Genomic DNA, 57,671 nt, shown 5'->3' on the forward strand with positions numbered 1-57,671 from the left:
GAATCCAAGAATAAAGAAATTGTAACCGCTCTTAGAGAAATTGCCGCATGCAAAGTTCTCCCAGAGGATTACCACACAGCTTCCGGCAAGAAACCCGGCACTGAATAAGTCATGACAAAACGTTGCTATTATGAAGTTTTAAGCGTTTCTAAAGACGCTCAGGAAGGGGAAATTAAAAGAGCATATCGTAAACTTGCTTTTGAATATCACCCTGACCGTAACCCTGGCGATGATGAAGCGGAATCAAAATTCAAGGAAGCTGCAGAAGCTTATGAAGTGCTGCGCGACCCTGAAAAGAGAAGCCGTTATGACCGTTTTGGTCATGACGGAATGAATGGTGGTTTTAACGGGTTCCAGTCTTCAGACGATATCTTCGGTGCTTTCGGAGATATTTTTGGAGATATTTTCGGTTTCGGACAGGGGCGTGGCGGCAGTCGTATGCAAGCCGGCTCCGATCTCCGATACAACCTTAATGTATCTTTTAGGGATGCTGCGAAGGGAACTGAAGTTGAACTCAATATTCCTGTAACCGACACTTGTGATGAGTGTAATGGAAGTGGTTCTGCCCCGGGAACTTCTCCTGAGACATGTTCTCATTGTGGAGGCCGTGGATCTGTTGAACAGACACAGGGCTTTTTCCGTATTTCCGTTCCTTGTCCATCCTGTAATGGTCGTGGAAAGGTTATTACAAATCCTTGTCCAAGTTGCCGTGGTGCCGGTTATGTTCGTAAACAGAAAGATCTGAACGTACGTATTCCTGCCGGAGTGGACAATGGTTCACGCCTGCGCCTTCGTGGTGAAGGTGAAGCCGGAGTAAATGGTGGTCCTCACGGTGATCTATACGTGGTCATTACCGTTGAACCTGATAAGGTCTTCAAAAGACAGGGACAGGATCTCTTTTTGTCGATTGAAGTAAGCTTTGTGCAGGCTGCTCTTGGACACAAGATGGAAATACCCACCCTTGATGAACCTGTTGAAATGGATATTCCCAAAGGGACTCAGAGCGGAGAAGTTTTTCAGCTCAGAGGGCTTGGTCTTCCATATTTAGGAAGTTCACATAAGGGGGACTTGCTGGTCGAAGTAAGGGTTAAAACTCCTACCAGACTAAGCGGTAAGCAGGAAGAACTTCTCAGAGAGTTCGAAGCTCTTGATGAAGAGAAGCCCATGAAAAAAGTTAAAAAGCTTTTCAAGAAAGCAAAAGATAAAGTGATGGGTGATTAAAATGAGCGAGTTTTCCCATATTGATGCTAGCGGAAATGCCGTTATGGTGGATGTATCTTCTAAAATGGACACAGTCCGCAAAGCAATTGCCAAAGGAAAAGTTCTTCTTAATGAGAAGACTTTTAAAATGTTGCAGCAACAGGCTTTGCCTAAAGGTGATGCTTTTGCTGCAGCTAAACTTGCAGGCATTATGGGAGCAAAAGAAACTCATAGACTTATACCCTTATGTCATCCACTTGCACTCAGCTATGTAGATGTACGTTTTTCAATTGATGAGTCTAATTTCACTATTGAAGTAGAAGCAGAAGCCCGCACAACCGGTAAAACCGGTGTCGAAATGGAAGCTCTTATTGCTGTTCAGATAGCGGCTGCAACCATTTACGATATGTGTAAGGCTGTACAGAAAGACGTAATCATTTCTGATTGCCGGCTTGTATATAAAGAAGGCGGTAAATCAGGTATATTCAAGGCTGAATAAATCGGCCATGGCAAGTCTGTAAAAGGGTGCTGTGTTTTATAATATAAGATATTTATAGTCTTTATATTGAAATAAGAAATCCTCCTCTTACTTAATATTAAGTAAGAGGAGGATTTCTATTATTGAGGCTATTTAACAATTATTGGGAAGGGTGAATAAACTCAGCTAACACAAAAGTGTGCCTACCTGATAAATAATAACTGACAAACCAAAGCCGAATCCAAGTGACCCAAAGACAGAGAACAGTCCCCACTTCCAGTTGGTCTCTCTGATAATTACAGCAACGGTAACCATACACGGTACATAAACCATCAAAAAGACGAACACTGACCATATTACAGGTGTAGTCCATGCCTTGTCAGCAGCAATTTTTTCACTGAGAGAAAGTGCATTGTCCGGGTCTTCATCTCCTAAGGAGTAGGCTGTAGACATAGTGGATACAAAGACTTCTTTAGCAGCAAATGCACCTATAAAGGCGATATTCGCCTGCCATGGAAATCCTGCAATATTTGTTACTGGTGAGATAGCGTCACTGAGTTGACCTGCATATGAATTTTTAAGTGCAGCTTCTCCTTGATTGTAGCTGATCTGACTCAGGGCTTTATCAAGTTTAATTTGTTTTTCCTGATTAGTGCCAACCCAGCTTTCGCTTTCATGGATAATCTGGGTACGCTGAGTATCATATGTCGCAATACGATCATTAGGAAGTTGTGGGAAAGTCATAAGAGCCCACATAAGAACGGAAATTGCCAGAATTACAGTGCCTGCTTTTTTGATATACTGCCAGACTCTATCCCAAGTGTGTATTGCTATACCGTGCAGTGTGGGAATACGGTAGGGGGGGAGTTCCATAACAAAAGGAGTGGATTCGCCACGTAAAGCTGTCCAACGCAGCAGACGTCCGACACACAGTGCGAGAAGCCACGATAGCAGTACTAGAAAAAACATCACGGTAGTTGCGTTCTCTGGATAGAATGCTCCTACAAGCATAAGGTATGCTGTTGTTTTGGCTCCGCAAATCATAAATGGAGCTGTAAGAATTGTGGCAATACGTTCTTTGGGACTGCGTAGGGTTCGGCAGGTCATAACGCCCGGAACAGCGCATCCTCCGGGAAGTCCACCGGACATAATGAATGGCATGATTGACATACCGTGCAGTCCGAACATTCTGAACACACGATCAACCATATATGATACACGTGCCATATAGCCTAGGTCTTCAAGGAAAACGAGCATGGCGAACATTATAAGAATGAGCGGAGTAAAGCCCATTACAGCACCAACTCCGTCAATTACTCCTGAAACAAGCATTGATTTGAGGAGACCGTCAGGCAAAATTGCAGCGATGGTATCGGAAAGCCAGCCAAAACCGTTTTCTACCCACCCCTGTGGTATAGCTCCAATGTTAAAGGTTATGTAAAACATAGCGTACATAACTGAAAACATGATAAGCGGGCCAAGAAATTTATGAGTCAGCACAAGATCTATCTTATCAGAAAAATCAAAGCGCAGATTGTCTTCTCGGCTTATAACACCCTGTTTAAGAATGGAGTTAATAAAACCGTACCTGTAATCTGCAAGAACTGCTTCCGGATAGGTATTTAATGTTTTCTGAATATGTGCAGAAACTTCTGCTACTTTTTTTACAAGTTGAGCAGCAAGAGGGCCGGCTTTGCTGCCGTTTTTCATCACAATTTCGTCTTCTTCAAGATATTTTACAGCAAGCCAGTGCGGATCATACCTGTCTGTCATGAATTCGGCTTTTTTAATCATAGCCGTCATTTCATCAATGACCGGATCTAGGTCATGCCCATAGGAAATGTTAACCGGAGTCCATTTTCCTTGGGTCTCGTCAACGACTTTCTTAACTGATGCCATAAGTTCATCTTTACCAACACCCTTACGGGCAACACATTCCACAACGGGAACGCCCATGAGCTCGGAAAGTTTATGTGAATCAATGCGGATACCTTTCTTACGCACTTCATCCATCATGTTAAGGCCAAGTACAACAGGTACACCTATTTCCATAAACTGGATTGCAAGATAAAGTGATCTTTCAAGAGACGTTGCATCAAGCATGTTGATGACTACATCTGGCTTTTCATCAACAATGACGTCACGGGCTACAACTTCTTCCATTGAATAAGAAGTAAGCGAATAGGTTCCGGGAAGGTCTACTAAATTTGCGCAGAACTCTGTTGAACAATACCTTCCCTCAGTACGGTCAACAGTTATTCCCGGATAGTTACCGACTCGTGCGGTAGATCCCGTCAGGGCATTAAACATAGTGCTTTTACCACAGTTTGGCTGCCCTGATACGGCTACAAAATATTCTTTGCTCACGAACTAATCCTCTGGAGTTACAGTAATGAAATCCGCTTCATTATTACGAAGTGTGAGGGTAAAACCTTTCATGCGCAATGCAACAGGATCTTTAAGCGGTGCACGACCTACCACCATGAATTCAGTTCCGGGGACAAGCCCCATATCCCTGATTCTGCGACCAAGTTCTCCGCTTGCGTTAACAGCAACTACGACGCCTTTTTGGTCTTTTTTCATGGATCTAAGCGTTACAGGCATTGACTTCCCTCATGTATTAATTCTTGATTTTGAATAGCATTATCAACAACAGTCAGTCCGCTTCTGATTGTTGTGCGGTACTTTGTTTAGCTCGGCTAGTGATTGAAAGTCAATCTCAGATTGAGCTTATTTTTCAGCCAATTATATAGAAATCATAAATGTAGACCTTTTTAGTGTAATTTTATTCGCTTTAAACATGATATTATACTTTTTTATTAGTGGATAACTAGAGCAGTAACCTTTACAATCGTTAATCAGCAATCCTGCTTATACAATGTCTTAATTATATATTTTATGAAAAAAAATTTCCCTTATGAAGATCTACGAGAATATGCCAAAGTTTTGCTCTGGGCTCTAGAAAATCAGAGAAAGCGTAAGTTTAAAAACAAAGAAGTAGTGATAATCAAATATGATTATACAGCCACTCCTCTAGCCGAATCGGTCTTTGCCCTGCTTATCGAAAAGCATTTACACCCTGTAATGGAGATAGCTTTGACTTCTGCTATGAAAGCTGAGCTCTTCATTAATTCGAGCTATAGACAGCTTACTTTTTATCCCCCTGGAAAAAAGGAACTATATGATCAGGCTAGTGGGGTCATACGGATTCATGCTCCAGAAGAAGTAGGGGCAATGCTTGAAGTTGATCCTCTTTCAATTATGGAGAACAGGAAATCTGGCAGAGAGCTCAGGCAGTCTGTTCAGAAGAGAAAAATGCAAGGTAAACTGGTGTGGACTGAATGTGTTTATCCAACGCGGGCTCTTGCAGAAAAGTCAGGTCTGTCATTTGAAGAATATACAACTCAGCTTATGCGGGCCTGTTACCTCAATATGCCTGCTCCACCGCATGAATGGCAGAAAATTTCATCCAGAACTGCAGAAATTGCAAAGTGGTTAACTTCGCTTGATATTAAAACAATCCGTATGCAGTCAGAGCTTTGCGACCTCTGTTTTTCTCCGGGTAAAAATCGGAAATGGCAGGGAGCTGCTGGGGAGAATATACCTGGTTATGAAGTGTACGTGTCTCCTGATTGCCGCACTGTGAACGGAATTTATTACGCTGATCTTCCTTCATTATATATGGATAAATCTGTATATGGAGTGCAGATTGAATTCATGGATGGCATTGCTATTCGCGTAAAAGCCATGGGGGGAGAAAAGTTTCTGTTGGATCAGCTACGTTCTGACGCAGGAGCACGTCGCGTTGGTGAATTTTCTTTAACCGATTCATCAATCTCCCGGGTTGACCACTTTATGGCACAGACTATTTTAGATGAAAATTTTGGAGCAGAATATGGGAATTGCCATATTGCTCTTGGGCAATCTTTGGCAAATACCTTTTCAGGTCCGCCTGAGGTCTTAGATAAAATGATGATGGAATCTTTAGGATTTAATACATCCAATATGCATTGGGATTTAGTGAATACAGAAAATAAAAAAGTTACTGCTAATCTTGCAGAAGGTAAAAAGATAACTATCTATGAGGACGGTCATTTTAAAATGTGCTGATTTCTTTTATTTGTTATAGTAAAATAAAAAATATTTAAAAAAATATTATTTAGCACATGTTGATGTGTTGACAAGCAAAGAGCGATGCTTATTTGTCTAATTGTGCGGTCTGACAGTCTTTTTCGAAGAGTTTCAGGCCGCTAATTCATGACACCGGAGAATCCATGCCTGGAAAAGAAGATAAAGTAGAAATAACGGAACAGGAAAATGAGGCAACTCAGGCAGAAGAAAGCCCTGAAAACGAAATTTCTCTTAGTGAAGAAGAACTTAAAGCTCTTTGCAGAGAACACGTATGCCCTGAATGTGATGTAATGAGTGAGGCCAAGGATGAACGTCTTAGGGCGCTGGCAGAGACAGAAAACATTAAGAAAAGACTGATTCGCGAGACTGAAGAACTGAAGAAGTACGCGGCAGACTCTATTCTTTCCGATTTGCTTCCTGTTCTCGACAATCTGGACTTAGCACTCAATCATGCTCAAAATCTTGATGCATGTAAGGACTTTGTGACAGGCGTTGATATGACCAGAAAAATGTTTCTGGACACGCTTGCAAAGCATGGTCTTGAAGCGGTTGGCAAAGCTGGGGACGAGTTTGATCCTAATTTTCATGAAGCAATGGGGATGGCGCAGGCTTCTGATCTGCCCGACGGTTCTATTGCACAGGTGATGCAGCGTGGTTATGTTTTGAAAGGGCGAGTAATCCGTCCTGCTAAAGTTATGGTAAATAAATTAGGCTGATTTTTTTGCATGTAAGACTTTACAAGTGAAAATCAGGTATTAGTTCATAATGCAGTGACACTGAAATTTTATCTGGAGGAATTTATATATGTCTAAAATTATCGGAATTGACCTTGGTACTACCAACTCCTGCGTTTACGTAATGGAAGGTAAAGATCCTAAATGTGTGACCAACCCTGAGGGCGGACGCACCACACCTTCCATCGTAGGTTTTACTGACAAAGAGCGTCTTGTCGGTGAAATAGCAAAGCGTCAGGCTGTTACCAACCCTGAAAAAACTGTTTTTGCTATCAAACGTCTCATGGGGCGTCAGGCAAACTCACCTGAAGTAAAAAAATGGGCTGATCATTGCCCTTACCCCATTGTTGACGGTAAAGGTGGAGATGCATGGGTTGAAATCGAAGGTAAAAAATATAGCCCTGCTGAAGTCTCTGCAATTATTTTGCAGCAGCTTAAAAAGGATGCTGAAACCTACCTTGGAGAGTCTGTAACTGAAGCTGTTATCACTGTTCCAGCATACTTTAATGACTCCCAGCGTCAGGCTACTAAAGATGCAGGTCGTATCGCAGGTCTTGAAGTAAAACGTATCATCAACGAACCTACTGCAGCTTCTCTTGCTTATGGTTTTGATAAAAAAGCAAATGAAAAAATCGCAGTATTTGACCTTGGTGGCGGTACTTTTGATATTTCTATTCTCGAAGTAGGTGATAACGTAGTTGAAGTTCGCGCTACCAACGGTGATACTTTCCTCGGTGGTGAGGATTTTGACCATGCTGTAATCATGTATCTCGTAGAAGAATTCAAACGTGAAAACGGTATTGATCTTTCTCAGGATCGTATGGCTTTGCAGCGTCTGAAAGAAGCTGGCGAAAAAGCTAAAAAAGAACTTTCCACTTCCATGGAAACTGAAGTTAACCTGCCGTTTATTACTGCTGACCAGAATGGTCCTAAGCACCTTATGGTTAAATTGTCCCGTGCTAAACTGGAAAAACTGGTTGGTGATCTTGTTGACCGTACCAAGGCTCCTTGCCAGAAAGCACTGAAAGACGCAGGTCTCACTGCTTCAGACATTGACGAAGTTATCCTTGTCGGTGGTATGACCCGTATGCCTTTGGTTCAGCAAAAAGTTCAGGAATTCTTCGGTAAAGAGCCTAACCGCTCTGTAAACCCTGACGAAGTTGTTGCAATGGGAGCATCCATTCAGGGTGGTATTCTTGCCGGTGACGTTAAAGACGTCCTCCTGCTTGATGTTACTCCTCTGTCTCTGGGTATTGAAACAATGGGTGGTGTTTTCACTAACTTGATTGAGAGAAATACTACTATCCCAAGCCGTAAGAGCCAGGTATTCACAACAGCTGCTGATAATCAGCCATCTGTTTCTATCCATGTTCTTCAGGGTGAACGTCCCATGGCTGCGGATAACATGACTCTTGGTCGTTTTGAGCTGACCGGACTTCCCGCAGCTCCTCGCGGTGTGCCTCAGATCGAAGTTACTTTCGATATCGATGCTAACGGTATTGTTAAAGTATCTGCCAAAGATATGGGTACTGGTAAAGAGCAGTCCATTCAGATCACAGCTTCCAGCGGATTGTCTGAAGATGACATCGAAAGAATGGTTAAAGACGCTGAATCCCATGCCGAAGATGATAAGAAAAAACAGGAACTCATCGAAGCTCGCAATCAGGCTGACTCCCTTATTTACACAACTGAGAAGTCTTTGCGTGAAGTAGGTGATAATGTTGATGCTGCACTTAAGGCTGATATTGAAGCCAAAAGTGAAGAGCTTAAAAACGTTCTTGAGAGCGGTGACCCTGAAGCCATCAAGCAGGCAACAGACGCTCTTGCTCAGGCTTCACATAAACTTGCTGAACAGCTTTACGCACAGCAGAATCAGGCTGGCGCAGAAGGTGAAGCAGGTCCTGAAGGAGCAGCTGGAGCCGCTTCTAATGGTGGAGATGAAGATGTTGTAGACGCAGACTTCACTGAAGTTAAAAACTAGTTTTTGTGGTTGCAGGAAAAACCATTAACCTGCGCTTGCCATGATAACTTACTCAGTATAAATTCATCCGGCCTTCCCGTGAAAACAGGAAGGCCGGATTTTTTATGTAGGCTGAGGTAAAAGTACTGAAAGTCACTTAAGAAACAAAAAAATATTTATGAATAATATTTGGGTTTCTTGTAAAAAATAGATAAATTTAAGTGGATTTATGACTTCATAATTCCACTTAAATTTATCTTTCAAGCTCAAATCCTTGACGAATCGACTTTGATGGGCCACAAACTTTGCATGGAAAAATTAATGAATACTGATAAGGCTAGCCGTCTTTTAGCACATATTTTTGTTTTGGCGTTGATTGCATCATTTATTTTTGCTGCATCAGGCTGCGGACCATTTCAGAAGCAGCAGGTAAGACTTCCCTCTATTTCAACTGAGATGATGTCTACAGCGGACCTTACCCGAGAAGCTGATAAAGCCTGGAATAAGAATGATTACATTACCAGCGAACTTTTCTATACCAGACTGCTGGAAAGAAAAGATATTCCTGTCAATGCAGTTCTTCCCGCAACGGAGAGGCTAGCTGTAAGCTCATTTAAATCAGGGCACTATCATGAAGCAGAAGCAAGGCTTGAACAGTGGAAGAGCTTATCAGATGAAGCTGTAAATTCTCCGGTATGGCAGCAGTATTACTATGAAACCCTGATAGCTGTTAAAAATACTGACAAGCTTAGGACTCACCTTTCCACTACCATGGAAGACCCTTTTGTCCCCTGGGACATACGTTCTACCGCGGGTAAAAATCTTTCTGCCATGACTCAGGATGTTCAGTCTCTGGCTGCATTGGAAAGGCTGTATGCTATCAGTCCTTCTGATGATAACAAAAAAGAACTTGAGCAGTGGTTCATGTCTGGTCTTCAGAATAAATCTGATGACGAATTGACAGACTTAACAACCATGATTCCGTCTCAGGCCCGTTTGAAATTTCCTTATGAACTGATTTCTTTTGAGAAAGCCATTCGTCAATCTTCTGCTCAGGAATACTGGCCTATTTCATGGCGCACCATGACAGGAATTATCCAAAATGGTGAAATTGCAGATAAACCATTTTTTAATCAGATTCTTTCCAAACTAGAAAGTCAGTATGGTATTCCACGTGTAGGGATTGCCCTTGTATTACCTATCTCCGGCCGCTTTCAGGAATACGGATGGAAGGTAATTCGTGGTGCAGGTGCCGCTCAGTGGGAACTGACTAAAGCCGGTTTGGATGTAGATGTACAAGTAATTAACACTGAGGACTCTGGATGGCTGGATCGACTGAATGATCTTCCGCCATGGTATACTGTTCTCGGTGGGCCCATTAATGTTAAAGCTTTTAAAGAGTTGGAACAGTCCGGGGCATATTCTGATAAAGTAACTTTTTCATTTCTGGCTAAACCAGGAAATCTTGAAGAAGGTAAGCAGGTATGGAGATTCTTCTCCAGTCCTGAAGATCAGATCCGTTCTACATTGGATTTAGCTGTTAACGATCTTGGGATTAATAAGTTTGCAGTTCTTTATCCTCAGGAAAGATTTGGACGACAGATGTCCAAGATATTCTTTGATATGGCTTCTAAGCGGGGAGCAAAAATTACCGGTATGGAATCCTATCCTCCACAAGATTTTCCCAAGTGGGGGAAAGTGGTTGGAAAACTTGTTCGGGCTCCTCAGAAAAAAGCTCAGAATAAGGCTGCCGGCCTAGACGAAGATGCTCCATTGCCGGAAACTGATTTTGGGGCAGTTTTTATACCTGATACGTGGCATCAGGCCCAGTTGTTGATTCCACATTTTTTCTTTCATGAAGCAGATACTCTTGTTTTTCTAGGTCCAGAACTCTGGAGTCAGGCTTTAAACTCAGCCCGTGATGTGGAAGCAAGAAATCTTCGGCTTACTGTTGCTCCTGGTGCATGGTGGGCAGCAAGTGAAGGTGCTGTAAAACTGAAAGAAGTCATGAGTAAAGAAGGACTAGGAACCCCTGATTTTTGGGTTGCCCTAGGCTATGATTTTATCAAGTTTGCCAGTAAGCTTGGCTCCTTTTCATCCGATTGGACTCCCGAAACTGTAAATAGCAGAATTGATGCAGCACAAAAAATGGATTTCAGTCTTGCTCCGATCAGTTGGGACGACGAAGGTAAGGCCAGCCAGAAGCTTTTTCTTTTTAGACCTGAGCAAAATGGTAAAACCAGAGTTGATGCAGCTATTGTTAGCAAAACTCTTGCTAATGCTAAATCCAGACGTGCTGCACGAGTCAAAGCATGGAAAGAAAAGCAGGCTGAATTTAAAGCTAAAAAGTAGCAGTAAAGATTGTTGCTTTTTAAATTGAAAAATTAATTCACAGCGGAAATCCGCAAATTCATGATATTAAAAGGAGACTCCAATGAGTGATGAAAAACTCAATCTTGAGGAAGTTGCCCGTGTTGCAAATCTGGCGCGGTTGGATTTATCAGAAGAGAAAACCAAGCAATTTGCCGGTCAGCTTAATAATATTCTTTCATACATGGACAAGCTCAATGAGATAGATACTAGTGAAGTAGAGCCTCTGTTTAGTCCTGTTGAACACACTACCGTCCTGCGCAAAGACGAAGTTAAAAAAGAGCACACCAGAGAGGAAATTCTTTCTAATGCTCCTGACACTGATGGTCAGTATTTTGTTGTTCCCCGCATTGTATAACTTAAATATTACATGGATTATCAAATGTCTTTACTCATAGAAAAATCACTCACTGAAATTCATTCCATGCTTATGGCAAAAGAAGTGACTGCAACTGAAGCAGTTAAAGCATGCCTCGCGCGTATTGAAGAAACAGAACCTGAAACAAAGGCTCTTCTTGCAATCAGCGGTGAAGAAGCTCTTAAGCTTGCCGAAGAAATGGATCAACAGGGGCCAGATTCATCCAAACCTCTTTGGGGAGTCCCTGTCGTAATCAAAGATGTTTTGGCAACAAAGGGTATTCCGACAACTTGCGGATCTAAAATTTTGGAAGGATTCACTCCTTTTTATGATGCTACAGCTGTAGCAAAGCTTAAAGAAGCCGGTGCGATTATTATTGCTAAATCCAATATGGACGAATTTGCAATGGGGTCCACTACTGAGAACTCAGCATACAAGACTACCACCAACCCATGGGACAGCAGCCGCGTTCCCGGCGGGTCATCCGGTGGTTCTGGAGCAACTATCGCAGCTGGACAGTGTTACGCCGCTTTAGGGACTGATACTGGTGGATCTATCCGTCTGCCAGCTTCCTTTTGTGGTTGTGTCGGTGTTAAGCCCACATATGGCCGTGTTTCTCGCTATGGTATGGTTGCTTATGGTTCCTCACTCGATCAGATCGGTCCTATGACTCGTACTGTTGAAGATTCAGCACGGGTGCTTAATGTTATCGGTGGACATGATCAGCGTGATTCCACATCTGTTGATAAGCCAATGGAAGATTTTGTTGCTGCTCTGTCTGAGCGTACTGATCTTTCTGGATTGACTATCGGTCTTCCTGAAGAATACTGGGGTGAAGGCATTTCAGAGGAAGTTTCAGAATCATGCCGTGCTGCAATTACAAAAGCAGAAGAGCTTGGCGCTAAAACCGTGCCGGTAAAACTCGCCATGACCGAATACGCCATTGCGACATACTATATTATTGCAATGGCTGAAGCCAGCTCCAACCTGTCTCGTTTTGATGGTATACGTTACGGACATCGCACTAAAGATGCAGATGAGTTAATTGAGCTTTATACCAAATCACGTACAGAAGCATTTGGTGACGAGGTTCAGCGTCGTATTATCATTGGAACATATGTTCTTTCCGCAGGTTATTATGATGCTTATTACCGCAAAGCTGCTCAGATTCGTCGTCTGTTGCGTGAAGATTTTAATAAAGCCTTCGAATCATGTGATTTAATAGCTGGCCCTGCATGTCCTACAACAGCATTTCCTGTTGGCGAACTTACTGCCGATCCATTACAGATGTATCTGATGGATATCTTTACTATTTCACTTAATCTTGTTGGAATGCCGGGTATGAGTCTGCCTGTAGGTATGGGTAAAGACACGAATATGCCTGTCGGATTGCAGCTTATGGCTCCGGCTTTCGAAGAGAAAAAGATGCTTCAGACTGCTCATGTTCTTGAAAAGAACCTTTCTGAACTTCCTAAGGTTAAATTATAGCCAACAGTAGTATTAAAATTAAAGCCCGGCTGATAATAACTCAGTCGGGCTTTTCTAATGGAATTGTCTATGCTAGAACTTATTGCAAAATGAGGCAGGTGATTTTTTAATTTTATCCGTTGTTCTGAAAAGTTCATCTGATGTATAAAAACGGCCCGCTAAGCAGAGCTTAGCGGGCCGTTTAATTAAGGCGTAACAGTCAAAGTATATTTATCTTCCCAGTTGATGTATTTATTAATCAGTTCTCGAACCTGAGAAGCATCCATCTTACTGGCCTTATCAATAATTTTGATATCAAGGTCAGGCTCAAATCCTTTGACCATGAGGCTTGCTGATTCACGGCTTCGTGCTAGTAAGCTTTGATGGTCCTGATAATATTCACCACTAAGAATATTCCTTGCTCTGCTGAGTTCGTCTTCAGGAAGATCTTTTTCCTTAAGCATTTTCACGGTGTTTTCAAATCCGGTCATCGCCTGATCAAGCTGTTCCGGCTTAGTACCTATGTAGAAGGCCATAAATCCGGTTTTGGGTGCTTGCCAGAGAAAAGCTGTTACTGTGTAGCCCAGTCCCTGCTTATCTCGCAGGTCACGGAACAGGAGTCCGCTTTGTCCGGCAAGAGCAGCTCGCAGTAGGGAAAGTCCAGCTGTAGCTTTCTGGTCTTCCATTCCCGGAACAGGGAAGATCACCATCAGGTGAGCCTGATTACGGTCAGGAAGTTCAAGTTTTAGGTCTTTATTTTCCCCCCAGATAGAAGTTGGAATATCAAGAGATTTGTTTTTGAGTACCAGTTTACTGTCCAGCTCTTTAGCAAATTTAGCAATAGCATCGTGGTCATAATCACCACATACTGCTATAACGAATGGACGCGTAGATTGCTTTGCCCAATAGCTCTGGATATCCTTTGTGGTGAATTTTTCAACACCTTCAGGATTACCAAGGTGGAAATACGAATAGCTTCCACTTTTATAAAGAAACGGGAACATATTTCTAAATGCAAGACTTAGTGGGCGATCTTCTTTTCGCTTAATAGCTGAGACCTGATCCTGTTTAGCTCTATCCAGCTCTTCTATTGCAAACCTTGGCTCAGTAATAATCTCGTTAATCAACGGTAGCATGTCCGCAGTGAAACGTGATGGGAATTTTGAATTTATTGAAAAAACCTCACGCCCAGCAGATGCCCCGATAGATGCTGCCCGGTCAGAAACATAATCTTCAAGTTCTGTTGCGTTTAAAGATTTTGTTCCGCGTGTCAGGTTTTGTGAAGTCAAAGCTGCAAGACCTTGTTCAGAGGCTGGAAGGTCTGCATCGCCACCTACCCAGTACATTGAAATAGCCGTGTAGGGGAGAGTTTCATCAGGAATAAAAACAAGGCGACTACCATTACCAAGCTCGATAGTTGCAGCTTCTCCTGGACCTGAAACCTTGTTTATACCGGTAGTTTTTTTCTTCGAAGGCCAGTTTTTAGCTATTGCGTTTTCAAAAGTTTTTGAGTCTGCCTTTGTGCCTTCAGGCAGAAGCATGCACGCAGCCAGTTTCTCGGGAGTAAAGTATTCATTATAAAGTTTTTGGAGTTGCTGGCGCGAAATATTTCTCACGTCGTAGAGGTAATTCTCTTCAGCTTCCTGGCCGCCTTCAAAGAATTGAAAATAACCCAGTTTGGATGCAAGTCCTGAAAGAGTCTCTTTAGTCAGAAAAAGTGAATCTTCAAGATTTAATGATACTCTGTCCATTTCACGGTCAGTAAAGTCATTAAAATCAATACTTGAAAGTTCAGCTATAAGCTCTTTCCAGAATTCATCAACCTTATCGGCATCAAGTGTGGCAAAAATATAAAGCATGCCTGCGCGTTCAAGGGTTAATGAGGAAACAGAAATACTGTCGACCATGCGCTTATCATATTTAAATTTGCGGTACAGACGTGATGTTTCACCACCTCCGAGGAGTTCACAAAGCATCTCAAGCCCGGCAGTTTTAGCTGAGCTTAGTCCTGGGATAGGGAATGCCGCACCAATGTAAGCCTTATTCCATTTTCCGGGAATAATTTTTACGGTTGGATTCTCTGCTGCAGGAGTACTGAAAGCCATTGGAGGAACTACAGGCTCTTTGGAAGTTATTGAGCCGCAAAGTCTTTCAGCTTCTTTAACAACTTCTTCAGGGTTGATTTTACCGACCACGCTTAAAAGCATGGACTGTGGCTGATACAGACGGTCTACGTATGTATGAATATCTTCAGATGAAATATTTTTTACAGTGTCTCGGTATCCAATAATAGGCCACTGGTAGCTTGTATCTTTCCAGACAATAGATTGCAGGGTTTTGAATATTCTGCTTCCTGGATTATCTTCGCCGCGTTCAAGTTCTGACAGTACTACTTCCTTTTCAGAAGTAAGCTCATCCGGTGCAATGGCAGCATTGAAAGTCATATCTGTGACAATATCCATACCGAGTTTCCATTCTTTTTCAGGAACTTCAACATAGTATACTGTGTAATCAAAACTTGTGGCTGCATTCATCTCACCGCCGACCGACTCTATTTCACGTGCCGTCTTGCCGGGGCCTCTTGTTGTCGTTCCTTTGAAGACCATGTGCTCAAGAAGATGGCTGATTCCCGCTTTAGACGGATCTTCATAGGATGAACCTGCATGAACGAAAAGACGTACATTAACAAGTGGGAAACGGTTGTCTTCTTTAATAAGAAGAGACATACCATTTTTAAGCTTAATTACGTGCGGACCTTCTCCAGATGCCAGTGCATTTGAAATTTCTTTGCTCAATTCAGCATCAGCAAGCTTCTGATCAGCTTTGGACGTGCCGGAAACTTGCTCTGTTTTTGGAGCATTTTTACCTGCTTCATTTAAAACTGCAGGGACATCCTTTTTCCCGTTGGAAACAACCTGTTCGATCTTACACCCGGAGCTCATTAGCAGTACTCCAAGTATAAAAAATAAAGTGAATAGCTTTTCAAATCTCAGTCCTTTTGAGGCTGAACCAGCCTTAATTTTTTGTTGTGGGACCATGTCTTTTAAACTCCAGTATGTCAATGCGGTTTCAAATGGAATTTTACATTATTATATATTGTAAATCACAATATATTGTGATGACTGGAAATATATGTAATCACCCCAAGGTTTCAGGTCAATGTTTGGATAATTTATATTTATTGCATTGTCATATGGCATGTTTGTAAATTAATCATACGAATGGTCGTTGAAACTAAGTTGTTTCTTTAAGATTGTGTTCATTTTAAGAAATGAGCAGTTGGAATTGTCTGGAATATACTGAGTAAGATGAATTTTGATTGATTTTTTGCGTAAAACGTAAAACTAGATAAAATTTCATAAAAAAACAGTTGGTTAGTATCTATTGAATTTCTTTAAGTTGATTGACAAAACAGTTCTCGAGGGACATTATCGCTGCTCTAAAAATACCAGTTGCGGGGTATATTTATTTAATAATTAAACGGAGGTGCTGATGTCTTCCAAATCTACTTATACTCCTGTCCGTAGCGGCAAGAGTGATGCAATTCTGGATTGGCTCCAGATGTTTTCAGGTGTGGCTCTTATCATTTTTGTATTTATGCATATGAGTCTTGTCTCAAGTGTAATTTTCAGTCCTGATATTATGGACAACATTGCGGCTACCTATGAAAAAAATTATATGGCCCAGATAGGTGGGCCGCTCTTATTTCTGCTTTTTCTTTTTCATTTTTATCTTGCTGCGCGTAAAATTCCATTTAGACTTGAAGGTCAGAAAACAATTTGGAAACATGCCAAGATGCTTAAACATAGGGACACATGGCTCTGGGTTGTTCAGGTTGTTTCTGCCATGCTCATTCTTGTAATGGGGGCCATTCACATGTGGTCTGTACTTAGTGATCTTCCTATCAGTGCTGCACGTTCTGCTGAACGTATTCAGTCAGGACCATGGATTTACTTCTATCTTGTACTTGCCCCTCTAGTTGTACTCCATGTTGTGGCTGGTCTTTACCGTATTGCTGTTAAATGGGGATTTGTAAAAGCTTATCAGCGTGGCAGACTAAACAAGTTTGCTACAGGGCTTGCGCTGTTTTTTATCTGTATCGGTTTGGCAACACTAGTAAGATTCATGACAATGAGTGCATAAGCTTACGTTGCAATTCAAAGCGTTGACTTCTTTGAGGTATTCTATACCTGCTAAAGTTTGTAAAAAGTCGACAACTTATTTTAAGTTGTCGGCTTTTTTGAAAGATAGGAATTAACTTTAGTTAAAATTCTAGCAAGGTTCGTAGTAACATCTTTTGGGACTATGGACTTTACCTTCTTTTTTTAAGACCTGAATAGCTTTTGATACATCTTTTGATTCAACTCCAATGACTTTAGCTACATCACCTGGGCGAACTGGTTTTCCTGCATCCTGCATTGCTTTGAGTACTTTATCCTGCATAATTATCTCCTTTTGTTTTATAATTGATAACTATTACTATTAAGTTAATAGCAGTCTGTCAAGTTTTTAAATTTTTAAGGAGTAAGCAGTCAGCTTAAAAATCCTGCTCGCAAAGCATGAAAGACTATTTATTTTTGACAGTGCATAATACAAGCTCTTAAAAATAAAAGTTAGGAGGAGAAAAATGGAAAATTTTCTCCTCCTAAATCTAAAAGCAAATCTTAACTATTTTTAAAAACAAGACCTAGATCATTTGCATCTATTTTAATGGTCTGATCTTCGCAAAGCTGTCCACCTATAATTTGCTTAGCGAGTGGTGTTTCTACATGTGTCTGCAGATAGCGGCGCAGTGGTCTTGCCCCGTAAACAGGATCGTAGGAAGCGTGGGCAATGAAAGCTTTTGCTTTGTCTGTTACTTCCAATCCCATCTTTTGTTCTTCCAGACGTTTACGTAGTCCTGAAAGTTGCAGGTCCACGATCAACTTGAGGTCTGATTCCAAAAGCGGTTTGAATAGTACTGTTTCGTCAACACGGTTCAGGAATTCCGGCCTGAAATGTCCACGCAGTACATTCATTACTCCTTCCTGCACTCCGTTTTTGAATTCTCCGGTAGGCTCAATTCCTTCAAGCATAAGTTGTGAGCCGAGATTGGAGGTCATGATTATAATGGTGTTTTTGCAATCCACTGTGCGCCCCTGTGAATCCGTAATACGTCCATCATCAAGGATTTGCAGCAGCACATTAAATACATCACTATGTGCTTTTTCAATTTCATCAAAAAGCACTACAGAATATGGTTTACGACGAATAGCTTCGGTAAGCTGTCCACCCTCGTCATATCCAATATAGCCCGGAGGAGCTCCGATCAGACGTGCTACAGCATGTTTCTCCATATATTCTGACATATCCATTCGGATAATATTCTCTTCACTGTCAAAGAGTGATTCTGCAAGGGCCTTACAAAGTTCCGTCTTACCAACCCCTGTGGGACCGAGGAATATAAAAGAGCCAATCGGCCGTGACGGATCTTTGAGCCCTGCACGAGCACGCAGCACAGCTTCGGATACAGCTCGTACCGCATCGTCCTGACCGATAACTCGCGCATGAAGTATATCTCCAAGGCGCAGTAATTTCTCGCGTTCACCTTCAATAAGTCTTGTGACCGGTATTCCTGTCCAGCGGGAAATAATACCGGCAATGTCATCTGGGCCTACAAATTCTTTCAGTAGACGATTTGCGCCTTGAGCGCTGCCTTCTTCATTCCCTTCTATATCATCACCGATTTCTTTCAGCTGTTTTTCAAGGGCCAGCAGGGTAGAGTATTTCAGTTCTGCTGCACGGTTGTAATCAAGATTTCTTTCAGCTTTTTCTATATCTATCTTGGTTTTTTCAATTTGAGCCTTGATATTACGTACAGTATCAATTGATCCTTTTTCTTTTTCCCATTGCTCAACCAGTTCAGACTGCTTGATCTTCATCTCCGTGAGGTTATCTTCCAGTTTAGAAAGACGGTCACGTGATCCTTGATCTTCTTCTCGGCGCAAAGCTTCGCGTTCGATCTCACTCTGCAGAATCTGACGATTAATTTTATCAAGCTCATAGGGCTGGGAATCAATTTCAGTCCTGATCATTGCTGCAGCTTCGTCAATCAGGTCAATTGCTTTATCAGGCAACTGGCGGTCAGTTATGTAGCGCTGCGAAAGAGTAGCCGCTTCAACCAGTGCTGAATCACTGATTCGTACACCGTGGTGAACTTCAAATCTTTCACGTAGTCCGCGCAGAATGGATATAGTATCCTCGACTGTTGGTTCTTCAACCATAATAGTCTGGAATCTTCTTTCCAGTGCAGGGTCCTTTTCAATATATTTACGATACTCATCAGTGGTAGTTGCGCCTATGCAGTGCAGTTCACCACGAGCCAGCATTGGTTTGAGTAAGTTTCCGGCATCCATTGCACCATCAGTTTTGCCTGCTCCGACAATGGTATGTATTTCATCAATGAAGATGATTATACGCCCGTCAGACTCCTGAACTTCTTTTAATACAGCTTTTAAACGTTCCTCAAACTCGCCGCGGTATTTAGCTCCGGCAATCAGAGATCCCATATCCAGCATGAATACGGTTTTATCTTTAAGACCTTCAGGTACATCCTGTTTGACAATGCGCTGTGCAAGGCCTTCAATGATGGCTGTTTTACCAACACCTGCTTCACCTATCAGGATAGGGTTGTTTTTAGTTCTGCGGGAAAGAATTCTGACTACACGGCGGATTTCTGAATCACGGCCTATTACCGGATCGAGTTTACCTTTGCGTGCTTCTTCAACAAGATCACGACCATATTTTTTGAGAGCATCATAAGTTGCTTCAGGATTGTCAGTGGTAACTCTCTGATTTCCGCGAATAGTGGTCATGGCTTCCAGAACTTTGTCTTTGGTCAGGCCAAAAGATTTATTTACTCGTCCTGCACCTGTTGAGCCATGCTCATCCATGATAGCAAGAAACAGGTGCTCAACACTTATGAACTCATCCTGCATACGCTGTGCAGCCTGTTCAGCTTCAACCATTATGCGGTTGAGTCGTTGGGTTACAAAAACCTGTCCAGGCTGAGCACCGGGACCGCTGACACTGGGAAGTTTAGATATTTCTTTCTGAATAGCAGCTTTGTATGATGAAGGTTCAATTCCACTTTTTTGCAGAATTTTTGAAACAATACCGTTTTCCTGATCCACAAGGGAGAGGAGAAGGTGCTCAACTTCAATTTGTTGCTGACCATTTTGAATGGCTAAAGACTGGGCCGCAGCAATTGCGTCGTTAGTTTTTTGGGTGAATTTATTCGGATCCATAAAGAGTCTCCTTTTTATTATAGTTGACTCGCATTAAAGATTCAAAACTCACTTCAGGCTTATAACCTGATAGAATCCGGACGCACTCGTATTGCTTTTCAAAGAAGGAATGTATCCCTCCAGTTGAAGTTTTCCGGCATTATAGGCAGGAGTCTGAATCCTGTTTGTGTTTCGCAAGTCATTTTTTTATTGTGTTACACTTTCAGGATAGATCTAAAAGTAGATTATCCGGTTTCCAGAGAACCTTTTTTTTAAAAGCCGGTTCTCTGGAATTTATGCAAAAATTAAAGAATCTTAGCATTATATTTACTCATGAGTGCGTGGAAAATTAGTTTCTTGCTCTCAGAGTGACCGGAAGCATATGTGTAAACTAGATAAGCTTACGCATTTCTTCTATGCGGCTTTCAAGCCTTTCAACACGTTCCAGCAGATCCACAATGATGGAGCCGCCTGTCGTTGTTATTTCAAGATCCTTGCAGAGTCTTGACAGTTTGTTCAGGCGATAAAGATCGCGTGTTTCAAAAAGGTAATGCCCGTCACCTGTGGTTGCAGGTTTTACCCATTCCATGCTGATAAGTTCCAGTACAGCTGTTTCCTCAAGTCCGGTCATTTCAATAACTTGAGTAATGACCAGACGTTTAGAACTGCTGGGAGGTTGCGCCTCGGCTCTTTTTTCCATGTCCATAGCGTTTTACTCCCTTAAAATGATCTTGGGTTGAAGTCTGCTTTTTCAGCTATTTCTGCCCAGAGTTCCTTCATTTCATCTGATTCTGCTTTGGGAGCCTGAATCATAATGCGAATGAACTGATCTCCTTTTTTAGCACCGGCTCCTAAACCACGGCCTTTAACGCGCAGTTTTTTACCACTTCCAAGTCCAGCTGGAATGTTCATTTCGATCATTCCATCAAGTGTGGGAAGTTGTATTTTGGCACCAAGAGCTGCTTCCCACGGAGCCATGGGAAGGTCGAGAATAACATTATTCTCTTCAACCTTAAAATGTTTGTGCGGCGCAATTCTGATTTTCATATACAGGTCACCGCGCGGTCCGTCCTGTGGTCCGGGGGAGCCCTGACCTGCCAGACGTATTTTCTGTCCGTCTTTGATTCCGGCCGGGATATTCACATCCAGAGTTTTGGACTGTACCATGGGGTGACCACCGGGGCCGGTTGTCTTTTCCTGAACAGTAACTGATTTTGAGCCGCCTTTGTACGCTTCTTCCAAAGTCAACTGCAAAGTTGTTTCAGAGTCTGCACCCTTACGCGGGCGCTGCTGAAATCCGCCACCGCCAAAACCTTGTGCTCCTCCAAAACCGCCACCGCCGAAGCTTGCTCCGCCACCACCGAAAATGGTTTCAAAGAAGTCGCTAAAATCACCGCCACCGAAACCCTGAGCTCCGCCAAAACCGCCACCGCCGAAGTTCATATTCTCATAGCCCGGAGGCGGACGGAAATTCTGTCCATGTTCCCAGTCTGCACCAAACTGGTCATACATTTTCCGCTTTTCTTCGTCCTTAAGGACTTCGTAAGCTTCATTGATCTCTTTAAACTTTGTTTCCGCTTCCGAATTATCCGGATTAAGGTCGGGATGATGCTTTCTAGCCAGTTTTTTGAAAGCTTTGGCAATCTCATCTTTGGTTGCGGAGCGGGATACTCCCAGAAGTTTATAGTAGTCCTTATATTTAACACTCATCTCAATATTTCTCCTTAGTTGATTGGGCAACTCTAATTAGAATATCGCCACCATACCAAAATATATCGATATGCCGGCAAGTCAAGCGTAATAATTGAATTATGGGTTAGGATAACTGAATTGAATCTATTCTGAAACAGTCGGAAATGTAGAATTCACCTATACTGAAGCGGGGAATTTAGAGTATATAAAAAAATTAAAAATCTTCCGGTAATTCATAATCTTTCTTTTCCGGTACATAGCAATACACGCAGCGCGTTTTTAATACAAAAAAGCGGATCATGATCATTCCTGCTATAAATCCACCTATGTGTGCAGCCCATGCGATTTTTTGTGTAGTTTCAGCAAAGTGATCTGATATGCCCGAAATTAGTTGTAAAGCAAACCATAATCCAAGAAATAAAGCAGCCGGGATTCGTAAAAATATAGGGATAATAATGATAGGGAAAAGCGTAAGCACTTTTGCGTGTGGGTAGAGCATAAGGTAGGCTCCCATTATTCCGGCTACTGCTCCTGAAGCTCCAATGACCGGAGCACTGGCCGTTGGATCAAGAAGCATTTGGACTCCGATGGCGATTAAGCCGCATGCCAAATAGAATATAATAAATCGCCAATGCCCCATTGCATCTTCTATGTTATCGGCAAATATCCAGAGCATCCACATATTGATGATAATGTGCAGCCAGCTGCTGTGCAGAAACATGTATGTGAAAAGTGGCATGGTTCCGTTTTCAGGGTAACCTGCTGCCACAGCCCATTCCGGGTTAAGGAAACGGGCAGGTACAACTCCTAGTAAATGAAAAAGTGCCAGTCTTGCTTGAGGGGTAAGGAGCAGTTCGAAAATAAAAACTGCAATATTAATCAGTATTATTCCTCGAAGTACATACGGGATTATGAGGCATGGTACATTGTCGCGGATTGGGAACATTTCTTATCCAGTTGTAACAAGTCTGTTTAAGGGAGGATTGTCTGTTTTTATTTTAACAGAAAAGATTACTGATCTCTATCTACAGAAGATATAAAAAATCCCCGCCGCATAAGCGGCGGGGAAATGACGAGATTGAGTTGGTAGGTAAACTAGGGTCACTCACTCCCTAAACGCATAACCTGTTACCGAAGGCGGGGTTGGACCTATCGTAGAATTCTCTTATGTAAAATGGGCATTTGCCCTAACAATTAATATATGTTCATTCTTCCGTATACAGTCCTGACCATCGCCTCAAGTCTTACTACTAAAGTAAGGTCTGTGCTATGTAAGTCAATACTCATAGTAGTCACTATTGATCACTTTGCGGAGTAAAAAGTTCAGCTAGAAATTTTTTAAAAATGATTTCTTTATTGTTACGGATCTTTGCGAGCTGATCCATAGCATTGGATGTTTCTGATTTTAAATTGTCCAAGTCTGAATTATTTTCGATTACAGTTGTGCAACAATCCATTTTAGATTTTTCATCCCATTGCCATGAATCAAATACAGCCAGTATTTCAGGATCAAGATTACGTTTTTCACGTAATTCTCCTGTGCGTTTTTCAGTAGGGCATCTTACTCCGATAACTGCATCAACTATTTTTTTAGAATGCCACCCGGCTTCAAGTAATAGAGGTACTTCCGCAACAGCAAAAGGTGCTGCAGCATTTTCTTTAAAAAATTCTTCAGCTTCATGCTGCACAATTGGATGAATAATATTCATAATTTCACGACGCAGTGGCTCGTCATCTCGCATGGTCGCGAAAAGTTTAGTCTTGCTTATGTCACCTGAATCGGAATCGACAAATCTGTTACCAAATCTTTGACAAATCATTTCCCATCCAGCGCTTCCCTTTGAGTAAGAATTAGCTACTGATTTATCGGCGCAAAAAACAGGAACTCCATTTTTTTTAAGTATATCAAGAACTGCTGATTTTCCACTGCATGGCATACCTATCAGTCCGACTCGTTGCACAGATCGGTTTAATTCTTCAAGCAGATCGGTGAAATCCTTTGGTGGAGTTTTGGTGAAACTTAAATTTTCATCTGATTCAGGATGATTGAATGAAAGATTGTAGGCATGAAGCATTTGTCTTTCAGCCATATCTGCAAGGGGCTTACCTTTATTGATCCATTGGTGGTGGTGCTGTGCTCCGTATACCTGATCACCAACCAGTGGATTTCCGAGATGAGCCATATGAACTCTGATCTGGTGCGTACGGCCTGTATAAATTTTTACTTTTAATAAACTTGCACGTTCAGCAGGATCAGACCAGAGAACTTCGTAACTGGATCTTGCCGGGCGTCCGCCTTTATGCACTATTGCCATTTTAGTTTTGTGGATAGGGTGTCTGCCGATAGGTTCATCTATTTCGCCAAAATCATTGGGCAGTGTACCGTGTACGATCGCGAGATACGCTTTATCTACTTCACGATCGGCGAAAGCTGCAGACATGGTAAGACGATCGTGCTCGTTTAGTGCTACAGCAATGAGTCCTGATGTAAATTTATCCAGACGGTGAATAATTCCAGGACGCCATTCATCCATATCTTTGATTTCTGGAAAATGATGAATCAAGCGGTGGACTAATGTATCTGTAGGACAACTTGGGGCTGGGTGCGTAGTCAGTCCGGCCGGTTTGTTTATTATGACAATACGTCCGTCATTAAATAAAATTTCAAGCGGGCTGTCATCAGGGATAAGAGAAGTTGTTTCGCATTCTCCTTTGATTGATAAGGTTTCATTTCCAATCAGTTTCTGATTAGGCTTTTTACAGACCTTACCGTCTATCTCGGCTAATCCTGCTTTAATCCAGTCTTTAATTTTTCCGCGCGAGACTCCTTCATTTTCAAGAGCGGTTCCCCAGAATTTGTCCAGTCTTACGTTTCGGTCGGAAGGAGTAGCTTCTTTTTGCCAGATTAGTTTATTTTCAATTTCTGAAATATTATCGGTGTCGTGCATGTTATTTATTCCATATCTTGGTTATATGAGTGTTCAGTTATATTTTGTTTTTTTAAAATATCAGTAAAAACATATACTTGTGTTTTAGTTGGTGAATAATTTAAAAAGTTCTTGACCATCATGCCTTGTATCATATAAAAATATGAAGTTTTGACTTTGCAGAATTATAACAAATAACATGAGATCAAGGAGGCCACCGTGGCGGTACATGTGGTAGACCATCCATTGGTAAGACACAAGCTCGGCATTCTCCGTGAAGACGGTATCAGCACCAGCCGTTTTCGCGCACTCGCTCAGGAAATATCCAGACTCCTCACTTATGAGGCAACTAAAGACCTTATCACCGAACCTAAAACTATCAAAGGCTGGGCCGGAGAAGTTGAAGTTGAGGAGATTAAAGGTAAAAAAATTACCGTTGTTCCTATTCTCAGAGCTGGACTCGGAATGATGGACGGTGTCCTTGACATGGTTCCAGGTGCTCGCGTCAGTGTTGTAGGTTTTTACCGCAACGAAGAAACTTTGCAGCCTGTAGAATATTACGTCAAGCTTGCAAAGAACATTGATGAACGTATTGCACTCATTCTTGACCCTATGCTCGCAACTGGTGGAACCCTGCTTGCTACAATCGAACTCCTTAAGAAGGCCGGATGTACTAATATTAAAGGGTTGTTTCTTGTTGCTGCTCCTGAGGGGATTGAAAAAATTGTTAAGGCTCATCCTGATGTTGATATTTATGTAGCATCAATTGATGAAAAACTTAACGACGTCGGATACATTCTTCCCGGTCTAGGAGACGCGGGTGATAAGATATTCGGCACTAAGTAAAATATACTTTTCAGGCACCAAACGGTGCCTTTTTTTTGGAAAATATAGGGAGATATATTTATGACTACATCCAGTACTGAATACAATTTTCGAGCGAAGGATTTTATTCTTGGTGCTCAGATGCTTTTTGTCGCCTTCGGTGCGCTTGTACTTGTTCCGCTGCTTACAGGGCTTGATCCAAATGTTTCTTTGTTTACCGCCGGTGCGGGTACATTGCTATTTCAGGTTGTAACCAGAGGTAAGATACCGGTCTTTCTGGCCTCTTCCTTTGCATTCATTGCACCGATTATCTATGGGGTACAGACTTGGGGAATTCCATCCACTTTGTGTGGACTTGCTGCTGCCGGCGTTTTCTACGTTGTCCTCAGTTTTCTTATTCGCTGGCGTGGTACCGGTGTTCTTAAAAGAATTTTGCCTGCGATTGTTACCGGTCCAGTTATCATGGTTATCGGTTTGATACTTGCCCCCGTGGCTGTTTTTATGGCTGTCGGAAAAACCGGTGATGGTGCAGTAGTGCTAGTTCCTGAAAAAACTGCTTTGATGATTTCAATGATTTCCTTAGCAGTAACTGTAGCTGTCTCCCTATTGGGCAAGGGATGGTTGAAGCTGATTCCTATTCTATGTGGTATTGCCGCAGGTTATATAACTTCAATCTTCATGGGGTTGGTTCATTTTGATGCTGTCGCAGCAGCCCCTTGGGTCGCAATGCCTCATTTTGTGTTTCCTGAGTGGAATCTTCAGGCTGTTCTATTCATCGTACCCGTGGCAATTGCTCCTGCAATTGAACATTTCGGTGATGTCCTTGCCATCAGCTCTGTAGCTGGAAAAGATTATGTTGAAGATCCAGGTATTCACAATACCATGCTTGGAGATGGTCTTGCTACCTCTCTTGCGGCTTGCCTAGGTGGACCTCCGAATACAACTTATTCAGAAGTTACCGGAGCTGTTGCACTGATCAAAGTTTTCAATCCTGCAATTATGACCTGGGCGGCAATAGTTGCTATTATTCTTGCCTTCTGTGGTAAGGTCGGGGCATTCCTGTCCACTATTCCCGTACCTGTAATGGGCGGAATTATGGTATTGCTGTTTGGAGCCATTATGGTTGTTGGCATGAATACCCTTGTTCGTGCAGGTGAGGACCTTATGGAAGCGCGCAATCTGGCGATTGTAGCACTGATTGTTATTTTTGGAGTAGGTGGTATGTCTTTACCTACTCCTTTCAGTGATGAATTTCGTCTTGGCGGAATTGGACTGGCTGGGATTGTAGGGGTTTTTCTAAATCTCGTACTGCCGCAACAGAAGAAGATAGAAGAATAAAAGTCCTGTCATCCGGGTTGGCCGGTTGATTTTTTATAGAGACTTGTGAGAGAAATATACCCGGACGTTTTGATAGACGTCCGGGTATATTTTTTCATCTTTTTAAGGATGTTATATTTTATCTGGATTTACCTTTCTGTGTTGAGTATTTTTTTGGAGTTGGAATACAATTTTTTGTGATATATATTGAGGGCTGTATGGTTATCAGGTTATTTTCAGTTTACGTGGTAACGTTATAGGGGCCTTCTGTCAGAGAGATAGGTATAGGCTGTGTTTTCTTGTCCGATTAATTTTGGAGTTAGTTGATGGAATCAAGTTTCAGATATCCTGAGCTGGAAGAGTTAATTTCAGGTCGTAAGGTTGCTATGGCTGTGAGCGGTGGCGCCGACAGTCTGCTTTCAATGGTTTTGCTTAAGGAGAGTGGGGCGGATGTAATAGCTGTTCATGGCTGTTTTTTGGGGCAGGAAAAGGCTCAGACAGCAGTGAAAGGTTTGGAGAAAAGGTGTGCAGAACTTAAAGTTAAACTGTATGTATATGACCTTACAAAGGTGTTCGATGAACTTGTAGTCGAGCCGTTTGTTCAGGAATATTTAAAAGGAAATACTCCTAACCCATGTGCTCTTTGCAATCCTGAGATTAAGTTTGGTGTGTTATATAATGCTATACAGGAATTGGGTGTTGAAGTTCTTGGAACCGGGCACTATGTGCGCATTGGTGAGCATCCCCGATTTGGATTGGTTCTTGTTCGTGGTGCAGATATGGGCAAAGACCAAAGTTATTTTCTGTCTCTTGTTCCGAAAGAAGCACTGCTAAAAGCTGTTTTTCCTCTTGGCACACACAGCAAAGATCTGACTTATGCTGAGCTTGCTAAAAGATCGGTTGATATTCCTCTTCCGAACGAAAGTCAGGAAATATGTTTTGTGCCTGATGATGATTACCGTCAGTTTTTAATTGAGCGTAATGTTAAATTATCTGGACCGGGTAGAGTTCTACTGACTGACGGTACGGAAGTAGGGAAGCATAATGGGCTATGGAGATATACACAGGGACAGCGTAAAGGTCTTGGTATTGCGTGGAAAGCTCCGCTTTATGTACTGGATAAGGATTTAAAGTATAATGTTTTGACCGTTGGTACTCGGGATGAGCTCGATGCCAGCGGATGCTTTGCGGACCGGTTTAATTTTCTAATTGAGTTTGAAAAATGGCCTGAAACTGTTTTTATACAAACCCGTTACCGTCAGCGCTCAAAGCCTGCGAAGGCCAGGCTGGAAAACAGCAAAATTTATTTTGATTTTATAGAGTCTCACTCTCGCCCAACTCCTGGACAGATTGTTGCAGTATATACTGAAGACGGGGTCGTTCTTGGAGGAGGGATTATCATTGACCAGTGCTAATCTTTTTTATTTTGAGAGTTAAAGTAATTTAATCCTTGCCCTTAGTAAGAGGTCCAGAATTTTTCAGGATGCAAAAGATGTTGTTTTGTATACAATATGTGACTCGATGTATTTATATGAACAGGTATAATTTTGCTGAGAGACGCTAGATTGGGAAGTCCGAAGCCGTTTTAGTCGACTCTGAACATACTTATTTTTTTAAAAAAGTTTGAGTTCTTGTGCCGTTTTGGGTTATCCTTATCAAGGATTCATTTGTTTTTTAATTAATTAAGTTGACCAAAATGCATCAGGTGGATATGATTGATTTTCGTTTAGTATAATTAACCTTAGTTAATCATTTGGTTAACCCATTTTTGATAATTAATTCTTTGTATATGTTTATAATGGATATGCCCGACTACTACTGAATTCAGCTTTAAAGTGTTTTTGTTTTTATCGGGATATAAGCATAATCAGCAATCAAAAATAATTAAGACCAAAAATTGGGTTGAAATAAAAAATACAATCGCCAAAGGTAGAAAAACATGCGTCAACCTTCCATCGGTGTCAGCCTTGAAGGGCTGCCTTATATTTATTTAAGTGCCTTCACAACACTATGCTCCGCTTTACTTGGAAGCTGGGTTATTACTTTTATTCTTCTGTGTCTGACCGCTTTTGTAGGTTATTTTTTTCGTGACCCTGAAAGGGTGGCACCTGAAGACATTGACGCTGTTGTCTCACCTGCTGATGGTAAAGTTATCAAGGTTGAGTATATTGAAGATCCTTTGAGTGGAGAGAAACGTCAGTGCATTGCTATCTTTATGAATGTGTTCAACGTTCATGTTAACCGCATGCCTGTTTCAGGAAAGATTGAGCGTATCCGCTACATACCAGGTAAGTTCATTAATGCTGATTTTGATAAAGCCAGTACTGATAATGAACGTAATGTTGTAGAAATTATTGGTAAAGGAAATCAGCGTTTTACAATGGTTCAGATTGCTGGACTTATCGCGCGTCGCATTGTCTGCTGGGCAGAGAAGGGTGATAAACTCAAACGTGGCGATCGTTATGGTTTAATTAAATTCGGTTCTCGGGTTGACCTTTACCTTCCGGAGGGGTATGAACCTCTCGTTGGCGTCGGTGACAAGACTGTTGCAGGCGAAACAGCACTCGCAAAAAAAAGTTAATTTTCATTTGCGAAAACAATAGCATTTCATAAGAAGTTAGGTTAAACGATTTTCATGGCAAAGGAAAAAAGAATACCAAAGCACAAGGGCGTATACATCCTGCCCAATTTAGTTACCATCTCAAGCCTGTTTTGCGGGTTTCTTGCGATGAACTGGGTTGTGGATGGACAATACGAGTTGAGTGCTGTAGCAATTCTGGTAAGCTGTCTTTTTGACGGACTTGACGGAAAAGTTGCAAGGTTGACAGGAACAAGCAGTGAATTCGGCGTACAGCTTGATTCATTAGCTGATGTGGTCGCCTTTGGTGTTACTCCTGCGTTCATGGTTTATCATTGGCAGCTTCAACAATTTGGCAGACTGGGTATGCTGGCAGCTTTCTTATTGATCGCCTGCGGAGCACTCAGACTTGCCCGTTTTAATGTGCAGGCAGCTACAACATCTAAGGCTCATTTCATCGGACTGCCCATTCCAGCGGCAGGCTGTACTCTGGCTACTTTAGTTTTGTTTGCTCCTTTCATTCCTGTAAATATTGCTCAGGTTGTTCTTCCAATGTTCACCCTGGTGCTTGTATATTGCCTTTCTTTTCTGATGGTGAGTTCTGTTCGTTACAATTCCTTCAAAGAATTTGGAATGTTCAAAGCGCATCCCTTCAGCTCTATGGTAACTGTGATTGTACTTTGTGCAATGGTTGCCTCACAGCCCAAATTTCTGGGCTTCATTATTTTTGCTGGATACCTAGTATCCGGTCCTATTTACACTGTTTTTTTTCTATCCCGCAGAAGCAGTAAGCTACTAGGAAAGTCCTCCAAAGAATTGTCATAAGTTATCCTGTGTAGGAGTACACTTCAGATAACTTACCACGCGCCACAATTCTTTAGAGGACGGTAATAATTCCGGTACTTAAGCTTAATTCCAAGTTACATTATTTTTATAATTATTATATTGTGTAGGAGAGATACGTCTTCTGCATGATTTAAATAGGAGATAGAACCATGTCTGATAAAGTATATATCTTTGATACCACTTTGCGTGATGGCGAGCAGTCCCCCGGTGCAACAATGAATATGGGTGAAAAAATCACCATGGCACATCAGCTTGAATTACTGGGTGTCGATATTATTGAAGCAGGTTTTCCTGCCGCTAGTCAGGGTGATTTTGAAGCAGTAAGCCAGATTGCAAAATCTGTTGGAGATATTCAGGTTGCCGGACTTTGTCGTGCTTTAAAAGCTGACATTGATCGTGCTTATGAAGCTGTTCAGCATGCTAAGAACCCTAGAATTCACACCTTTGTGGCTACTTCTGATATCCACATGAAGCATAAGTTCAATAAAGAACCTGATGAAATTCTGGAAATGGCTCGCAAAGCCGTGCGTCATGCCGTATCATTAACTCCAAACGTAGAATTTTCTGCTGAAGATGCCTCCCGCTCGCGCTGGGATTTTCTGGCGCAAGTCGTTGAAGCAGCTATTGAAGAAGGTGCAACTACAATCAATATTCCTGATACTGTTGGCTATGCGCAGCCTGAAGAATTTGGAAAACTGATTTCTTACCTGCTGGAAACGGTACCTAACAGCGATAAAGCTATTTTCAGTGTTCATTGTCACAATGATCTTGGTTTGGGCGTTGCAAATACTTTGGCAGCGATAAAAGCCGGAGCAAGGCAGGCCGAAGTAACTTTGTCCGGTATTGGCGAGCGGGCAGGAAATGCAGCTTTGGAAGAAGTCATTATGGCTTTGCATACCCGCAAAGATTACTATGATGTAGAAACCTCCATTGTTACGGAACAACTGTTTCCATCCTGCCGCAGACTGGCAACTACAATAGGTCAGCCAATTTCGCCTTATAAAGCTATAGTCGGAGCGAATGCTTTTGCCCATGAGTCTGGTATCCATCAGGATGGTATGCTGAAAAACCGCCAGACTTATGAGATCATGACTCCGGAATCCATCGGTAAAAAGGGCACATCCATTGTAATTGGTAAACACTCCGGTAGAAATGCCCTGGGTACCAAGCTTTCCGAGATGGGATATCAGTTGGATGATGAACAGATCTCGGCCGTTTTTGCGGCAGTAAAGACTCTGGCAGATAAAAAAGAAGAAATTTTTGATGAAGACGTTGAAGCTTTGGTACTGGAAGAAGCTTATCGCATCCACGATTTGTATCGGGTAAAAGAGCTTTCTGTCTTTTCAGGGACTTCAGGTGTCTCACCTCACGCAGCAATTATTCTTGAAGATTTCAGTAAGGATAAAGATAATCCGGTGAGACTTCAGGAAGTTGGTTTTGGTGACGGTCCGATTAATGCTGTATTTTCTACTATTAATAAAATGGTGGATCGTGAGCCTAAATTGGAACTTTATTCTGTAAACGCAGTTACCGGCGGTACTGATGCTCAGGGTGCTGTAACTGTTCACATCGAAGATGACGGTATAAAATCGATTGGGCGTGGCTCTGACGAGGATGTTATTGTTGCCAGTGCCAAAGCCTATATAAATGCCATAAACAGAGTTGAACGTATGAAACAGGAGAAAAATAATGCCTAAAACATTAGCTCAGAAAATTTTACAGGCCCATACCGACGAAACAGTTAAGGAAGCCGGGCAGATTGTCCGCTGCAATGTTTCCATGGTTCTGGCCAATGATATTACCGCCCCTCTTGCTATTAAGTCATTTAAGGCTATGGGTGCGGATCAGGTTTTTGACAAGGATAAAGTTGCCCTTGTTTGTGACCATTTCACCCCTAACAAAGATATTGATTCCGCTGAACAGGTCAAAGTTGTCCGCGAATTTGCTCATGAAAAGAACATTACTCACTACTACGAAGGTGGAGAAGTCGGTGTAGAGCATGCGCTGCTTCCCGAGTTAGGTCTTGTAGGCCCTTCAGATATAGTAATCGGAGCTGATTCTCATACTTGTACTTACGGCGGACTCGGAGCATTTGCTACCGGGATGGGATCTACCGATATTGCCGGAGCAATGGCTCTTGGAGAAACATGGTTTAAAGTACCTCCGTCCATCAAAGTTGAAATCGAAGGAACTCCCGGTAAATATGTGAGCGCTAAGGATTATATCCTTAACCTTATCGGTACTATCGGTGTTTCTGGAGCATTATATAAAGCTCTCGAATTTAGTGGTTCTGTCGTTGACGATATGTCTATCGAAGGACGTATGACTATTGCCAACATGGCAATTGAAGCTGGTGGTAAAGTTGGCTTGTTTCCTGTTGATTCAAAGACTCTTGAATATTGCCAGGCTGCAGGTAGAACTGGAGATGTAGAGCTTCGTGCTGATGAAGGTGCTGTTTATGAGCGCGTTGTTAAAATAGATGTTACCGGCATGAAGCCCCAGATTGCATGTCCGCATCTTCCAGATAATGTTAAGCCTATAGATGAAGTTAAGAATATGAAAATTCACCAGGCTGTAATCGGTTCCTGTACAAATGGACGTATCTCCGATTTGCGTATTGCAGCAGAAGTACTCAAGGGGCGTAAAGCTGACAAAAATGTTCGTTTAATCGTTCTTCCTGCAACTCCTTCTATCTGGAAACAGGCACTTAAAGAAGGTCTGATTGAGATCTTTATGGATTCCGGAGCAATTGTAGGACCTGCAACCTGCGGTCCTTGTCTCGGTGGACATATGGGTATTCTTGCTGGTGGTGAAAGGTCCATTGCCACCACCAACCGTAATTTCAGGGGACGCATGGGCAGTCTGCAGAGTGAAGTTTTCCTCTCTAATCCGGCTGTTGCTGCAGCAAGTGCTGTTGCCGGTGAAATTATCGACCCTGCAGCCCTGTAATATTAATTGATATAAAGTTTCTAAGATGGAGCAATGCTCTTCAAGGAGAAATATAATATGACTATTCAAGGTACAGCGCACAGAGTAGGGGCGCATATTGACACTGATGCTATCATCCCAGCCCGTTTTTTGGTTACCACTGATTCTGCTGAACTTGGTGCTAACTGCATGGAAGGCCTCGAAGCCGGATGGATTAAACGTGTAAAGAAGAATGACATCATGGTTGCCGATGAAAATTTCGGTTGCGGTTCATCTCGTGAACACGCTCCAATCTCCATATTAGGAGCCGGAATTCCAGTTGTTGTCGCTAAGAGTTTTGCCCGTATTTTTTATCGTAATGGCTTTAACATGGGGCTTATCCTTCTTGAAGTCGGAGATGATTTCGAGAAACTCGGAGACGGCGACCAGCTTGAAGTTGATGCCGAGAAAGGTATAATTAAAAATATCACTACAGGTGAAGTTATCACTTGTGCGCCAGTTCCTCCATTTATGAAAGGAATTCTCGACTGTGGCGGATTGGTGGAATACGTTAAAGAGCGTCTGTCAAATTAATCAGAGTTGATTATGAAGTTCCTCTTTTTGGCATTCATATTAATACTCTGTGCAGTTACTCCTGCTCGGGCCGTAGATGTTTACGGCTGTATCGTGAATGAAACTCCTGACTCCATGAATGGCTTTATCTCATCTGATTCAGGGAAGTTAAATTTTACAGTGCAGGGTGATTATATATGGTGTTGCAAGTTGCCTGAGGGGAACTATTCAGTTTTTTCTGATGACAGTAAATTTAAGAAGAACTTTTCAGCTTCATGGCAGAGAAGTTTAGGTATGGCGGGGGATGAAATTCTCCACTGGGTTGTAAAAATTAAAGAACAGGATTTAGAATAATGAAAATCTGCATGATGCCCGGTGACGGAATCGGGCCTGAAATAATGGAACAGGGCATTAAAGTTCTCAATGTTATAGCTGATAGGTTCGGTCATAACTTTGAAACTACCGAGGCTCTAATCGGCGGGATTGCCATTGACGAAACGGGTGTTCCTCTTCCTGATGCAACTGTTAAAGCCTGCAAAGAAGCTGATGCAGTTCTGCTAGGCGCAGTTGGTGGACCAAAGTGGGATACTATTGATCCTGCAATTCGTCCTGAAAAAGGTTTGCTTGGTATTCGTAAAGAACTTTCACTTTTCGCAAACCTTCGTCCTGCAGCTCTTTTTCCACAGCTTAAAGATGCTTGTTTTCTGCGTCCTGACATCGTCGCTAAAGGTATCGATGTTATGGTTGTTCGTGAACTTACCGGTGGAATCTATTTCGGCGAACCGCGTGGGACCAAAGAAGAAAATGGCGAACGCATGGGCTACAATACGATGGTTTACTATGAGCACGAAGTAAGACGTATTGCTAAAGTTGCTTTTGAAGCTGCTCGTAAGCGTAAAAAACGTCTTTGTTCTGTTGATAAAGCCAACGTTCTTGATGTTTCACGTGTATGGCGTGAGATTGTTATTGAAGTTGCAGAAGATTATCCTGATGTTGAACTCAGTCATATGTACGTTGATAACGCAGCAATGCAGCTCGTACGTGATCCTTCCCAGTTTGATGTTATCGTAACTGGAAATTTATTCGGTGATATCCTTTCTGATGAAGCTGCTGTCATTACCGGATCTATCGGAATGCTGCCTTCTGCATCACTTGGTGAATCAAATCCTGGCCTTTTTGAGCCTATTCATGGTTCAGCTCCTGACATTGCTGGACAGAATAAAGCTAACCCTCTGGCAACTATTCTCTCAATTGCTATGATGCTTCGTTATTCTTTCAACATGACTGAAGAAGCAGATTGTATTGAAGCAGCTGTAGAGAAAACTCTTGCTCAGGGTTTGCGTACTGGTGATATTATGGATGAAGGTGGAACCCTTGTCGGCTGTACCGAAATGGGCGAAGCTGTAATTAAAAATTTGTAGGCGGAGCATGGCTCTGGAGTCCAAAGGATAGATTCTATCCTTTGGACTCTTCCTTATCAGCCCCTCCATTTTTAATGGAAGTTTCTTATTCGATTATTGCGAGTGAAGTTGTTTTTAGAACAGCTCCCTCGCTTTTTTGGTTTATATGATTCATGACTATTTTTTACTAACATGTTGATTGATATAATTCTGGATAAACGATGGCAACTTATAGCACTGATAAGAAGCATCCTTTTGAGGACAAACCGAATAAAACTTTGTTTGCTTTGGCTATTCCTGTTCTATTCTCTCTCGTGGCTGAGCCTGTAACAGGGTTGGTCGATACAGCTTTTGTGGCCCGCCTAGGATCAGAAGAGTTGTCTGCTCTAGGTATTGGTACCATGGTTTTTTCTTCTGTATTCTGGGTATTTGGATTTCTTGGGGTAGGAACACAGACTGAAGTTTCTCATGCTATAGGTAAAAAAGATTTTAAGCGTTCTTCTTCTCTGTGCTGGCTTGCGGTATTTATTTCAATAGGACTTGGATTGACACTTAGTATTTGTGCTTATCCTCTGTTGCCAAGTATTGCACGACTTATGGGCGGTTCTGCTGAAGTACTTGGTTATGCAACTGATTATATGGATTATCGTTTGCTTGGAGCTCCTGCGGTTCTGGTTATGCTGTCGTGTTTTGGAGCTTTACGCGGGTATCAGGACATGCGCTCTCCGCTATGGATTGCTGTAGGGATTAACCTTTTTAATGTAGCTCTTGACTGGAGCCTTGTGTTTGGCCATGGACCATTTACTAAAATGGGTGTTGGCGGGGCAGCATTGGCCAGTTCTATCAGTCAATGGATAGGTGCAGTATGGGCTGTCTTAGTGGTCAAAAGACACTATGGAGTTAATTTAGGTTTTAACCTAGCTGATGCTCGTCGGTTATTTGTTATCGGCGGTGATATGTTTGTGCGTACCGGAGGGGTTTGTTTCTTCCTGTTACTTTGTACCAGATTTGCTACGAAAGCAGGGGCTGAGGCAGGTGCTGCACATCAAGCTATTCGTCAATTTTTTGTGTTTTTGGCTCTTTTTTTAGATTCTTTTGCTATCAGTGGGCAATCGCTGGTAGGTTATTTTATTGGTAGTGCAGATCGGCATACTGCGCGAAAAGTTGCTTCTTTAGTCTGTAAATGGAGTTTTGTGACAGGGATCTTGTTGACAGTTGTTATGTACTTTGGTCAGCAACCTGTTGCCTGGGTGTTAGTACCACAGGAGTCTGCAATGGTTTTCGCTCCTGCATGGCTTGCCGTTACCTTTTTGCAGCCAGTAAATTCTCTTTCATTTGCTACCGATGGTATCCATTTAGGGACAGGAGATTTTAGATATTTGCGCAATGCTATGCTGATAGCTGTTCTGGTCAGTTCGTGCGCTCTTTTTGTCGTTAATTATTACAAGCCGGAGCGGATGCTTCTCTGGATATGGCTGGTTGCAGGTCTCTGGACATTCCTTAGAGCCTTCTTTGGTATGATCCGCATATGGCCTGGAATCGGTAATAGCCCACTTGCGGTAAAAACAGCCAGAAGGTCACCAAATCAACTTATTGACAGAGTGTCTGAAGAATAATATTACGCAGTTGCCTGAGGTGCTCTCACGAGCTTAATAGGGAATCCCGTTGAATTCGGGAACGGACCCGCCGCCGTGAGTCCTTGATAATTCACTCCACGTGAATCGTGTTTTTACGATTCTGGTGTGCCACTGAAATTTATTTCGGGAAGGCCTGGTATGAATGGGACGAGTCGGAAGACCTGCCTAGGTGCAAATCATAATTATTTTGACTGATAACGGGGCTTTTATCTGTCAAACATTGCTTCGGTCAGTTAATGCTGTCCGGTTGCTGCACTTTTATTTAAGCCCCCCAAATTCCAGGAGACTGTTATGCAGTATCGTTTTGGGGACAAATTTAAAATTTTTCCCGCACTTATTCTTATTGTTCTTCTCGCTATTCCCTCATTGGCTCTTGCCGGTCACGGTGATGCTAAACCTGTTAAGAAAGGTATTCTGCTGGCTGCTTTCGGTTCCAGCATGGATGAAGCTCAGATTACTTTTGAGAATATCGATAAGGCTGTCAAAAAGGCTTTCCCTGATGTTCCGGTTCGGTGGGCTTTTTCGTCAGCTATTATCAGAAATATTCTGGCTAAAAACGGTCGAATTGTTGATTCTCCCGTTACCGCAATGTCTAAAATGATGGATGAGGGCTTCACTCATGTTGCTGTGCAGTCTTTACATACAATTCCAGGTGAAGAGTATTCCGGAATTGTTGAAACCGTTAAGAAATTTGAAGGTATGCCTAAAGGGATGACTAAGGTCACTGTTGGTAAGCCACTTCTTTTTTCTGATACTGACATGAGAAGAACTGTTAAAGCAATTATTGCAAATATTCCTAAAGATCGTAAATCAAAGGATGCTGTGGTTCTTATGGGCCATGGAACTCCTCATTTTGCAAATATCTTTTACCCCGCCTCCCAATATTATTTTGCTCAAGCTGATTCTAAGATTTTTGTAGGAACAGTAGAGGGCTCTCCAACTCTGGATGATGTGAAAGCGATGCTTGCTAAGAGTAAATCCAAAAAAGTGTATCTTATGCCTTATATGTCTGTCGCAGGAGATCATGCCCGCAACGATATGGCGGGTGATGAATCTGACTCATGGAAATCAGTATTGACCAAAGCCGGGTATAAATGCGTACCTGTTTTGAAAGGTTCAGCTGAATTTCCTCAGGTTGTCGATATATGGGTTGATCATCTTAAGGTTGCTTTCAAGCATCTTGGAAACAATTAGTTTATGAATGGACAGGTGGCAGGAATGAATGCAGAGGGCAGAAGAACACTTGCAGTAGTCGTACTGTCAGTGCTTGTGCCTGTATCCATTTTTGCTGCCTGTCTTTTTGGCGCATACAATACTGAGCCTGCACAGGTTTTAAGTGTATTTAAGTCCGCTTTGGGGTTAGGTGCAGTAAAAGTCGATTCAGCTCTATCGTTTATTATTATAGACTTACGGCTTAGCAGAGTTTGTCTATCTTTTCTGGTGGGCATGTCTCTGGCTGTAGCCGGAACAGTTTATCAGGGGATTTTACGCAATCCTTTGGCTGATCCGTTTACTTTGGGCGTAAGCAGCGGTGCGGCTTTTGGGGCCAGTCTTGCTATCTTTGCAGGGTCTACAGCTCTTGGAGTCGGCTTGTGGAAGGAGTTCGGGAATATGCTTCTGCCATTGGCTGCCCTTATCGGGGCGATGGTAGCACTTGGCGCAGTGTTGATGCTGGGAAGGATTGGTGGAAGGCTGAGGCGGGAGACAATGGTTCTTGCCGGAATAGTCGTCGCCACATTTTTGTCGGCTTTGATTTCTCTGCTCAAGTCTCTGGACGAAGATTCCGTAACCAGTATAGTTTTTTGGATTATGGGAAGTTTTCAGGGACGTGGCTGGGATCATATGATCTTATTTCTGCCATACTTTATCGCTGGAATGATTCCTTTGATCTATTATTCACGGGAGCTTGATATCCTCTCACTTGGAGAAACTCAGGCCCGTCATCTAGGAATGGATGTTTCCCGCGTACGCATGTTTCTGCTTATAGGTTCCGGGTTACTTACGGGCGCAGCTGTAGCTGTTTCAGGTATAATCGGATTTGTGGGGTTGATAGTCCCTCATCTGGTACGCATGTTTCAAGGAGCAGAGCACAGGCCATTGCTTGTTTCTTCATCACTTCTTGGGGGACTGCTTCTGGTTTGGTCTGATGTTATTGCCCGTTCTCTATTATCTGGAGGGGAAGAGCTTCCTGTTGGAGTTGTGACTGCTCTTTTAGGCGGACCTTTTTTCTGTATGGTTTTGCGGTCCGGTTTTAACGGAGGCAGATCATGATTAAGGTGAAAATGCTTTCTGCCGGATATGGAAAACATAAGGTTCTTCAAAACTTGAATCTTGAATTTCCAGCCGGAACCATGACTGCAATTCTAGGTCCCAATGGCAGCGGTAAAACAACACTTGTTTCAACAATTGCCGGTGTGCTTAAGCCTTCAGCTGGAAGCGTGGAAGTACTTGGAGAAGATGTTCACAGTTATCACCCCCGTAAACTTGCTGAGCTTATGGCTGTTTTACCGCAAAGAGTGGAGCCCGCGTTTGGACTGACGGTCAAATCGATGGTTATGATGGGGCGATACGCTCATGGATCTGGTTTTTTCGGCTATGATTCTGAGGATGAATTTATTTGTAGTGAAGCAATTAAAACTGTCGGTATCAGTCACCTTGTAGATCGTCCTGTTTCAGAATTATCCGGTGGGGAATTTCAGCGAGTTTTAATGGCTCGCACTGTTGCACAGCAGGCCGACATAATGCTTCTTGATGAGGCTGCTTCTGGGATTGATGTTTCAGGCAAAATTGAGCTTTTTGATATGCTTCGCAAAATGAATACAGCTGGTGCAACTATCATTTGTGTTATCCATGATTTAAATCTTGCCGCACTTTATTTTGATCGGCTGGTTTTTTTGTCTACGGGTAGAGTTCTGCACGATGGTTCACCCGAAGATGTGATCACAAGGGATAATATTTCAGATGTTTATAACGTTTCTGTTGAGATTGTGGTTCACCCTGAGGCCGGTGTGCCTCAAGTCCTTTTTTCTCCTTGCTACAATTAGTTTTGTAGCACCTACGCTGGGAGCATATGCAGATTTTTCCATTGTCGATGACTTTGGGCATAATGTTGTATTAAGTGCTCCTGCAAAACGAATTGTAGCCTTGTATGGTTCTTTTAATGAAGTTCTGTATTCTATGAATTCAGGAGAATTACTTGTGGGGCGTACAGCTGCTGATCATTACCCTGAGCAGATAGCGGTGCTGCCGTCAATTGGTACGCATATGCGTCCGAATCCAGAGTTAATAGTCGCCCTCAAGCCTGATCTGGTATTGCAAATGGCCGGGAGATCTCAGGCGGCAACTGTGCTTGATCCGCTTAGAGTAAAAGGAATATCTTGTGCCATGTTCAAGGTGTCCTCATTTGAGGAACTGTTTTCCATGATCGAAAGGATCGGTATATTAATTGATAGAAAAGACCGGTCGTCGTTACTAATAGATTCAATGCGGAAACGGCTTGATGTTGTGCATGAAATGAGTGCCGACTTAAAGAATAGACCTTCAGTCTTCTTCGAAGTGCGCTATCCTAATCTGCTTGCAGCCGGTCAGGGGTCTATTGTTTCAGACATTATCAGCAAGGCTGGTGCTAGAAATTGCGTAAGAAATTTTAAAAAAATTGTGCGAATGGGTGAGGAAGAACTCTTTCGTCTTGATCCTGAAAATTATGTTTATCAGGTTGGTCGAATGAATCCATCTCCTGTCAAACTGCAACAGCGTAATCATTTTAAAATGTTAAAATCAGTTTCATCAAATAGAACTTTAAAAGTAGATGAGTCAGTCTTTTCAAGACCAGGTCCACGTAATGTTGATGCTGTTGAGATTCTGGCTAAATTTTTATTCGATAAAAGAGAAATAAATGAATAATTCAGGTAAAATATATGGCATAGGTGTAGGACCCGGTGATTCTGATCTACTCACTGTCCGAGCAGTGCGGGTTCTTGAAAAGGTTGATGTGGTTTTTGCCGCATCCTCAACCAAAAATGATTATTCACATTCGTTGCAGATAGCTTCAGAGTTTATCTCTGATAAATGTGAAGTGGTAAAACTTGGCTATCCTATGACTCGTGATAAGGATATTTTGAGTAAGGCGTGGGATAAAAACTGTGAAATTGCTCTTGAGTATATATATGGTGGTAAAACAGCTGCTTTTTTGACTCTTGGTGATCCATTAATTTATTCAACGTTCGGCTACATGATGCAAACAATGAATAAACTTTATCCGGAAGTGGACTTTGAAGTTGTGCCCGGTATTACATCATATCAAGCTGCGGCTGCCAAATCTCGACAGGTTTTAGTTGAATCCGGGCAGAATCTTCTTTTAACATCAGGCGTTGCCGATCCGGATAAGTTCGCTGAAAGTCTTAAGTCTGTGGATAATGCTGTTATCCTCAAAGCATATCGTAACTTTCCGCAATTGCGTGAAACGGTTAGTTGTCTTGATAAAATGGATGTAAAATTTTTTACTAAACTTGGGTTGGATGGTGAAGCTGTCTATCTTGATGTTAATGAAGTTCCTGACAAAACACATTACCTTTCTTTGATGTTATTGACTGCCCGTAACAAAAATTAATTTATAGAATTTTGCTTTATTAAAAATGGATGGCCACTGGTATTTGTACCAGTGGCCATCCATTTTTATTTATTATAATCAAGGGATGTTGATGATTATTTTATTGGCGTTCCGTTTTTAGCCAGATCAGCTTGTAAAAGTTCACGCATACGCTTGCATACTGGGCCGGGCCGTACATCATGGATTGGTTTTTTGTTATAACGGACAACGCCTACAGCATCAATCGATGTTCCACAGACGATGACTTCTTTGGCAAGAAGTATATCATCTTCAGAGATAGCCCTGTAATCAATCTCAACTTCGTCGGCGATCAGCTGAGTTGCACGAGTCAGAGTTGTGCCAGCTAAAGCATTCGTGAACTGAGGAACGTGTAACGTTCCTTCGCTGTTAACAATACAGACGTTTTCAGTTGCACCTTCAGCAAGGAAATTCAGGTTATCAAAGCAGAAAGGTATATTGAAACCTTTTTCTGTTGCTTCACGTTTCATGAGTACATTTGGAAGGTAATCAATGGATTTTATAGTAGCTAGGTATGGCTGTTTGGCTGGAATAGAAGTTTTAAAGGCTGTGAGACCTTTTTCATACCATGATTCAGGCTTAGGTTCATATTTATATATAACTATGTAGAGAGAGGGAACAGGACATTCAGATGGATCAATACCGAATCCTCCTCCTCCGCGTCCGAGAAGGACTCGAACCATACCTGACTCAACTCCTGAGCCAGCGGCAACTTCAAGTATAATGTCAGACAGTTCTGCCCATGAGCAGGGCGGTTCAAGATAAATTGAGCGTGCAGAACGTTTCATCCTGCGTATATGAGGGTCAAGTTGGTACATCTTGCCATTTAGAAACTTGATACTCTCAAATACACCATCACCGCGGTGAACAAGATGGTCATCCCACGGCATAAGCATAAGCTTCGGGTCTGAACAGATCAGTCCGATTCTGTGTTCGTAAAATGCACAAACTTTTTCTGTTCCCGCACGCATGGCGGAGAGCATGGCATCAATATATTCTTCACTACCTACTTTCTTAATCAATTTAAGACTCCGTAAATTTATTATTACCCTCAGGAAGGATACCGCCATTAGCTACTTCAATCAGTATTCCTTGCAGCTGTATATACTTATAGATAAATGCTACTGTTCTGCAAGCGCTTTAATCCATAATTGCAGAAGCTAAAAAACCGCCCTGACTTTTACAGTCAGGGCGGTTTTTTAGCTTCTTGTATAGGCAGGTTTTAATGATAGCCGTGTTCATGCATGAAATCAGTGTATTTGGCATCAACAACCATAATATGTTTAATGAGCCAGTCCTTGAGGAATCTGATGATTTCAGTTGAAGAAGCAAGGTTGCCTGCTTCAATATCATCTTTGAAGTCTTCGATCTTTTTAATGAAAATGCGATGCAATTTCTTATGTGGTTCAGTTTCGCTGTATTTGTGTTTGTCGAATATTTTTTCTTCATAACCGAAGTGGTATATGGTGTACTCAAGCAGCCTGCTAGTGACCTCTCCAACGACTTCTCCGGTTTTACGATTACGCATTGCAGAATAAAGTTCATTAATGAGGTCAAGCAGAACCATGTGATGTTCATCAATAGTGCGGACATGAACAGACAGGTCGTCTGACCATTCAACAATTTTACCTGAGCTTGTATCTATAATCCGACCATTGGCAATTCCCTGAACTATCGAATCAAGTTCTTCAACAACACTGGCAATTTCATTCAGTGCATTAGCTGAAGAAGCCATACCGTCAGAAGTTTCCTGCGCAACTCTGGCAACATCACTGATGGCCATGTTAATTTCTTCAGAAGCAGCTGATTGTTCTTCGGATGCTGTGGCAATTGATTCTACCTGAGTATTGGTGTCGTCAACAATAACAACAATAGCTTCCATCAGTTCGCCCGAGTGGGCAGCAGATTCAGTAGAGTTAACAATATCCTCTGCAGCAGATTCAACTGCGGAGATATTCTCACGCGCATTGTTTTGAATTTTTGAAACAGCTTCACCAACATCTTTTGTCGCATCCATTGTTTTTTCAGCGAGCTTGCGAACTTCATCTGCAACAACAGCAAATCCGCGTCCAGCATCGCCTGCACGGGCTGCTTCAATGGCAGCATTAAGAGCTAGGAGGTTTGTCTGGTCAGCTATATCGGTGATAACAGTCATGATTTGACCAATATTATCAGCCTGTTCACCAAGGGTTCCCATAGTTTCTTTAAGGTTAAGTATGGTGTCTTTAATCTGTTCAAATGAATTGATTGCGTTTGAAACTCCTTGAGCGCCTTGCATGGCATTCTCTTTGGATTGGCTGGAGCTGCTGGCAGCAAGAGAAGCATTTTGTGCAACTTCAAGAACTGTGCTGTTCATTTCTTCCATAGCGGTAGCTGTTTCAGTTATGCGGTCACGCTGAAGTACCATTCCGCTGTTGACCTGATTAACCTCTGCACTCAGCTCTTCAATACCGCCAAAGAGTTTCCCTGAAATATTTTGCGCATTACTTGCTGATTTTATGATAGCGCCAAGTGTAGATTTTTGATCATCAAGCTCTTTTAAAGCTTTGTCGAGTGCTTGTTTAGTTTGATTTGTTTTGCTTTCAGCTGAATCTGCATTCTGTTCTGCCTGATTAATTTTTTTTGTAAGCACTGAGACAGCTTTATCAATTTCTTTTGCAACGTTAAGCATTTCTCCGCTTAAATCAGATGGGATTGATATATTGTCATTACCTTTTTCAATTTTAAATATAAGTTCAGATATTTGTTTGAGCTGGCCAAATATACTTGAATTTGTAGTCATAAAGGCAACAATGGTTGCAAGCAGGGCCACTACTAAAAAAAGAATCTGCCAAATATTTATTCCAGGTGTAGCCGAATGGAAAAACGCTGACTCGGCAACTGCTGCCAAAGTCATAATGAAAATCATAATTATGGAAAATGTAAGCTTAGTTTTTGCGGACATATTGTCTCCTTGCTGAAAAAGTATATTTTTCTAACTGTTGTTAATATCATTAAAAAAAAATATTGTATAATAAAAGAATATTTATTCACCATATGCTTAAAGATAACTTTTAGCAATAAGTCTTTAACTTATAAAAATATTTGTATAAAACTTAATAGTTACGTAAAAATTATAAATTTAAAGCTACATTTTGGATTAAATTTCTCATCCAAATATGGGCATAGTCGTTGTCATGTACCGTGTGCCAGTGCTGAAAAATTTCAAATTTAGTGTCTGCAAGGGGGAGGCGTATAATTCTGAATTTGCCAGTTGCAACATGGCGCTGTGCAAGCCTTTCAGCAATAATACCAATTAGATCAGAGTACTCTACTAATGAGGGGATAACTGTTTCCTGCTGTACTACAATTTTAATATTGTGCTGAATTCTTCTGCGGTAGAGAAAGTCTTCAAGGAAACCAAGTCCAGACTCTGACAACGAAAGTGCTATAAATTTCGAATTATTGAGATCTGCATCAGTCATCACATCATTTTTAATATGATGATCGTGACGGACAATACAGACCTCGTGGTCCTCAAAAAGCTTTGCTGTCTTTACTCCATTTTCAACTTTTCGTAAGCAGCCTAAAAAGAGGTCTAATCTATCGTTTTTAAGCATTTCAAGTCGTTGCTCATAGGTTGTTTGAACTATGCGAATAGATACGCCTGGGGCTTGTTCTCCAAGTTTTTGTAAAATTTCAGGAAGCAGTAGTTTGCAAAGATAGTCACTGAGTCCAAGGCAGAAAGTTCTTTTTGAAGTAAGTGGATTAAAGACACCACGGTCGTCCAGTGATTCCATAATGCTTCGCAGGCTTGGATTAATTTTGTGGTGTATTGTTCTGCATAGTGCAGTAGGCTCCATGCGGTTTCCGAGTCTTATGAAAAGCTGGTCATCAAAATGATCACGAAGCTTTGAAAGAGCATGACTTATGGCTGACTGTGTCAAAAATAATTTTTTACCAGCTTGAGTCAGGCTGCGTTCAGAGAAAATTTTATCCAGCACTACCAGTAGATTTAAATCAATATTTGGAAGATTAGTTTTGCTCATACAGGCAATGAATACCTTTCAGTGGTTAATTCTTGTTAGATGGAGTAGCTGTGTCAGCACAGAATTTGATCGTTTTTATTTTCAGTTAAGAGCTGTTTTGCCGCTCTCCTGCTGTAGTTATTACTTTTTTATTTTAAGGAAGATTAAATGTACGCTTTATATGGTTCTATAGCAATTGCAGCTGGTTCTAGCGTTATTTACCACATCGCACAAAAAAGTCTTTCCAGTGGAGGGTCTGTTTTTGGATCTCTTGCTTCGGCATATGGTATAGCTATGTTGGTCAGTCTTGCCGGAATGTTTTTTCAAACCGGCCGTATTGATATAGGAGATATCGCTAGCCTTCGAAACTGGCCTGTATTGCTTTTAGGTCTGGCTGTTTTCGGTATTGAAATAGGGGTATTAATGACTTACAAAGCCGGGGCAAACGTGAACTCATTACCCATAATTGTAAACGGTGTTGTCATGGCTTGTCTTGTACCGCTTGGTGCTCTTATATATAGCGAAAGTATTTCTATAAATTCTATTCTGGGAATGGCGCTTATCGGCTCTGGAGTATGGTTGTTATGTTCAACAGGACATGCCTAGCCTTCTTCGTTTAGATAATTATATACGGTTGCCTTGGTAACATTAAGTATATCGGCAAGGAAGCTTATTGATTTACGTGCCTGCAGTAGTCCTTTTTCTTTCATACGGTGAACGAAATCCTTACGATCATTTCTGTTCATGGCCTCAGGACCGATGTTTTTTTCGACAAGAAATTCTTTAAAAAGCAGGTTCATCTGTTCCTGCCAATCGTAATCAAATAGTTCACTTTCTATTTTGGGGCTGTCCATACCGCCAAGGATAGTCCCTATTAATTCTCTGGCTTTTTCAAATTTTGATACATCCATGTTGATGCATAATAATCCTCGATGTAATCCTTCAGGTGTTTTTAGAACAGCTGAGACTGATCTGATTGTTTCACCTTTGTTCCCTGTCTTGCTGAATGGATGGTAAACAAGATCTTCACCTACACTTGAATAATGGTTTCCAAGCATTGAAGGGTCGCCGGATTTTCTTCTGGAAAAACTATTTGAAATAAAAAAAATTTTCCCATTTTCAAGATCATGAATAACGACCTCAGCATGGGGATGCAAAAGAGCACTGATAGCATTTACTACAGGAATGAATGGTTCAAGAAAGTTCATTGTTATCTCCTGCATACAAACTATATGACGTTACACAAGGCGTCAATAATAGCCGGTATAATGCTTTTTTATATAGTTCTGCGCTCAGTATTTTATATGGTTATAACAAAGAGTTGTTCAAGAATAAAAAAGCACAGAGAAAATTAACGTCCGGACAGATAGCAGCCCAGAGCAATTGAGTTAAATTTAGATTTATCAGAGTCACCACGCGATGGTACTACAATTGGTACTTCGCTTCCGATTACAACGCTTGCGAAAGTTTTTCCGGCTATAGTTGTCAGAGCCTTGTAAAGAATATTTCCACTCTCAATTTCAGGTGTAAGCAATATATCTGCAGAACCGGCAACAGGACTGTCAATGCCTTTGCATGCTGCAGCAGTAGAAGAAATGGCAATATCAAGAGCGAGTGGACCTGCTACATGTGCATCACCAAACGCACCTTCTGCAGACATTTTTGCTAAAATATCAGCATCAAGAGTAGCGGGCATGGCAGGATAGTTAACTTTTTCAGTTGCAGCTAAAATTGCGGCTTTAGGCTGAGTTATACCCAGTTTACGGGCCACATCAAGTGCATTGCGTAGAATATCGGCTTTGCGCTGTAAATTAGGTTTGATGTTTACTCCCGGATCGGTCAGCAGGATCAGTCGTTTACTGTCCGGTGACTCAAAAACTGAGACAAGGCTGATAATACCTTTAGGCGGAACACCTGTCTGTTTGTTCAGTATAGCTTTTAATACAACACTGGTACTGACCAGTCCCTTCATGATCAGGTCTGTTCTACCTTGCCTATAAAATGAAACAGCTATTGAGACTGCTTCTTTATCATCATTTTCTTCATGAAATTCAAAGTTGCTGATATCCATGCCGTGCTCATTGGCAACAGCAAGGGTTTTGTCTTTATTGCCGATGAAAATAGGTTCAGCAATTCCTTCAGCGTGAGCCGCCAAAGCTGAACGCATAACAAATTCTTCTGCGCAGGGGGCAATGGCTACGCGGGTTTTTTTCCCATATTTACGTACTTCTTCAACGATGCCGGCCAGTGATGTGATAGTCATGAGCAGACCTTTTGCTTTTTATTGAAACTGCGTCTCAGGATGAATATTTTTTTGCCAATTATCAATTGCGGTGTAAGTTTATTCATCGCCCCGTTTAAGCGCAATCATACCGGTTCTGCACATGCTTTTGATTCCGAAAGGTTGCAGTATTTTTATTAACCCTTCTACACGTTCTTGGTCACCACTAAGTTCAACCGTGATGGTTTTCTGTCCCATACCAACTACATCAGCTCTGAAAACTTCAAAGATCTGCATCATTTGTGACATAGAATCTTTATCTACATCAACTTTGATGAGTACCAGTTCACGATCAACAAATTCCTTTCTGGCAAGATCGTCCAGCTGAATGACAAAATCCATTGCTAGAAGGTCATTTGTAACTTTGCTGATGTCATCGTCACTTCCTTCAGCACATATTACCATACGTGAAACATCCATATTTTCTGTTTCTCCGCAGGAAATGGATGTTATGTTGATTTTGTGATGGAGAAATGCAGCTGAAGATTCAGCCAAGACCCCTGGTCTATTTCGTATAAGTGCGGAAATTGTGCGTTTCATTTCGACTCCTGTGTGAAATATATTAGTTGCTGCAAAACTTACACTCAAATTAATCTGCTAACAAGTATCTGAACAGATTAGGGATTGTGAATAAAAAACTATATGGAAGTCAGACCTGGAGGGCAGAATCCTTCTGATCTCATCTTGACCAGCTTTTCAGCATCTTCTTTTGTCTGTGGCTTGTCAAAATAGAAACCCTGAACAAAATCACATCCTATTTCTTTGAGTAGAAGAAGTTGCTGTCTTGTTTCAACTCCTTCGGCAATGACATCCATGTTAAGACTATGTCCCAGTGCATTAACGGCACGGACTATTTCAAGTGATTCATGATCTTCTGCCATGTGACTGACGAATGATCTGTCCACTTTAACTGTCGAAGCAGGGAAGCGTTGAAGCTGAGAAAGGGAAGAATATCCCGTTCCAAAATCATCAACAGCCAGTCTGATTCCCATTTTTTCTATTCTGAGAAGGTTCTGCGTGGACGTCGCAGAGCGCTCCATAATAGCTGATTCGGTGATTTCAAGTTTTATATTTTGTGGAGAAATACTTGTGTCATCAAGAATTTGTTGTATCGAATCAGCAAGGTCTTTTTTGCTAAGCTGGCTTGGTGATAAGTTTGTGGTCAGGAACAGATCGTCAGTATCAGGGTATTCTTTTAACCATCGTGATAGACAGTAACAGGCCTCTAAAAGGATTAAACGGTCAAGTTCAATAATAAGCCCTGTCTCTTCAGCTACCGGAATGATATGGTTTGGAGTTAGAAAACCTCGTTCAGGATGGTTCCAGCGGACCAGAGCTTCAAAGCCAGCAAGCCGTTTAGAAGTAAGGCTGTATACTGGCTGGAAATATGGGAAAAATTCGTTATCCGGTATTCCCTGTCTTATTTCAGTTTCTATAAGCAGGCTCTGTAGGGCTTTTTCATGCATTGCTTTATTAAAAACTTTAAACTTATTAACACCTTGTGCTTTAGCTTTATACATACTGATATCAGCATCTCGTACAATATGTTCAGGGTGTTCATAGTTTGATGTTTTAAAAACAATGCCGATACTGGAACTGATGACAATGTCCTTTGATGAAATTCTCATGGGTACACCAATTTTATTTCGGATGTCCCTGATTATCTGGATTACCTGTTGTGGAGTGGTAAATCCGTCTATGAGTACTGCGAACTCATCTCCCCCCATACGGGCTACGGTATCGGAGTTACGGATGCATTTTTTAATTCGCTGTCCAACTTCTATAAGCATCTGGTCTCCAGCCAGATGTCCCAGACTGTCGTTAATGCGTTTAAACATATCAATGTCAAGCATCAGTACTGCAAAGTTATACTCTACATTGTTTTTTGAATTTTTGAGAGTATGATTAAGGCGTTTTATGAAAAGAGTCCGGTTGGGTAACCCGGTAAGTGCATCATGAAGTGATTGATGTGAAAGTTTACGCTCATATTCTTTACGTTGAGAAATATCATCATAAATTATGAATGTTCCTAATATCTCTTCATTATAAACAAATGGGTAACCTAATATAGAGACAGGGATGAGGTTACCGTCGGAAGCTCTACGCAAATCTTCTGTTCGAAAAGTTTCGCCGTTAAGAATCCTTTTCAGGTTTGATTTGATCTGGCCATTGCCATCTGGACAAAGATTCTCACAGCAACGAGCCATCTGTTTTGCTGTATATCCGAAAAGTTTTGTGAATGCTTTGTTGGTATCAACCACTTTACCTTCAGAATCTGTCAGAGCTATAGCTTGAGGGGAGCTTTCAAAGAATTGCATGAAACGTGATTTATGGCGGAAAATTTTCTGCTCAGCTACAATTTCAGAGGTCGAATCAAAAGCCGAACCAGTATATAGGGTCGGGACTCCTTCTGAATCATAAAAAGTTCGTGCATTAATAGTAACCCATTTCTCTTTGTCTTCTTTGTCTGCAAGTCTTAAGTGAACACCGTTCACATATCCATTATATATGAGTTTACGCATCATTTTAAAATGGCTTTTACGATCATACACATAGTCTATCGCATTCGGTTTTTCTGCGAGCATTTCGTCTACAGTATTATAACCTAGAATTTTAGCCAGGGCAGGGTTGGCTATGAGTATTTCACCATTTTTTGAAAATTGAAAAATAGCAACAGTGGCATTTTCAAATATTGAACGAAATTTTTTCTCGCTTTCAAGTAACGCCGATTCTGTCTGGCTGCGCAAAAGAGCGGCTGCAACCTGTTCCGAAATAGCAACCATCATATCTATATCCTGATTGTTATACACATCAGAATCTTCATAAGATTGAATGGTCATCACTCCGAGAATCTTATCTTGAACTTTTAGTGGTACACCCATCCATGATTTTGCGGGTGACCCTAAGTGCTTTAGCTCACTGGTAAAGTCTTTTTCATCCAAAAGGAGAGGGTGCCCTGCTTTAATTACTTTACAGCTTAAGGATCTTCCATTTGAGATAGAGATTATTTGCTTCGGATCTATGTAGTCTTTTGCATCCTTATAATATGGGAATTGCAGCGTAGATCTTTTTTCATCGTATAGAGCAACATAGAAATTATCGGCATCTATAAACTGTCTTAAGCTGTGATGGACCAGTTGCAAAAACTCGCGAGTATCACTGCTTGAATTTAGGGCTGCAGAAATTTTGTAGAGGATAGTGTTGATGTTTTCTGTCTGTTTTCGTGCTGATATGTCGCGAAGTAACTCAATAGCTCCGATTTTTTCACCGGAACCATTGACTATTGGAGCAGCCTGAATCCATAGGTCCGTACTTTTACGTTTTCCTATGTTATGTACTCGTGTTTCAGCTGTAAGATTTTTTCCGCGACGGCTAATTGCCCTATAGTCAATTTGGCCTATTTTTTCGCATCCATTAACCAGATCGATAAGTCCGGGAGTTCGAGTTCCATGGATTACTTTGACATGTTCAAAATTACCTTTACCGATAACTGATGAAGCAGGTATTCCAGACATTTTTGCAAGGGCTGAATTCCAGGCAACAACAAAGCCTTCGCTATTAATTATAAACGCAGGGTCAGGCAAAAAATCTATAAATTTTGAAAAAGGAGAGTCTTTAGTCAACCCTGCGAGGTTCATACCTAAGGAGGACTTTTTTATGAAGTCTATGATTTTATTTATATCTTCAGCGATGTCTTCGCCGTGATTGTCTATGATTTTTTTTAATTGTGTATTCAGCTGTTCGTACATTGTAGATAATCGATACTGTATAAAGTATTTTGCTGCAAGCGTAACTAACCTTGTTAAAAATAGTTCTATTAGATAAAAATTTATCTTTGTTTTTCAACTCTTATGACTGATATAGCAGGCTCATTTTTATGGTTTCTTTTGGCGCTTATTAAATAATAATTCTTATCTGGAATAACTATTTCCCATATCTTATCTTTTTTATTCATCTTTCCACGGATTGTTTCTTCTACTATAGAGAAGATACCTTGTTCACTGAGAGTCGAGCATGTAAAATCTTTGAAGTACTGGGGTACTCTTTTATCTTTTTGAAAATTAGGAAGTTGGAATTTAATTGTAACCCATTTTCCGTAAAATGCTTTACTAGCTGAAGTGGCGTTCTTGTTTCCCATAAGTTCCGGATGCTCTGGATAGAAAGGCAGCCATGATTTTCCATTATAGAACTCTACCCATTGTTGCTCGTTAAGATAGCGGGCCGGAATACCTGCGGCGCGTAAAGCCGCAGTTGAAAATATTCCTACTTCATTTTTATTTGAAGCGAGTTGAGACTTAAGGATTCCTACGGGAGATATACTATCTCCCATTGGGCCTCTCAATACGGTCTTAATCATTTGAGTGAATCGATTGATTTTATTAATAGTTTTTAATGGGTCAGGTTTACCTTTAAGATTAAAGCGGTTGTGTAAGGTTTTGCGCCATGGGGATAGCTGCTCATATGAAATACGTGGACTTAAAACATATTTTTCATAAATTTTATCATCATATATAATCCCTGAGTCTGCTGCTTCTTTGCGTGCATTTTGGGATATTGTAACATTATCGAGTATGTTTTTTTGTGAAATTTTAATTAAATCAGCAGTATCCATATTGTTTATGCTGTAGAATAAATCTTCGTGGAAATTGACAGGGCAGCTGTCATAGGCAGCCATTATTTCAGGTGCATTGAGGCCTGCCCTAGAAATTGATTTAAACAGTTCAGGATTATAAAGTTTAATTCCCTTTTTTATATTTGTGAATAAATTAAGTCTCTTCTCTCTAATAAGGTCAAATTTGTCTTTTTTCGTTCCTTCAGAGTTTTTAGGAGGAGCACTCTGGGCTATTGTGTCATTATAAGCGAACCTGAAAAAAACATTGCCTTCTGGAATAGTATCAGGAGCAAGCTTTAGCAAAATGTTGTTACGTTTTTTCTCTTCTCCGGGGATCCAGGTGGAGGCAACATAAGCAGAGCTGTTCCCATGGACTGCTGAAATTAGCAGTGATCCGGGGCCTAGCATAATATCTGCCTCACCCCGGTCATCTGTAATCTTGGCAGCAACTGGTCTAAACGAGGCATAGTTGAAAACGGAAAAGAAAATTTTAACGCCGGCAAGTGGATGGTTTTGAGCATCTGTAACAAGGATTTGTGTACGGGTTGCAGGTGCATATCGTTGGGTTGTATTTAGCAACGTACAGCCTAATGGACGGCTTATTATTGGGTACTGCGCGTTATTAATATGACCGTATGCGTATGAAATAACCAATGGTGCCTTGCGTGCTGATCCTGTAAACCATGCGTGATCAAGACCAAAGTCCGGGTTGGCTGATTCAAGGTAATGCCATTTCCCGTTGATCATAACTTCAGTCCATGTATGATTATCATTTGAATGCTGCCATGCCGGAACCATAGCCTGACGTGCCGGAATACCTACACTTCGTAGAGCACAGACTGTGAAAATGACCGCTTCTTCACATCTTCCCCATCCTCTATTTATAGTCATAAGCGGATTTTGGTCCCAGCGCTGTGTAGATTTAAATCCTGTTTTGGAAAAGCACCAAAGATTAACTGCTAGAGTAGCTTCTTCCATTGTCTTACATGCTGAGACAACGGGAAACAGGTCATTATAAAAAAGTTTGCGCCATTTTACAGCCTGTTCCTGACTGACTCGATGGGGTAATACATAATGAAGGAAATCACTCCATGAGACAGATTTTCCCCATCTGGTGGATTCTCTGGCAAGGAAAGCATATTGCAGATTTTCATTTAAAAGTTCAGTCGAAAGGCTGACCCTGTCGGAGGGGGGAAGATTTGTGACTATAAATTGTGCCGCTTGATGCTTTTCAGGGGTGTCTTTATAGTTGTTAATAAAATTAATTATCTGACTTTTGTTGGAGCCAGAAGTCGATATAATTTGATTAACCTGTGCAGCATAGGGTGAAATCTGTGGAGAATTTAATTTGTATGTGCAGCTAGTAGATATAATTAATGAAGTAGAAAGGGCTATTAGGATAAATATATTTCTATTTAATAACATGTGTTGGGTCTAGCATAGAGCTTCTTCTTTTGTCACTGCAGAAAATAAGCAGGCTGAAATCTCTTCGATTTCAGCCTGCTTATTATATTGTAAATTAAGTTTGTGTCTGACTTAACTGCAACCGCAGCAACCGCTGCCGCATGCCCCTTTTGCTTCTTCAAAAACCAGTGAAGAAGAAATTTCAATTCCCATGGGGGTCAAGTCAATAACCATTGGTTTAGCCTGCTCAAGAAGTTCATTGTCTACAACAAAGTCGTATCCATCGAGACTAATTGTCTCATCACCTTCTTTTGCACTGTCTATACCTAACGCAAGACGTGTACCACTGCATGCAGAAGCTACATATATACGGATTGGTTCTTTATCTTTACCGTCAAAGTGTTGATCAAGAACTTCTTTAGCTTTATCTGTGATTTTGAGCATCAAATATCTCCTTTTGTGTTTGTGTTACCTAAAGAATAGCCTTCATATATTTTAAGTCAACATGCAGGATTAAAAAAAAAGTACTATTTGTTATATTGCACAATATCTTTTAAATGTATTTGATTTATCTATCAGAGCATGACGGAGGGCTATAAGAGTTATTTTTAATAAAACGGCCCGGTGTAATACCAATTACACGTTTGAAGTGGCGGGAAAAATGACTTTGGTCAGAAAAACCTGATTTTAGAGCAGTTTCTATAATAGTGTAGTGGTCACTCAAAAGAGTTTTTGCTTTTTTGATGCGTAGAAGTGTAGTGTACTCTTGGGGAGACATACCATATTTTTTCACAAATAATTTTTGTAAATGAAATGGACTGATACAACCCGTTTCAGCTAAGTCTTGAAGTGTGAACTTATTAGAAAAATTTTTATTAATGAAATCCTTTACTCTTTCGAGGGATTCAGTTTGAGGTCCTGTATTCGCGGGAATGTATTCACCCGTGCTTAGGTTAAGAATCGTGTGGTATAGAAAAGAGTTGAGTGCTGTCTGTTTCTCAAAAAAAGTATCCGGAGTTCTAATTAGGTTAAAGAATTCATCAAACGAATTAATGTCAAAATTTTTGTATATTTTCTTTGGATTGAAATCCGGCAGAGTTTCTGATGTTGCGGTTATTTCATTCGTGATTTTGTTCATGTATTTTGGAGCAATACATATTGCCCGATATGAGTGCGGTCCGAATTGTCTATCTTTTTGAGATTCGCAGATATGTGATGTGCCGGGGGAAAGAATGCACATTTCCCCGGCACAGTATGTAATAGTATCTAACTGATATTTTATTTTTCTTTCACCATGATCGATCACGGCAAATGTATAACTGGAATGGGAATGCCTAGGGAATCGGTTAGTTATATTCTCAGCTTTAACAGCAGATACATAAGGCATCTTTTCCAGATCATAGAAAAATATTTTATCATTAGTGCTGTTCTTCATGATTACCTATACAAGGGCCGGGAAGAACTTAGCAAGCATTGTCAAACCTTCAGGACCAGCTTTTACGCTGTGTAGTTTTCCTTTAGGAATAACAGCACTGCGACCGGGGTGGTATTTTGTGTTGCAGTTCTCAATAGTGGCTTCGCCACTACCTTTAATTACTTCATGCAGTTCCCATTGATTGTCGTGCATATGTGTTTCAAGTATACAGTCAGGTGCGACTTGTACCATATGACAACTTAATTGCCCGTCTGTCTCGTTGCCGGTAATCAGATGCTTTAAATGCACACCGTCAAATGCCGGATGTGGATTCCATTCACAGTCTGAACTATGTATTTGTCCATTAATTGTCTCTACAGTACCATTTGCTACAAGGCTTGCAAATTCATTTGAGGCCATTTGTGAATACTCCTTTTTAAGTGATGTGTTAAATACAGGAGCAATATAGATGCAGTATGGTGGATGATCTTGTACGATCTTGGTAAAAGTAAGGCGGGTGAACAAGTTCACCCGCCTTAGAAGTAAATGTTTTTTTAAACAAGTTCTAATTCAAAAGCCGGAGGGCTCATCAATTGTTTTTTGATAGTACAGAGGTCTACCGCACGTAGCAGGGCCGCTTTGTACTTTTCAGGAAAACCATCAGGAAGTTTCAGTTGGTATGAAAATTTGTTTATCAGTTTTCCGTCAGGAGCCATCTTATATTCAATTTTCAGAGTCATTCCATCCATTGATATGTTTTTTGATTCACAAAAACTGCGGGCATAATGTCCGGCACACGTAGCAAGTGAAGCCAGAAAAAGGTCCTGCGGTGTAGGGGCTGATCCGTGTCCTCCTTCATTGAAAGGCTGATCTGTTTCAATAGTGAAGTTACCTGTCTGTGCTGACAGTTGTGTACCATTACCGAAATCTACATTTATTTCATTGACCATTATGACTCCGATTCGCCAAATATTTTCTACAATAAGGTCTGTAATTAGCAGCGATTTGAAAATAGCTCTTAATAGAATAAAAAATCAATGGGTTAACATGTAAAAAATAAACAAATAAATTAGTTTATTTTGCATACTTAATCTGATTTAAGGTCTATTTTGTAATGGTTCTCAGTGTTGACGGCCTGCTCAAGCACTTTTTCAAAATCTAATTCTGTGGACATTCTAAAACCGCATCCACTGGGTAGTTCTCCGTATTGAACAAAAATTGAAGGACTCGGGAAAGTTTTGCAAAGATTAGGGCGATTTTCATAGTCATCGCAAGTTCCATCTTTGCTTAGGCATTTGCAGGAAAATTTAAGTTGTCCTGTCTCGGTTTTGCCACATATTTCGAAGCGGCATAGATAATCATATTTTTGTGTTGCGTTACTGAATTGCCGTTTGCTCTTGAGCCATTTGCTATCGATATAAAGTGAGATGTTATTACAACATTTTCCGCACATTTTGCAGGAACCGCGTATCACAACGGTCTGTTTTTTCTTTTTCATTCGCCATTTGACGACAAGATATGAAAGATGATCAATGAAGTTATTTAAAAAGGACATACGGTTATGGATAAAGGTGAATATAAGGTGAATATAAGGTAGAAAACGTATTCTTAATATTGGTATAAAGCAAGCAGCTGCTTTGTTTGAGCTAAATGTAATATCTGGATAAGTTTAGTTAAAAATGTTTTCCCGCTACTCTAAAATTTACATATAAATTTAAGGAATAGTTGCATATTCCGGTTATGGCGGCGATAAGTATGCGAGAGATAATATACTGCCATTTCAGGGTGATAACCATTATGTGCATGCCTAAAGTAACAATTATTACACCACCTAAGGCAATTAACATGAATCTCAGATAACCTTGTTTCAGGGGGCGTGTTGTCCCTTTGAAAACAAATATACGGCTGATGAAGTAATTAATGGATACTGCAATGATAAATGAAAGTCCTGCTGAGTATACAGGTGGCAAATCAAACAATTGTGTGAATATAAATAACATTATCAGGTCAAATATAAAAGTTACACTGCCCACGCATCCATAACGTATAAATCGGAGTAATTCTTTGCGGCTGGGAAGATTTTTAATAAAGTTTACCTTTTTCATAGACCAGATGTTGCTAAGTTCTTCCATATTGTATCTTTTATGTATTTAAACATTCCTTTCCCTTGTAATAATGAATTGTATGTACTGAATATGATAGTTTTTTATAATTCTATTATAATAATTAAAACATATGTATTAGGATTTTATTACAGTTATGTCAGGTTATCATTTCATTTTAGTGAGAATAAGAATCTAGAAAATTGTAGAGCAATATTAAGGTCTGTTTATGTGATGCGGCATGGTAGTTTGGAACAAAAGAAAAACCCCGTTGAGCCAGGGGGTGAAATCCTTGCATCAACGGGGCTTGCGGCGTTGGGATGTGGTTGCGCCAAACCTCCCTTTTGCCGTATATTGAAAGGGATTTGCTCAGGGAAGGAGCAAAAGAATATTAAAATATCTATAAAGTGGATACAAACATCGGGGCTTTGTCCATATGGTGAGTGAACCCGCAGTTTTCATAGAATCCTACTTTTGTTTCCACTGAAATTAAAATCTTTCTGGGAATATCTTTGTACTCTTCAAGCATGCCTTTAATCAGGTTCTTTCCTAGTCCATG

General features: G+C 41.3%; 51 protein-coding genes and 1 riboswitch (2 of these 52 cut by a window edge). Of the genes, 27 read left to right on the forward strand and 24 right to left on the reverse strand.

Annotated elements, in window-relative coordinates:
- The 3 genes in view from rpoZ to moaC are tightly spaced (at most 3 nt apart) and all read left to right on the forward strand, a layout consistent with a single transcriptional unit that may run on beyond the window.
- Positions 1–108, forward strand: partial view of a DNA-directed RNA polymerase subunit omega gene (rpoZ, locus tag H589_RS0111810; protein WP_027722203.1) — the end only. The gene continues 114 nt to the left of window position 1, outside the view; the window shows 108 of its 222 coding nt (coding positions 115–222); its start codon lies off the left edge, out of view; its stop codon occupies positions 106–108.
- Positions 109–111: 3 nt separating this feature from the next.
- Positions 112–1,221 (forward strand): molecular chaperone DnaJ, encoded by a 1,110-nt coding sequence (dnaJ, locus tag H589_RS0111815; protein ID WP_027722204.1) that lies wholly within the window; start codon positions 112–114, stop codon positions 1,219–1,221.
- A 1-nt stretch (position 1,222) separates the two neighbouring features.
- A complete protein-coding gene (moaC, locus tag H589_RS0111820; RefSeq protein WP_027722205.1) occupies positions 1,223–1,699 on the forward strand; it encodes a cyclic pyranopterin monophosphate synthase MoaC in 477 nt (158 codons plus the stop codon).
- A 165-nt stretch (positions 1,700–1,864) separates the two neighbouring features.
- On the opposite strand, the gene feoB is transcribed toward moaC, so the two are convergent.
- Positions 1,865–4,045: a ferrous iron transport protein B gene (gene feoB / locus H589_RS0111825; RefSeq protein ID WP_027722206.1), complete on the reverse strand. Its 2,181-nt coding sequence runs from the start codon at positions 4,043–4,045 to the stop codon at positions 1,865–1,867.
- Between the two features lie 3 nt (positions 4,046–4,048).
- Positions 4,049–4,282: a FeoA family protein gene (locus H589_RS0111830; RefSeq protein WP_027722207.1), complete on the reverse strand. Its 234-nt coding sequence runs from the start codon at positions 4,280–4,282 to the stop codon at positions 4,049–4,051.
- A gap of 294 nt (positions 4,283–4,576) precedes the next feature.
- On the opposite strand from H589_RS0111830, the gene H589_RS0111835 reads away from it, so the two are divergent.
- From H589_RS0111835 to gatA, 6 genes are all read left to right on the forward strand, one after another.
- Positions 4,577–5,788 (forward strand): aminopeptidase, encoded by a 1,212-nt coding sequence (locus H589_RS0111835; protein ID WP_027722208.1) that lies wholly within the window; start codon positions 4,577–4,579, stop codon positions 5,786–5,788.
- Between the two features lie 164 nt (positions 5,789–5,952).
- Entirely contained in the window at positions 5,953–6,525 is a 573-nt protein-coding gene (gene grpE / locus H589_RS0111840) for a nucleotide exchange factor GrpE (protein WP_027722209.1), read from the forward strand.
- Between the two features lie 88 nt (positions 6,526–6,613).
- Entirely contained in the window at positions 6,614–8,524 is a 1,911-nt protein-coding gene (gene dnaK, locus H589_RS0111845) for a molecular chaperone DnaK (RefSeq protein ID WP_027722210.1), read from the forward strand.
- Between the two features lie 300 nt (positions 8,525–8,824).
- Positions 8,825–10,855, forward strand: coding sequence for a penicillin-binding protein activator (locus tag H589_RS0111850; protein ID WP_027722211.1), 2,031 nt, complete (start codon positions 8,825–8,827; stop codon positions 10,853–10,855).
- An 82-nt stretch (positions 10,856–10,937) separates the two neighbouring features.
- Positions 10,938–11,231, forward strand: a complete 294-nt coding sequence (gatC, locus tag H589_RS0111855) for an Asp-tRNA(Asn)/Glu-tRNA(Gln) amidotransferase subunit GatC (protein ID WP_027722212.1) — start codon at positions 10,938–10,940, stop codon at positions 11,229–11,231.
- 24 nt (positions 11,232–11,255) lie between these two features.
- Positions 11,256–12,719 carry an Asp-tRNA(Asn)/Glu-tRNA(Gln) amidotransferase subunit GatA gene (gatA, locus tag H589_RS0111860; RefSeq protein WP_027722213.1) on the forward strand — a complete coding sequence of 488 codons (1,464 nt, stop codon included), beginning with the start codon at positions 11,256–11,258 and terminating at the stop codon, positions 12,717–12,719.
- Between the two features lie 185 nt (positions 12,720–12,904).
- Here the strand turns inward: gatA and H589_RS0111865 are convergent, their stop codons facing one another.
- The gene (locus H589_RS0111865; protein WP_245577134.1) at positions 12,905–15,640 is read right to left on the reverse strand and encodes a M16 family metallopeptidase; all 2,736 of its coding nucleotides are present in this window, start codon (positions 15,638–15,640) and stop codon (positions 12,905–12,907) included.
- A 550-nt stretch (positions 15,641–16,190) separates the two neighbouring features.
- On the opposite strand from H589_RS0111865, the gene H589_RS0111870 reads away from it, so the two are divergent.
- The gene (locus tag H589_RS0111870) at positions 16,191–16,841 is read left to right on the forward strand and encodes a succinate dehydrogenase/fumarate reductase transmembrane subunit (RefSeq protein ID WP_027722215.1); all 651 of its coding nucleotides are present in this window, start codon (positions 16,191–16,193) and stop codon (positions 16,839–16,841) included.
- A 129-nt stretch (positions 16,842–16,970) separates the two neighbouring features.
- On the opposite strand, the gene H589_RS0111875 is transcribed toward H589_RS0111870, so the two are convergent.
- The 6 genes from H589_RS0111875 to coaE form a co-directional block, all read right to left on the reverse strand.
- The gene (locus H589_RS0111875) at positions 16,971–17,141 is read right to left on the reverse strand and encodes a helix-turn-helix domain-containing protein (RefSeq protein ID WP_027722216.1); all 171 of its coding nucleotides are present in this window, start codon (positions 17,139–17,141) and stop codon (positions 16,971–16,973) included.
- 221 nt (positions 17,142–17,362) lie between these two features.
- Positions 17,363–19,984 (reverse strand): ATP-dependent chaperone ClpB, encoded by a 2,622-nt coding sequence (gene clpB / locus H589_RS0111880; protein ID WP_027722217.1) that lies wholly within the window; start codon positions 19,982–19,984, stop codon positions 17,363–17,365.
- 370 nt (positions 19,985–20,354) lie between these two features.
- Positions 20,355–20,669, reverse strand: coding sequence for a chaperone modulator CbpM (locus H589_RS0111885; protein WP_027722218.1), 315 nt, complete (start codon positions 20,667–20,669; stop codon positions 20,355–20,357).
- Between the two features lie 14 nt (positions 20,670–20,683).
- A complete protein-coding gene (locus H589_RS0111890) occupies positions 20,684–21,673 on the reverse strand; it encodes a DnaJ C-terminal domain-containing protein (RefSeq protein WP_027722219.1) in 990 nt (329 codons plus the stop codon).
- A gap of 196 nt (positions 21,674–21,869) precedes the next feature.
- Positions 21,870–22,601: a rhomboid family intramembrane serine protease gene (locus H589_RS0111895; RefSeq protein WP_027722220.1), complete on the reverse strand. Its 732-nt coding sequence runs from the start codon at positions 22,599–22,601 to the stop codon at positions 21,870–21,872.
- Positions 22,602–22,950: 349 nt separating this feature from the next.
- A complete protein-coding gene (coaE, locus tag H589_RS0111900; RefSeq protein WP_035076003.1) occupies positions 22,951–24,603 on the reverse strand; it encodes a dephospho-CoA kinase in 1,653 nt (550 codons plus the stop codon).
- A gap of 198 nt (positions 24,604–24,801) precedes the next feature.
- Here coaE and upp point away from each other — a divergent pair, with 198 nt between their 5' ends.
- The 16 genes from upp to cobI all read left to right on the forward strand — a co-directional run bounded on the left by upp (position 24,802) and on the right by cobI (position 41,274).
- Complete coding sequence (gene upp, locus H589_RS0111905; RefSeq protein ID WP_027722222.1) at positions 24,802–25,428, forward strand: uracil phosphoribosyltransferase; 627 nt, start codon at positions 24,802–24,804, stop codon at positions 25,426–25,428.
- Positions 25,429–25,488: 60 nt separating this feature from the next.
- Complete coding sequence (locus H589_RS0111910) at positions 25,489–26,745, forward strand: uracil-xanthine permease family protein (RefSeq protein WP_027722223.1); 1,257 nt, start codon at positions 25,489–25,491, stop codon at positions 26,743–26,745.
- A 305-nt stretch (positions 26,746–27,050) separates the two neighbouring features.
- Positions 27,051–28,139, forward strand: a complete 1,089-nt coding sequence (gene mnmA, locus H589_RS0111915) for a tRNA 2-thiouridine(34) synthase MnmA (protein WP_051249736.1) — start codon at positions 27,051–27,053, stop codon at positions 28,137–28,139.
- A 524-nt stretch (positions 28,140–28,663) separates the two neighbouring features.
- Positions 28,664–29,305 carry a phosphatidylserine decarboxylase family protein gene (locus H589_RS0111920; RefSeq protein WP_027722225.1) on the forward strand — a complete coding sequence of 214 codons (642 nt, stop codon included), beginning with the start codon at positions 28,664–28,666 and terminating at the stop codon, positions 29,303–29,305.
- A 54-nt stretch (positions 29,306–29,359) separates the two neighbouring features.
- Complete coding sequence (pssA, locus tag H589_RS0111925; RefSeq protein ID WP_027722226.1) at positions 29,360–30,127, forward strand: CDP-diacylglycerol--serine O-phosphatidyltransferase; 768 nt, start codon at positions 29,360–29,362, stop codon at positions 30,125–30,127.
- A 170-nt stretch (positions 30,128–30,297) separates the two neighbouring features.
- Complete coding sequence (locus H589_RS0111930; protein WP_027722227.1) at positions 30,298–31,845, forward strand: 2-isopropylmalate synthase; 1,548 nt, start codon at positions 30,298–30,300, stop codon at positions 31,843–31,845.
- Positions 31,838–33,097, forward strand: a complete 1,260-nt coding sequence (gene leuC, locus H589_RS0111935) for a 3-isopropylmalate dehydratase large subunit (RefSeq protein ID WP_027722228.1) — start codon at positions 31,838–31,840, stop codon at positions 33,095–33,097. The genes H589_RS0111930 and leuC overlap by 8 nt, the downstream gene beginning before the upstream one ends.
- Before the next feature lie 57 nt (positions 33,098–33,154).
- On the forward strand, positions 33,155–33,649 hold the full coding sequence (locus tag H589_RS0111940; protein ID WP_027722229.1) for a 3-isopropylmalate dehydratase small subunit: 495 nt from the start codon (positions 33,155–33,157) through the stop codon (positions 33,647–33,649).
- Between the two features lie 12 nt (positions 33,650–33,661).
- Positions 33,662–33,982 (forward strand): hypothetical protein, encoded by a 321-nt coding sequence (locus H589_RS0111945; protein WP_027722230.1) that lies wholly within the window; start codon positions 33,662–33,664, stop codon positions 33,980–33,982.
- Positions 33,982–35,049 (forward strand): 3-isopropylmalate dehydrogenase, encoded by a 1,068-nt coding sequence (leuB, locus tag H589_RS0111950; RefSeq protein WP_027722231.1) that lies wholly within the window; start codon positions 33,982–33,984, stop codon positions 35,047–35,049. The genes H589_RS0111945 and leuB overlap by 1 nt, the downstream gene beginning before the upstream one ends.
- Positions 35,050–35,249: 200 nt before the next feature.
- Positions 35,250–36,644, forward strand: coding sequence for an MATE family efflux transporter (locus tag H589_RS19745; protein ID WP_051249737.1), 1,395 nt, complete (start codon positions 35,250–35,252; stop codon positions 36,642–36,644).
- Positions 36,645–36,848: riboswitch (cobalamin riboswitch) on the forward strand.
- 108 nt (positions 36,849–36,956) lie between these two features.
- Complete coding sequence (locus H589_RS0111960) at positions 36,957–37,859, forward strand: sirohydrochlorin cobaltochelatase (protein WP_035076006.1); 903 nt, start codon at positions 36,957–36,959, stop codon at positions 37,857–37,859.
- Between the two features lie 3 nt (positions 37,860–37,862).
- The gene (locus tag H589_RS0111965; RefSeq protein WP_425411463.1) at positions 37,863–38,936 is read left to right on the forward strand and encodes a FecCD family ABC transporter permease; all 1,074 of its coding nucleotides are present in this window, start codon (positions 37,863–37,865) and stop codon (positions 38,934–38,936) included.
- Complete coding sequence (locus H589_RS0111970) at positions 38,933–39,709, forward strand: ABC transporter ATP-binding protein (protein ID WP_027722234.1); 777 nt, start codon at positions 38,933–38,935, stop codon at positions 39,707–39,709. Before H589_RS0111965 ends, H589_RS0111970 begins: the two co-directional genes overlap by 4 nt.
- Complete coding sequence (locus tag H589_RS0111975; RefSeq protein ID WP_245577135.1) at positions 39,672–40,568, forward strand: ABC transporter substrate-binding protein; 897 nt, start codon at positions 39,672–39,674, stop codon at positions 40,566–40,568. Before H589_RS0111970 ends, H589_RS0111975 begins: the two co-directional genes overlap by 38 nt.
- Positions 40,561–41,274 (forward strand): precorrin-2 C(20)-methyltransferase, encoded by a 714-nt coding sequence (gene cobI, locus H589_RS0111980; RefSeq protein ID WP_027722236.1) that lies wholly within the window; start codon positions 40,561–40,563, stop codon positions 41,272–41,274. Before H589_RS0111975 ends, cobI begins: the two co-directional genes overlap by 8 nt.
- Before the next feature lie 95 nt (positions 41,275–41,369).
- Here cobI and H589_RS0111985 read toward each other — a convergent pair whose 3' ends face one another.
- The 3 genes from H589_RS0111985 to H589_RS0111995 all read right to left on the reverse strand — a co-directional run bounded on the left by H589_RS0111985 (position 41,370) and on the right by H589_RS0111995 (position 45,320).
- The gene (locus H589_RS0111985) at positions 41,370–42,314 is read right to left on the reverse strand and encodes an aminotransferase class IV (protein WP_027722237.1); all 945 of its coding nucleotides are present in this window, start codon (positions 42,312–42,314) and stop codon (positions 41,370–41,372) included.
- Positions 42,315–42,514: 200 nt separating this feature from the next.
- The gene (locus tag H589_RS0111990) at positions 42,515–44,236 is read right to left on the reverse strand and encodes a bacteriohemerythrin (protein ID WP_027722238.1); all 1,722 of its coding nucleotides are present in this window, start codon (positions 44,234–44,236) and stop codon (positions 42,515–42,517) included.
- A gap of 169 nt (positions 44,237–44,405) precedes the next feature.
- Positions 44,406–45,320, reverse strand: coding sequence for a LysR family transcriptional regulator (locus tag H589_RS0111995; RefSeq protein WP_027722239.1), 915 nt, complete (start codon positions 45,318–45,320; stop codon positions 44,406–44,408).
- Positions 45,321–45,467: 147 nt separating this feature from the next.
- Here H589_RS0111995 and H589_RS0112000 point away from each other — a divergent pair, with 147 nt between their 5' ends.
- On the forward strand, positions 45,468–45,905 hold the full coding sequence (locus H589_RS0112000; protein WP_027722240.1) for an EamA family transporter: 438 nt from the start codon (positions 45,468–45,470) through the stop codon (positions 45,903–45,905).
- Here H589_RS0112000 and H589_RS0112005 read toward each other — a convergent pair.
- The 12 genes from H589_RS0112005 to H589_RS0112060 form a co-directional block, all read right to left on the reverse strand.
- Entirely contained in the window at positions 45,902–46,507 is a 606-nt protein-coding gene (locus H589_RS0112005) for a helix-turn-helix transcriptional regulator (RefSeq protein WP_027722241.1), read from the reverse strand. The two genes, H589_RS0112000 and H589_RS0112005, sit on opposite strands and share 4 nt — an antisense overlap.
- A 143-nt stretch (positions 46,508–46,650) precedes the next feature.
- The gene (locus H589_RS0112010; RefSeq protein WP_027722242.1) at positions 46,651–47,562 is read right to left on the reverse strand and encodes a phosphate acyltransferase; all 912 of its coding nucleotides are present in this window, start codon (positions 47,560–47,562) and stop codon (positions 46,651–46,653) included.
- 78 nt (positions 47,563–47,640) lie between these two features.
- Positions 47,641–48,120, reverse strand: coding sequence for an acetolactate synthase small subunit (gene ilvN / locus H589_RS0112015; RefSeq protein WP_027722243.1), 480 nt, complete (start codon positions 48,118–48,120; stop codon positions 47,641–47,643).
- Positions 48,121–48,218: 98 nt separating this feature from the next.
- A complete protein-coding gene (locus H589_RS0112020; protein ID WP_027722244.1) occupies positions 48,219–51,329 on the reverse strand; it encodes an EAL domain-containing protein in 3,111 nt (1,036 codons plus the stop codon).
- A gap of 80 nt (positions 51,330–51,409) precedes the next feature.
- Complete coding sequence (locus tag H589_RS0112025; RefSeq protein WP_027722245.1) at positions 51,410–53,617, reverse strand: transglutaminase domain-containing protein; 2,208 nt, start codon at positions 53,615–53,617, stop codon at positions 51,410–51,412.
- Positions 53,618–53,728: 111 nt separating this feature from the next.
- Positions 53,729–54,040 (reverse strand): iron-sulfur cluster biosynthesis family protein, encoded by a 312-nt coding sequence (locus tag H589_RS0112030; protein ID WP_027722246.1) that lies wholly within the window; start codon positions 54,038–54,040, stop codon positions 53,729–53,731.
- A gap of 124 nt (positions 54,041–54,164) precedes the next feature.
- Positions 54,165–54,983 (reverse strand): AraC family transcriptional regulator, encoded by an 819-nt coding sequence (locus tag H589_RS0112035; RefSeq protein WP_169433120.1) that lies wholly within the window; start codon positions 54,981–54,983, stop codon positions 54,165–54,167.
- 54 nt (positions 54,984–55,037) lie between these two features.
- On the reverse strand, positions 55,038–55,430 hold the full coding sequence (locus tag H589_RS0112040; RefSeq protein ID WP_027722248.1) for a cupin domain-containing protein: 393 nt from the start codon (positions 55,428–55,430) through the stop codon (positions 55,038–55,040).
- 134 nt (positions 55,431–55,564) lie between these two features.
- Entirely contained in the window at positions 55,565–55,960 is a 396-nt protein-coding gene (locus tag H589_RS0112045) for an OsmC family protein (protein ID WP_027722249.1), read from the reverse strand.
- Positions 55,961–56,097: 137 nt separating this feature from the next.
- Positions 56,098–56,508: a YkgJ family cysteine cluster protein gene (locus tag H589_RS0112050; RefSeq protein WP_245577136.1), complete on the reverse strand. Its 411-nt coding sequence runs from the start codon at positions 56,506–56,508 to the stop codon at positions 56,098–56,100.
- Between the two features lie 175 nt (positions 56,509–56,683).
- Positions 56,684–57,142: a GtrA family protein gene (locus H589_RS0112055; RefSeq protein WP_027722251.1), complete on the reverse strand. Its 459-nt coding sequence runs from the start codon at positions 57,140–57,142 to the stop codon at positions 56,684–56,686.
- 370 nt (positions 57,143–57,512) lie between these two features.
- A protein-coding gene (locus H589_RS0112060; RefSeq protein ID WP_027722252.1) for a GNAT family N-acetyltransferase crosses the window boundary here: on the reverse strand, positions 57,513–57,671 show its 3' end. The gene runs 240 nt beyond the window's last position; only the last 159 of its 399 coding nucleotides appear in the window; its start codon lies beyond the right edge, outside the window — the gene reads right to left on this strand; the stop codon is at positions 57,513–57,515.

The organism is Maridesulfovibrio zosterae DSM 11974 (genome assembly GCF_000425265.1).
In the GTDB taxonomy this organism is placed as follows: domain Bacteria; phylum Desulfobacterota; class Desulfovibrionia; order Desulfovibrionales; family Desulfovibrionaceae; genus Maridesulfovibrio; species Maridesulfovibrio zosterae.

Bases quoted from the DNA above. Each gene is read 5' to 3' on its own strand.
- dnaJ (WP_027722204.1), top strand. From the start codon at position 112: ATGACAAAACGTTGCTATTATGAAGTTTTAAGCGTTTCTAAAGACGCT.
- moaC (WP_027722205.1), top strand. From the start codon at position 1,223: ATGAGCGAGTTTTCCCATATTGATGCTAGCGGAAATGCCGTTATGGTG.
- H589_RS0111830 (WP_027722207.1), bottom strand. From the start codon at position 4,282: ATGCCTGTAACGCTTAGATCCATGAAAAAAGACCAAAAAGGCGTCGTA.
- H589_RS0111835 (WP_027722208.1), top strand. From the start codon at position 4,577: ATGAAAAAAAATTTCCCTTATGAAGATCTACGAGAATATGCCAAAGTT.
- grpE (WP_027722209.1), top strand. From the start codon at position 5,953: ATGCCTGGAAAAGAAGATAAAGTAGAAATAACGGAACAGGAAAATGAG.
- dnaK (WP_027722210.1), top strand. From the start codon at position 6,614: ATGTCTAAAATTATCGGAATTGACCTTGGTACTACCAACTCCTGCGTT.
- H589_RS0111850 (WP_027722211.1), top strand. From the start codon at position 8,825: ATGAATACTGATAAGGCTAGCCGTCTTTTAGCACATATTTTTGTTTTG.
- gatC (WP_027722212.1), top strand. From the start codon at position 10,938: ATGAGTGATGAAAAACTCAATCTTGAGGAAGTTGCCCGTGTTGCAAAT.
- gatA (WP_027722213.1), top strand. From the start codon at position 11,256: ATGTCTTTACTCATAGAAAAATCACTCACTGAAATTCATTCCATGCTT.
- H589_RS0111865 (WP_245577134.1), bottom strand. From the start codon at position 15,640: ATGAGCTCCGGGTGTAAGATCGAACAGGTTGTTTCCAACGGGAAAAAG.
- H589_RS0111870 (WP_027722215.1), top strand. From the start codon at position 16,191: ATGTCTTCCAAATCTACTTATACTCCTGTCCGTAGCGGCAAGAGTGAT.
- H589_RS0111875 (WP_027722216.1), bottom strand. From the start codon at position 17,141: ATGCAGGATAAAGTACTCAAAGCAATGCAGGATGCAGGAAAACCAGTT.
- clpB (WP_027722217.1), bottom strand. From the start codon at position 19,984: ATGGATCCGAATAAATTCACCCAAAAAACTAACGACGCAATTGCTGCG.
- H589_RS0111885 (WP_027722218.1), bottom strand. From the start codon at position 20,669: ATGGACATGGAAAAAAGAGCCGAGGCGCAACCTCCCAGCAGTTCTAAA.
- H589_RS0111890 (WP_027722219.1), bottom strand. From the start codon at position 21,673: ATGAGTGTTAAATATAAGGACTACTATAAACTTCTGGGAGTATCCCGC.
- H589_RS0111895 (WP_027722220.1), bottom strand. From the start codon at position 22,601: ATGTTCCCAATCCGCGACAATGTACCATGCCTCATAATCCCGTATGTA.
- coaE (WP_035076003.1), bottom strand. From the start codon at position 24,603: ATGCACGACACCGATAATATTTCAGAAATTGAAAATAAACTAATCTGG.
- H589_RS0111910 (WP_027722223.1), top strand. From the start codon at position 25,489: ATGACTACATCCAGTACTGAATACAATTTTCGAGCGAAGGATTTTATT.
- mnmA (WP_051249736.1), top strand. From the start codon at position 27,051: ATGGAATCAAGTTTCAGATATCCTGAGCTGGAAGAGTTAATTTCAGGT.
- H589_RS0111920 (WP_027722225.1), top strand. From the start codon at position 28,664: ATGCGTCAACCTTCCATCGGTGTCAGCCTTGAAGGGCTGCCTTATATT.
- pssA (WP_027722226.1), top strand. From the start codon at position 29,360: ATGGCAAAGGAAAAAAGAATACCAAAGCACAAGGGCGTATACATCCTG.
- H589_RS0111930 (WP_027722227.1), top strand. From the start codon at position 30,298: ATGTCTGATAAAGTATATATCTTTGATACCACTTTGCGTGATGGCGAG.
- leuC (WP_027722228.1), top strand. From the start codon at position 31,838: ATGCCTAAAACATTAGCTCAGAAAATTTTACAGGCCCATACCGACGAA.
- H589_RS0111940 (WP_027722229.1), top strand. From the start codon at position 33,155: ATGACTATTCAAGGTACAGCGCACAGAGTAGGGGCGCATATTGACACT.
- H589_RS0111945 (WP_027722230.1), top strand. From the start codon at position 33,662: ATGAAGTTCCTCTTTTTGGCATTCATATTAATACTCTGTGCAGTTACT.
- leuB (WP_027722231.1), top strand. From the start codon at position 33,982: ATGAAAATCTGCATGATGCCCGGTGACGGAATCGGGCCTGAAATAATG.
- H589_RS19745 (WP_051249737.1), top strand. From the start codon at position 35,250: ATGGCAACTTATAGCACTGATAAGAAGCATCCTTTTGAGGACAAACCG.
- H589_RS0111960 (WP_035076006.1), top strand. From the start codon at position 36,957: ATGCAGTATCGTTTTGGGGACAAATTTAAAATTTTTCCCGCACTTATT.
- H589_RS0111965 (WP_425411463.1), top strand. From the start codon at position 37,863: ATGAATGGACAGGTGGCAGGAATGAATGCAGAGGGCAGAAGAACACTT.
- H589_RS0111970 (WP_027722234.1), top strand. From the start codon at position 38,933: ATGATTAAGGTGAAAATGCTTTCTGCCGGATATGGAAAACATAAGGTT.
- cobI (WP_027722236.1), top strand. From the start codon at position 40,561: ATGAATAATTCAGGTAAAATATATGGCATAGGTGTAGGACCCGGTGAT.
- H589_RS0111990 (WP_027722238.1), bottom strand. From the start codon at position 44,236: ATGTCCGCAAAAACTAAGCTTACATTTTCCATAATTATGATTTTCATT.
- H589_RS0111995 (WP_027722239.1), bottom strand. From the start codon at position 45,320: ATGAGCAAAACTAATCTTCCAAATATTGATTTAAATCTACTGGTAGTG.
- H589_RS0112000 (WP_027722240.1), top strand. From the start codon at position 45,468: ATGTACGCTTTATATGGTTCTATAGCAATTGCAGCTGGTTCTAGCGTT.
- H589_RS0112005 (WP_027722241.1), bottom strand. From the start codon at position 46,507: ATGAACTTTCTTGAACCATTCATTCCTGTAGTAAATGCTATCAGTGCT.
- H589_RS0112010 (WP_027722242.1), bottom strand. From the start codon at position 47,562: ATGACTATCACATCACTGGCCGGCATCGTTGAAGAAGTACGTAAATAT.
- ilvN (WP_027722243.1), bottom strand. From the start codon at position 48,120: ATGAAACGCACAATTTCCGCACTTATACGAAATAGACCAGGGGTCTTG.
- H589_RS0112020 (WP_027722244.1), bottom strand. From the start codon at position 51,329: ATGTACGAACAGCTGAATACACAATTAAAAAAAATCATAGACAATCAC.
- H589_RS0112025 (WP_027722245.1), bottom strand. From the start codon at position 53,617: ATGTTATTAAATAGAAATATATTTATCCTAATAGCCCTTTCTACTTCA.
- H589_RS0112030 (WP_027722246.1), bottom strand. From the start codon at position 54,040: ATGCTCAAAATCACAGATAAAGCTAAAGAAGTTCTTGATCAACACTTT.
- H589_RS0112035 (WP_169433120.1), bottom strand. From the start codon at position 54,983: ATGCCTTATGTATCTGCTGTTAAAGCTGAGAATATAACTAACCGATTC.
- H589_RS0112040 (WP_027722248.1), bottom strand. From the start codon at position 55,430: ATGGCCTCAAATGAATTTGCAAGCCTTGTAGCAAATGGTACTGTAGAG.
- H589_RS0112045 (WP_027722249.1), bottom strand. From the start codon at position 55,960: ATGGTCAATGAAATAAATGTAGATTTCGGTAATGGTACACAACTGTCA.
- H589_RS0112050 (WP_245577136.1), bottom strand. From the start codon at position 56,508: ATGAAAAAGAAAAAACAGACCGTTGTGATACGCGGTTCCTGCAAAATG.
- H589_RS0112055 (WP_027722251.1), bottom strand. From the start codon at position 57,142: ATGGAAGAACTTAGCAACATCTGGTCTATGAAAAAGGTAAACTTTATT.